Origin of the sequence: Chelativorans multitrophicus (genome assembly GCF_011317445.1) — a bacterium.
Taxonomy (GTDB): Bacteria; Pseudomonadota; Alphaproteobacteria; order Rhizobiales; family Rhizobiaceae; genus Chelativorans; species Chelativorans multitrophicus.
Genome location: NZ_JAAAPL010000001.1, coordinates 1,069,890 through 1,125,854, shown reverse-complemented (window position 1 = coordinate 1,125,854; position 55,965 = coordinate 1,069,890). Strand labels below are relative to the sequence as shown.

General features: G+C 61.9%; 53 protein-coding genes (2 of these 53 running past the window's edge). 37 read left to right on the top strand and 16 right to left on the bottom strand.

Annotation, left to right across the window (positions count from 1 at the left end):
• The 7 genes in view from GNP00_RS05490 to GNP00_RS05460 are tightly spaced (at most 53 nt apart) and all read left to right on the top strand, a layout consistent with a single transcriptional unit that may run on beyond the window.
• Positions 1–269 carry the 3' portion of a carboxymuconolactone decarboxylase family protein gene (locus GNP00_RS05490; protein ID WP_011579759.1) on the top strand. 70 nt of this gene lie to the left of the window's left edge, so 269 of the gene's 339 nt are visible here — the last part of the coding sequence; its start codon lies beyond the left edge, outside the window; it ends in the stop codon at positions 267–269.
• A 44-nt stretch (positions 270–313) separates the two neighbouring features.
• Complete coding sequence (locus GNP00_RS05485; protein ID WP_011579760.1) at positions 314–925, top strand: NIPSNAP family protein; 612 nt, start codon at positions 314–316, stop codon at positions 923–925.
• A 53-nt stretch (positions 926–978) separates the two neighbouring features.
• On the top strand, positions 979–1,485 hold the full coding sequence (locus GNP00_RS05480) for a tripartite tricarboxylate transporter TctB family protein (RefSeq protein WP_011579761.1): 507 nt from the start codon (positions 979–981) through the stop codon (positions 1,483–1,485).
• Between the two features lies 1 nt (position 1,486).
• Positions 1,487–3,004 carry a tripartite tricarboxylate transporter permease gene (locus GNP00_RS05475; protein WP_011579762.1) on the top strand — a complete coding sequence of 506 codons (1,518 nt, stop codon included), beginning with the start codon at positions 1,487–1,489 and terminating at the stop codon, positions 3,002–3,004.
• A gap of 46 nt (positions 3,005–3,050) precedes the next feature.
• Positions 3,051–4,031 (top strand): Bug family tripartite tricarboxylate transporter substrate binding protein, encoded by a 981-nt coding sequence (locus GNP00_RS05470; RefSeq protein ID WP_011579763.1) that lies wholly within the window; start codon positions 3,051–3,053, stop codon positions 4,029–4,031.
• A gap of 35 nt (positions 4,032–4,066) precedes the next feature.
• Entirely contained in the window at positions 4,067–4,333 is a 267-nt protein-coding gene (locus GNP00_RS05465) for a hypothetical protein (protein WP_011579764.1), read from the top strand.
• A gap of 38 nt (positions 4,334–4,371) precedes the next feature.
• On the top strand, positions 4,372–5,625 hold the full coding sequence (locus GNP00_RS05460) for a DNA recombination protein RmuC (RefSeq protein WP_011579765.1): 1,254 nt from the start codon (positions 4,372–4,374) through the stop codon (positions 5,623–5,625).
• A gap of 267 nt (positions 5,626–5,892) precedes the next feature.
• Here GNP00_RS05460 and hisG read toward each other — a convergent pair whose 3' ends face one another.
• From hisG to hisS, 3 genes are all read right to left on the bottom strand, one after another.
• On the bottom strand, positions 5,893–6,585 hold the full coding sequence (gene hisG / locus GNP00_RS05455; RefSeq protein WP_011579766.1) for an ATP phosphoribosyltransferase: 693 nt from the start codon (positions 6,583–6,585) through the stop codon (positions 5,893–5,895).
• Positions 6,582–7,703: an ATP phosphoribosyltransferase regulatory subunit gene (locus GNP00_RS05450; protein ID WP_011579767.1), complete on the bottom strand. Its 1,122-nt coding sequence runs from the start codon at positions 7,701–7,703 to the stop codon at positions 6,582–6,584. Before GNP00_RS05450 ends, hisG begins: the two co-directional genes overlap by 4 nt.
• A 214-nt stretch (positions 7,704–7,917) precedes the next feature.
• Positions 7,918–9,387 (bottom strand): histidine--tRNA ligase, encoded by a 1,470-nt coding sequence (gene hisS / locus GNP00_RS05445; protein WP_041544442.1) that lies wholly within the window; start codon positions 9,385–9,387, stop codon positions 7,918–7,920.
• A gap of 180 nt (positions 9,388–9,567) precedes the next feature.
• Here hisS and GNP00_RS05440 point away from each other — a divergent pair, with 180 nt between their 5' ends.
• The 4 genes from GNP00_RS05440 (at position 9,568) to GNP00_RS05425 (ending at position 15,489) form a co-directional block, all read left to right on the top strand.
• Entirely contained in the window at positions 9,568–10,428 is an 861-nt protein-coding gene (locus GNP00_RS05440) for a TIGR01459 family HAD-type hydrolase (protein ID WP_011579770.1), read from the top strand.
• 8 nt (positions 10,429–10,436) lie between these two features.
• Positions 10,437–11,429, top strand: a complete 993-nt coding sequence (locus GNP00_RS05435) for a bifunctional riboflavin kinase/FAD synthetase (protein ID WP_011579771.1) — start codon at positions 10,437–10,439, stop codon at positions 11,427–11,429.
• A 275-nt stretch (positions 11,430–11,704) separates the two neighbouring features.
• Positions 11,705–14,662, top strand: a complete 2,958-nt coding sequence (ileS, locus tag GNP00_RS05430; RefSeq protein WP_011579772.1) for an isoleucine--tRNA ligase — start codon at positions 11,705–11,707, stop codon at positions 14,660–14,662.
• A 131-nt stretch (positions 14,663–14,793) separates the two neighbouring features.
• Positions 14,794–15,489 (top strand): hypothetical protein, encoded by a 696-nt coding sequence (locus GNP00_RS05425; protein WP_246259195.1) that lies wholly within the window; start codon positions 14,794–14,796, stop codon positions 15,487–15,489.
• A gap of 36 nt (positions 15,490–15,525) precedes the next feature.
• Here the strand turns inward: GNP00_RS05425 and GNP00_RS05420 are convergent, their stop codons facing one another.
• Entirely contained in the window at positions 15,526–15,957 is a 432-nt protein-coding gene (locus tag GNP00_RS05420; RefSeq protein ID WP_041544445.1) for a nucleoside deaminase, read from the bottom strand.
• 99 nt (positions 15,958–16,056) lie between these two features.
• Between GNP00_RS05420 and GNP00_RS05415 the strand changes: the two genes are divergently transcribed.
• The 5 genes from GNP00_RS05415 to GNP00_RS05395 all read left to right on the top strand — a co-directional run bounded on the left by GNP00_RS05415 (position 16,057) and on the right by GNP00_RS05395 (position 21,867).
• Complete coding sequence (locus tag GNP00_RS05415) at positions 16,057–17,457, top strand: pseudouridine synthase (protein ID WP_011579775.1); 1,401 nt, start codon at positions 16,057–16,059, stop codon at positions 17,455–17,457.
• 58 nt (positions 17,458–17,515) lie between these two features.
• Complete coding sequence (gene rsmD / locus GNP00_RS05410; RefSeq protein ID WP_011579776.1) at positions 17,516–18,076, top strand: 16S rRNA (guanine(966)-N(2))-methyltransferase RsmD; 561 nt, start codon at positions 17,516–17,518, stop codon at positions 18,074–18,076.
• A gap of 85 nt (positions 18,077–18,161) precedes the next feature.
• Positions 18,162–19,523 (top strand): M16 family metallopeptidase, encoded by a 1,362-nt coding sequence (locus tag GNP00_RS05405; RefSeq protein ID WP_011579777.1) that lies wholly within the window; start codon positions 18,162–18,164, stop codon positions 19,521–19,523.
• Entirely contained in the window at positions 19,520–20,875 is a 1,356-nt protein-coding gene (locus tag GNP00_RS05400; protein ID WP_011579778.1) for a M16 family metallopeptidase, read from the top strand. Before GNP00_RS05405 ends, GNP00_RS05400 begins: the two co-directional genes overlap by 4 nt.
• Positions 20,876–20,979: 104 nt before the next feature.
• A complete protein-coding gene (locus GNP00_RS05395; protein WP_011579779.1) occupies positions 20,980–21,867 on the top strand; it encodes a patatin-like phospholipase family protein in 888 nt (295 codons plus the stop codon).
• Positions 21,868–21,880: 13 nt separating this feature from the next.
• Here GNP00_RS05395 and GNP00_RS05390 read toward each other — a convergent pair whose 3' ends face one another.
• Positions 21,881–23,680, bottom strand: coding sequence for a monovalent cation:proton antiporter-2 (CPA2) family protein (locus GNP00_RS05390; RefSeq protein ID WP_011579780.1), 1,800 nt, complete (start codon positions 23,678–23,680; stop codon positions 21,881–21,883).
• Positions 23,681–23,858: 178 nt separating this feature from the next.
• On the opposite strand from GNP00_RS05390, the gene GNP00_RS05385 reads away from it, so the two are divergent.
• From GNP00_RS05385 to lpxK, 6 genes are all read left to right on the top strand, one after another.
• Positions 23,859–25,196, top strand: a complete 1,338-nt coding sequence (locus GNP00_RS05385) for a TldD/PmbA family protein (protein ID WP_011579781.1) — start codon at positions 23,859–23,861, stop codon at positions 25,194–25,196.
• Complete coding sequence (locus GNP00_RS05380) at positions 25,189–25,983, top strand: inositol monophosphatase family protein (RefSeq protein ID WP_011579782.1); 795 nt, start codon at positions 25,189–25,191, stop codon at positions 25,981–25,983. Before GNP00_RS05385 ends, GNP00_RS05380 begins: the two co-directional genes overlap by 8 nt.
• Before the next feature lie 126 nt (positions 25,984–26,109).
• Complete coding sequence (locus tag GNP00_RS05375) at positions 26,110–26,361, top strand: DUF4170 domain-containing protein (protein ID WP_011579783.1); 252 nt, start codon at positions 26,110–26,112, stop codon at positions 26,359–26,361.
• 58 nt (positions 26,362–26,419) lie between these two features.
• Entirely contained in the window at positions 26,420–27,163 is a 744-nt protein-coding gene (locus GNP00_RS05370) for a lysophospholipid acyltransferase family protein (RefSeq protein ID WP_011579784.1), read from the top strand.
• Complete coding sequence (gene waaA, locus GNP00_RS05365) at positions 27,160–28,479, top strand: lipid IV(A) 3-deoxy-D-manno-octulosonic acid transferase (protein ID WP_166015763.1); 1,320 nt, start codon at positions 27,160–27,162, stop codon at positions 28,477–28,479. Before GNP00_RS05370 ends, waaA begins: the two co-directional genes overlap by 4 nt.
• Before the next feature lie 4 nt (positions 28,480–28,483).
• Positions 28,484–29,515, top strand: coding sequence for a tetraacyldisaccharide 4'-kinase (gene lpxK / locus GNP00_RS05360; RefSeq protein WP_011579786.1), 1,032 nt, complete (start codon positions 28,484–28,486; stop codon positions 29,513–29,515).
• 33 nt (positions 29,516–29,548) lie between these two features.
• On the opposite strand, the gene GNP00_RS05355 is transcribed toward lpxK, so the two are convergent.
• From GNP00_RS05355 to queF, 3 genes are all read right to left on the bottom strand, one after another.
• Positions 29,549–29,776: a DUF2093 domain-containing protein gene (locus GNP00_RS05355; RefSeq protein ID WP_011579787.1), complete on the bottom strand. Its 228-nt coding sequence runs from the start codon at positions 29,774–29,776 to the stop codon at positions 29,549–29,551.
• A gap of 62 nt (positions 29,777–29,838) precedes the next feature.
• The gene (gene mutL, locus GNP00_RS05350) at positions 29,839–31,701 is read right to left on the bottom strand and encodes a DNA mismatch repair endonuclease MutL (RefSeq protein WP_166015761.1); all 1,863 of its coding nucleotides are present in this window, start codon (positions 31,699–31,701) and stop codon (positions 29,839–29,841) included.
• A gap of 166 nt (positions 31,702–31,867) precedes the next feature.
• Entirely contained in the window at positions 31,868–32,329 is a 462-nt protein-coding gene (gene queF / locus GNP00_RS05345; protein WP_011579789.1) for a preQ(1) synthase, read from the bottom strand.
• A gap of 175 nt (positions 32,330–32,504) precedes the next feature.
• On the opposite strand from queF, the gene GNP00_RS05340 reads away from it, so the two are divergent.
• Together GNP00_RS05340 and tdh are read left to right on the top strand one after the other, a co-directional pair.
• Positions 32,505–33,692, top strand: a complete 1,188-nt coding sequence (locus GNP00_RS05340; protein WP_011579790.1) for a glycine C-acetyltransferase — start codon at positions 32,505–32,507, stop codon at positions 33,690–33,692.
• Between the two features lie 46 nt (positions 33,693–33,738).
• On the top strand, positions 33,739–34,773 hold the full coding sequence (gene tdh / locus GNP00_RS05335; RefSeq protein WP_011579791.1) for an L-threonine 3-dehydrogenase: 1,035 nt from the start codon (positions 33,739–33,741) through the stop codon (positions 34,771–34,773).
• A 189-nt stretch (positions 34,774–34,962) separates the two neighbouring features.
• On the opposite strand, the gene GNP00_RS05330 is transcribed toward tdh, so the two are convergent.
• From GNP00_RS05330 to GNP00_RS05320, 3 genes are all read right to left on the bottom strand, one after another.
• A complete protein-coding gene (locus tag GNP00_RS05330) occupies positions 34,963–35,298 on the bottom strand; it encodes a protein tyrosine phosphatase family protein (RefSeq protein ID WP_011579792.1) in 336 nt (111 codons plus the stop codon).
• A gap of 37 nt (positions 35,299–35,335) precedes the next feature.
• On the bottom strand, positions 35,336–36,130 hold the full coding sequence (gene pcaD, locus GNP00_RS05325; RefSeq protein ID WP_011579793.1) for a 3-oxoadipate enol-lactonase: 795 nt from the start codon (positions 36,128–36,130) through the stop codon (positions 35,336–35,338).
• 332 nt (positions 36,131–36,462) lie between these two features.
• On the bottom strand, positions 36,463–36,687 hold the full coding sequence (locus GNP00_RS05320) for a hypothetical protein (RefSeq protein WP_041544449.1): 225 nt from the start codon (positions 36,685–36,687) through the stop codon (positions 36,463–36,465).
• 144 nt (positions 36,688–36,831) lie between these two features.
• On the opposite strand from GNP00_RS05320, the gene mgrA reads away from it, so the two are divergent.
• The 4 genes from mgrA to GNP00_RS05300 all read left to right on the top strand — a co-directional run bounded on the left by mgrA (position 36,832) and on the right by GNP00_RS05300 (position 41,414).
• A complete protein-coding gene (gene mgrA, locus GNP00_RS05315) occupies positions 36,832–37,878 on the top strand; it encodes an L-glyceraldehyde 3-phosphate reductase (protein WP_011579795.1) in 1,047 nt (348 codons plus the stop codon).
• Positions 37,879–38,009: 131 nt separating this feature from the next.
• Positions 38,010–39,068: a sugar phosphate isomerase/epimerase family protein gene (locus GNP00_RS05310; protein WP_011579796.1), complete on the top strand. Its 1,059-nt coding sequence runs from the start codon at positions 38,010–38,012 to the stop codon at positions 39,066–39,068.
• Positions 39,069–39,083: 15 nt separating this feature from the next.
• Positions 39,084–40,274 carry a Gfo/Idh/MocA family protein gene (locus GNP00_RS05305; RefSeq protein WP_011579797.1) on the top strand — a complete coding sequence of 397 codons (1,191 nt, stop codon included), beginning with the start codon at positions 39,084–39,086 and terminating at the stop codon, positions 40,272–40,274.
• 129 nt (positions 40,275–40,403) lie between these two features.
• Positions 40,404–41,414 carry an aldose epimerase family protein gene (locus GNP00_RS05300; RefSeq protein ID WP_011579798.1) on the top strand — a complete coding sequence of 337 codons (1,011 nt, stop codon included), beginning with the start codon at positions 40,404–40,406 and terminating at the stop codon, positions 41,412–41,414.
• 4 nt (positions 41,415–41,418) lie between these two features.
• Here GNP00_RS05300 and purU read toward each other — a convergent pair whose 3' ends face one another.
• Positions 41,419–42,279 carry a formyltetrahydrofolate deformylase gene (gene purU, locus GNP00_RS05295; protein WP_011579799.1) on the bottom strand — a complete coding sequence of 287 codons (861 nt, stop codon included), beginning with the start codon at positions 42,277–42,279 and terminating at the stop codon, positions 41,419–41,421.
• Between the two features lie 111 nt (positions 42,280–42,390).
• Entirely contained in the window at positions 42,391–44,910 is a 2,520-nt protein-coding gene (locus GNP00_RS05290; protein ID WP_011579800.1) for a hypothetical protein, read from the bottom strand.
• A 242-nt stretch (positions 44,911–45,152) separates the two neighbouring features.
• Between GNP00_RS05290 and GNP00_RS05285 the strand changes: the two genes are divergently transcribed.
• Positions 45,153–45,359, top strand: coding sequence for a hypothetical protein (locus GNP00_RS05285; protein WP_011579801.1), 207 nt, complete (start codon positions 45,153–45,155; stop codon positions 45,357–45,359).
• Positions 45,360–45,371: 12 nt separating this feature from the next.
• Positions 45,372–46,187, top strand: a complete 816-nt coding sequence (iolB, locus tag GNP00_RS05280) for a 5-deoxy-glucuronate isomerase (RefSeq protein WP_011579802.1) — start codon at positions 45,372–45,374, stop codon at positions 46,185–46,187.
• Between the two features lie 20 nt (positions 46,188–46,207).
• On the opposite strand, the gene GNP00_RS05275 is transcribed toward iolB, so the two are convergent.
• Positions 46,208–47,623 (bottom strand): mannose-1-phosphate guanylyltransferase/mannose-6-phosphate isomerase, encoded by a 1,416-nt coding sequence (locus GNP00_RS05275; RefSeq protein WP_011579803.1) that lies wholly within the window; start codon positions 47,621–47,623, stop codon positions 46,208–46,210.
• 193 nt (positions 47,624–47,816) lie between these two features.
• Here GNP00_RS05275 and GNP00_RS05270 point away from each other — a divergent pair, with 193 nt between their 5' ends.
• On the top strand, positions 47,817–48,479 hold the full coding sequence (locus GNP00_RS05270; RefSeq protein WP_041544451.1) for a DUF2161 domain-containing phosphodiesterase: 663 nt from the start codon (positions 47,817–47,819) through the stop codon (positions 48,477–48,479).
• 15 nt (positions 48,480–48,494) lie between these two features.
• Here GNP00_RS05270 and GNP00_RS05265 read toward each other — a convergent pair whose 3' ends face one another.
• On the bottom strand, positions 48,495–48,926 hold the full coding sequence (locus GNP00_RS05265; protein WP_049764623.1) for an OsmC family protein: 432 nt from the start codon (positions 48,924–48,926) through the stop codon (positions 48,495–48,497).
• A 356-nt stretch (positions 48,927–49,282) separates the two neighbouring features.
• Between GNP00_RS05265 and GNP00_RS05260 the strand changes: the two genes are divergently transcribed.
• From GNP00_RS05260 to GNP00_RS05240, 5 genes are read left to right on the top strand one after another with little or no spacing between them, the layout of a single operon-like run.
• The gene (locus GNP00_RS05260) at positions 49,283–50,743 is read left to right on the top strand and encodes an ABC transporter substrate-binding protein (protein WP_246259229.1); all 1,461 of its coding nucleotides are present in this window, start codon (positions 49,283–49,285) and stop codon (positions 50,741–50,743) included.
• A 43-nt stretch (positions 50,744–50,786) separates the two neighbouring features.
• On the top strand, positions 50,787–51,740 hold the full coding sequence (locus GNP00_RS05255) for an ABC transporter permease subunit (protein ID WP_041544453.1): 954 nt from the start codon (positions 50,787–50,789) through the stop codon (positions 51,738–51,740).
• Entirely contained in the window at positions 51,737–52,594 is an 858-nt protein-coding gene (locus GNP00_RS05250; RefSeq protein WP_011579808.1) for an ABC transporter permease, read from the top strand. Before GNP00_RS05255 ends, GNP00_RS05250 begins: the two co-directional genes overlap by 4 nt.
• Entirely contained in the window at positions 52,591–53,397 is an 807-nt protein-coding gene (locus GNP00_RS05245) for an ATP-binding cassette domain-containing protein (protein ID WP_011579809.1), read from the top strand. The genes GNP00_RS05250 and GNP00_RS05245 overlap by 4 nt, the downstream gene beginning before the upstream one ends.
• Positions 53,394–54,143: an ABC transporter ATP-binding protein gene (locus GNP00_RS05240; protein ID WP_011579810.1), complete on the top strand. Its 750-nt coding sequence runs from the start codon at positions 53,394–53,396 to the stop codon at positions 54,141–54,143. Before GNP00_RS05245 ends, GNP00_RS05240 begins: the two co-directional genes overlap by 4 nt.
• Positions 54,144–54,149: 6 nt before the next feature.
• On the opposite strand, the gene GNP00_RS05235 is transcribed toward GNP00_RS05240, so the two are convergent.
• The gene (locus tag GNP00_RS05235; protein ID WP_011579811.1) at positions 54,150–55,433 is read right to left on the bottom strand and encodes an RsmB/NOP family class I SAM-dependent RNA methyltransferase; all 1,284 of its coding nucleotides are present in this window, start codon (positions 55,431–55,433) and stop codon (positions 54,150–54,152) included.
• Positions 55,434–55,692: 259 nt separating this feature from the next.
• On the opposite strand from GNP00_RS05235, the gene GNP00_RS05230 reads away from it, so the two are divergent.
• Positions 55,693–55,965 carry the 5' portion of a hydrogen peroxide-inducible genes activator gene (locus tag GNP00_RS05230; protein WP_011579812.1) on the top strand. Its footprint extends 624 nt past the window's final position, so 273 of the gene's 897 nt are visible here — the first part of the coding sequence; it begins with the start codon at positions 55,693–55,695; its stop codon lies off the right edge, out of view.

Sequence of the window (55,965 nt, the reverse complement as noted above, 5' to 3'; positions counted from 1 at the left end):
AGGTGATGAAGGGCTATGGCACGCTCGCCGTATCCGGGGAAAAGTCCGTCCACCTCGATGCCAAGACCCGCGAGCTCATTTCCCTCGCCGTAGCCGTGACCACGCGCTGCGACGGCTGCATCGCCAGCCATGTGGAAGCAGCGTTGAAGCTTGGCACCAGCAAGGAAGAACTGGCTGAAGCGCTGGGTGTTGCGATCGCCATGAATGCAGGCGCCGCCCTCGTCTATTCCGCGCGCACCCTCGATGCGTTCGAGAACATGAAGGGCTGATGCCTTTCCCGCACTTTCTGAATCCGTGAAAAGATGGATGACCAATGCATTATAGCGTGAGGCTACTCACCCTCGAGCCTGGACAGGTCCCCGCCAAAGTCGATGCCATTGGCACGGCTCTCCAAAAGCTGGGCCTGCAGGGGCGCCTGCAAGCTTGCCTCTATTCCGAAGTCGGCACGCTCAATCGCGTGCTGCTGCTGCATGCACATGAGGAGCGCGACATCCTCGCGGCAGATCAGGAGAAGGTCATCGCCGCGCGCGATGCTTTCGGCGTTGCGGATGTGCTGCAAGCCTCCACATTTGACCTGTTCACCGGCTTTGCCGGGCACGAGCCTCTGCCGGCGGGTAAGCATGGGCGCATTTACGAGGTTCGCACCTATCATATCCTTGCCAGCGGGGTGGAGCCGACGCAGGCTGCATGGGCGAAGGTCCTGCGCGAGCGCCTGGAAATTTCCAAGCTGCTGGCCGTGATGTACTCGACCACCGGCAAGCCGCGCTTCATGCATTTCTGGCCTTACGCATCTTTCGAGGAAAGATTGCTTTTGCGCGCAAAAGCGGTCGAGCGGGGCGTGTGGCCACCGCCGGGCGGCATATCGCAAATAACGTCCATGCAGTCTGAACTCTTTTTTCCAGCGGCTTTCTCGCCGGCCGCCTGATCCGGCGCGCTGGAACTGGCTGGGAGGAACGGAGACAATTCGGGAGGCGAACTATGGAAGCTGGTTCAAGGCGACCGTCAGCAACGCTGCACGCGTCAGCCACGCTCGGTTTCTTCTGCATAATGGTTGGAGCGGGCGCAGCATGGATCGCCCGGGGTTATCCCTACGGTACCCTCACAGCGATGGGGCCCGGCTTCGTCCCGACAGCAGTCGCATTCCTCCTCATCGCACTCGGCGTGGCCATCCTCCTGTTCGACCGCTCCGCTCCGGGTCCCTCACAAGGCCCGGAAGCAAACGGCGCCGCGCAACCTGTTCAAGTGTTCGCCGGCGTTCTTCGCGGAATGTTTTTCGTCCTCGGCGGAATTATCTTCTTCGGCCTGTCGCTGCGCAGTTTCGGCCTCGCGTTCAGCACTTTTGTCCTCGTGATCGTCGTCAGCCTTGCGCAGCGCGGGGCGCGCCCGTTGCCGACACTGCTATTGGCAACTGCGATCACCCTCGGCGCCTGCGTGGTGTTCGTTCTTCTTCTCGGCCTTCAAATCCCGTTATTCCCGAGGTTCTGAGATGCTAGACCACACGACAATCCTCGACGGAATAGCGCTCGGCCTATCGGTGGCAGTCCACCCGACCAATCTCCTGTTCGCTTTCTTAGGGTGCCTGATCGGCACGCTCGTGGGTGTCTTGCCGGGTCTCGGACCCACGGCGACTATCGCCATTCTTCTGCCCATCACCTACACGCTCTCGCCGGTAACAGGCCTTATCACCCTGGCTGGCATCTATTATGGGGCGCAGTACGGTGGCTCGACCACCTCCATCCTGCTGCGCCTTCCGGGCGAGGCTTCCTCGGTGATCACGGCGCTCGACGGCTATGGCATGACCCGCAAGGGAAGGGGAGGCGCCGCGCTCACCATTGCCGCCGTCGGGTCGTTCTTCGCCGGCACGGTGGGCACCTTGTTCATCGCCGTCTTCGCGCCCGTTCTTTCGGTCGTGGTGCTGAAATTCGGCGCACCCGAATATTTCATGCTGATGGTGATCGGTCTGGTCGCTTCGGTCATCCTTGCTCAGGGGTCTGTCCTACGCGCCCTGGCAATGATCATGATCGGCCTGCTGCTGGGGATGGTGGGGACCGACATGAATTCCGGGCAGTACCGCTATACGTTCGGTTCCTACGAGCTTCTCCAAGGCATCCCCTTCTTGCCTCTGGTGGTGGGCCTGTTCGGCATCGCTGACATTCTCGTTGCGGTGGAACGATATGTGCGCGACGAAACGGTCCCAACGATCAGCCGCATATCGAGCCTGTGGCCGAACTCCGAGGAGGTGCGCAAGGCGGTCCCCGCCTCTTTACGGGGCACCGTGATCGGCTTGTTCCTTGGCCTTCTGCCTGGCGGCGGTGCGCTGATGAGCTCCTTTGTGGCCTACTCTGTCGAGAAGCGGTTCTCCAAGACGCCGGAAGGATTTGGCGACGGGGATCCGGCAGGGGTGGCCGCGCCGGAATCCGCAAACAATGCTGGCTCGCAGACCGCCTTTCTCCCGCTCCTGACCTTGGGCTTGCCGTCCAATGCGGTGATGGCGCTGATGACGGGCGCGATGCTCATTCAGGGCATCGTGCCCGGACCGCAGATCATGACCAAGCAGCCCGATCTTTTCTGGGGGCTGATCGCTTCCATGTGGATCGGCAATCTGATGCTACTGGTCATCAACCTGCCACTGGTCGGCCTGTGGGTACAGCTGCTCAAGATCCGCTACCGCATGCTGTTCCCCGTCATCATCGTTGTCAGCCTGATCGGTATCTATGGCGTCAATTTCTCCACCTTTGACATCTTCCTGACGGCGCTGTTCGGATTGTTCGGTTACCTGATGCACAAATGGCGCTGCGAGCCCGCGCCGCTGATTCTCGCCTTCGTCCTCGGCCCCATGATGGAGCAGTATTTCCGCCGCGCCCTGCTCATTGGCCGCGGCGACCTCGGCATCTTCATCGATCGCCCCATCAGCCTGGCCATGCTGGTCATTCTCATCGGTCTCTTCATCAGCCTGGCCGCACCTCACTTCCGATCGTTCCGCAGGGAGGCTTTTTCGGAATGATCGTGATCAACCGTCCCATACGGACACAACAGGAGGAAACGAAAAAATGATTTATGCGCTTTCACGCCGCTCCTTCATGATCGGCGCTGCGGGTGCGGCGATTGCAGCCGCGACCCCGTTCCGTAGCTTCGCCGAGGACTATCCGGCCAAGGACATCACCTATCTCATTCCCTACAACCCGGGAGGCATGAGCGACAACATCTCCCGTATCCTCGGCGAGCAGATCACAAAGATTACTGGAAAGAGCGTCATCAACGAGTATAAGCCCGGGGCGGGGGGCGCCATCGCTGCCAATTACTATGTCGGGCTGGAGCCGGACGGCTACACATTGATGCAGGCCACCAACTCCTTCTACGCGATCATACCGGCCGTCACGAAAGTGGAATACGATCCTGTGAACGACATCGTGCCCGTGGTTCTCGTGGGCGATGCGCCGATGGTAATCGCCGTTCACCCGAGCGTGCCGGCCAACAACCTGCAGGAACTCATCGCCTACGCAAAGGAAAATCCCGGCGTCCTGTCCTACGGCACCTCAGGCCGCGGGACCGTTGCGCATTTGTGCGGGGAATGGTTGAGCCGTCGCGGCGGTATAGAGATCTTGCACGTCCCATACAATGGTACGCCTGAAGCCATGCAGGCCTGCATCTCGAATGAAGTGCAGATAATGTTCGGCCCCGAGAGCGCACCCCAGATCGAGGCGGGCACGCTGAAGGGCATCGCCATCATGGGCGACAGGCGCTGGGAAGAGATGCCGGATCTGCCCACGACGGTCGAGTCCGGCGTCCCGGGGTGGGCGCCGCGCAGCTGGCACACGGTATCGGTCCATGCCAAGGCGCCGGACGAGATCAAGCAGGCGATCGGTAAGTTGCTCAACGGCATCCTGCAGCAGCCGGAAATTACCAAGCGGATTTCCGGCCTTGGTCTTATTCCCGGAAACCAGGATCTCGCAGCGGTACGTAAGCGTGCCGATGAAGACGCGGCCGAATTCGGCAAGCTTATCGACGAGGCGGGTTTGCGGGCAAAGTGACTGCATACTCGCAGATCGACTAAAGGGGTGGACTGATGGGCCCTGACGTGATGCTCGCGCGAGCATCACGTGCCAGGGAGCTCGCGACCTCGACCTTCTCGCGGCAGGAAATACCGCCACCAAGCTGCGGGCTCTCCAGCGACCGCGAGAAGGGGCATGATCTCGATGATCTTTCCCACGCCTTCTTGTGCTTAGGAGGCGATATTGCACAGTTATCGAACTGTTCAGATGCTATTTTCAGTTTGCTGGCTGATCGATATCCCGGGACCAAGCCGGATAAAATCACTTTGTTCACGATTTGATCTTATCTTCCTTGAGGGAATCATCTAGGCTGCCGCCTATGAACGATGTGAGTCCGCTTTTTTCCGTTCCTGTGCTCCGGTTGGGAGCGACAGCCTTCTCGCTGGGCGAATTGCTGTTTGCCGCAGGCTTGTCTCTTTTTTTCCTGATCCTGCTGCTCGTTGTGTCGCTCTGGCGCAGCAGCCGGGTCCGCGCCCTTGCCGAAGCGGAGGCCGCCGCCCGGGCGCGGGAGGCTGAGGCGCGCCTGGCGGAGCTGGCGAGGACTCAGGCCGAGCTGCAAGGCCGCATGGGCACCATCGCGGAAGTTTTCGGCAGCCGCCAGGCGGAGCTGACGAAGGCGATTTCAGAACGGCTGGACGGCATGACCTCGCGCCTTGGCCAATCAATCACGGAACAGACGAAATCCACGCACGAGAATCTGGCCAAGCTTCAGGAGCGCCTTGCCGTCATTGATACGGCGCAGAACAATATCCAGTCGCTGGCAGGCCAGGTGGTGCAGCTTCAGCAGATCCTCTCCAACAAGCAGACGCGTGGCGCCTTCGGGCAATCGCGAATGGAGGCGATCGTCGCCGATGGCTTGCCGCAAGGGGCTTACGAGTTCCAGGCCACGCTCTCGAACGGCAGCCGGCCGGACTGTCTCGTACGGATGCCGAACGGTGCGCCATCGCTGGTGATCGACGCGAAATTCCCGCTGGAGGCGTGGAACGCCATCCGGGCCGCTGCGGAAGGGGAAGGCGGGCCTGAGGCGCGGCGCTTCGCAGAGTCTGCCTTTCGGCGTGATGTGGAGGTGCACGTCAAGGCCATCGCGGAAAAGTATCTTCTGCCCGGCGAAACGCAGGACACGGCCTTCATGTTCGTGCCATCGGAATCGATCTTCGCCGAGATCCACGAGAATTTCGAAGCGCTGGTGCAGCGGGCGCATCGGGCGCGCGTGGTCATCGTTTCCCCGTCACTTCTGATGCTCTCGATCCAGGTGATCCAGGCGGTGCTGAAGGACGCGCGCATGCGCGAGCAGGCGCATCTGATCCAGGCGGAAGTGGTGAAGTTGATGCAGGACGTTTCACGCCTTGACGACCGTGTGCGCAAGCTTCAGGGGCATTTCCTGCAGGCCAACAAGGATGTCGACCTGATCCTCACCTCGACCGACAAGGTGGTCAAGCGCGGCGCGAAGATCGAGGCGCTGGAGCTGGGTGCGGAACCGGGCAAGGCACTCGACGCGCCGGACGAAGATGACGAGAGGAGCGCTGCGTTGGGTGGCTCGGGATCGCTGCGGCTGCGGGTGGTGGAGGAGTGAGGGCTGTTTTGTTATCTCGGCGCTCTTGATCTGCATTCAGGCATGGATCCTCGAGTCAAGCCGAGGATGACAAAGGCATGGGGCGCATCCGCCAATCGCCTTTGTTGGAGATTGCGGAAACCTCTCCTATTTCGTCATCCTCGGGCTTGACTCGAGGATCCATGCCTGAACGGTGAAGCGCCGCAGCGAAACCAGCCCCCTATATGCCTTGCAGCTTTGCTGGAGGCGATGATTTGTCGAGCGTCGGCCAAACGAACCCTGGCCTGCCTACCGCCTCACCGCCTTGGCCAGCTCCGCAATCAGCCGGGCATCCTCCGCCGGCCTTTTCTTCTTGGCCACGACGAGGCAGGCCTGGGAACGCAGGATGACGCCGTCGTCCAGCACTTTCAGATGATTGGCTTTGAGCGTCGACCCTGTGGAGGTGATGTCGACGATAATATCGGCTGATCCCGCCGCCGGTGCGCCCTCGGTGGCGCCAAGGCTCTCCACGATGCGGTAGACCTGGATACCGTGCTTCTGCGAGAAGAATTGTTGGGTGAGCCGCCAGTATTTCGTCGCAATGCGCAGCCGCCGGCTGTGGCGGTGGCGGAAATCCGCCGCTACATCATCGAGATCGGCCATGGTCGAGACGTCGAACCAGATTTCGGGGACGGCAACCACCACGTCGGCGTGACCGAAGCCGAGCCGCGCGGCGATCTCCACGCGTGATTCCCAATCGGGGATCGTCTCGCGCACAAGGTCCTCGCCGGTAACGCCGAGATCGATGCTGCCCCGGTCGAGTTCGCGGGCGATCTCGGAGGCGGAGAGGAACGTCACCTCCAGCCCGTCAAGCCCGTCGATCCCCGCGCGGTAACGCCGCTCGTTTTCCGGCAGGCGAATGGGATAGCCCGCTTCCCGTAGCAACTCGACGGTCGCATCCTTGAGGCGGCCCTTTGAGGGGAGTGCCAGTGTAACCGTCACGGTTTTTCCCCCCGCACGGTCGCGATGCGGTCGAGCCACATGGAAAAGCCGACGCCGGGAATAGGCTCTTCCGCGCCTAAAAGCGTCAGGAGCCGGTCATAGCGCCCGCCGCCGACGAGCGGCTGGCGCAGGCCCTCCACACCAATCTCGAAGATGAAGCCGGTATAATAATCGAGCGGGCGGCCGAAGCCCGCATCATAGCGGATCTCGTCAAGCGGCAGGGCGTGATCCCCGATGCGCTCGGCGCGCGCCGAGAAGTCCGCCAGTGCCTCGTCGAGAAAAATCCCTGCTTCGTCGGCAAAAGCCGTTAGCCGCTCGCCCGCCTGTTCGAGCGGCACTTTGATGGCGAGAAATGACTTCAATGCGTTAAGCGCGGCATCGGAGAGACGGACGCTGCGCAGCGCGGCCTTTTCCAGGAGGCGGCGGGCGATCTCGTCCGGCTCGCGACCGGCTGTCGGCGAATGGCCCGCAGCCTGCATGGCCTCCTCGATATGGTGCGTCAGCCGCTGCTCGTTCCCTTGCGCAACGAGGCTTGCCACCTCGCGCGGCAGGTTTGCCGTGCCTTGAGGACTGGTAAACTCGGCAATCGCCGCTTCAAGCATGGCCGGTGAGCCGAATGCGCGGGCAAGCCGCTTTTGCCAACCGCGGGGTAGGCCGAGCGCGGACAGAACGGCCTCGAACACCGCCTGGTCGCCCAGCGTGACGTGAAAACCGGTGTTGGGCAGAACGCACGACAGGATCGCGCGGGCATCGGCCAGCGAGCGCGCATCCGCGGCGGGACGGTCTTTTGCGCCAAGATCCTCAACGCCCGCCTGGAAAAACTCCGGGCTTCCCTCTCGATGCTGGCGGAAGACCTCGCCAAGATAGGCATAACGCCGCGGTGTAGACGCGCGCTTTTCAATATGGTCGAGGCAGACGGGAATGGTGAATTCAGGCCTGAGACACAGCGTCTCACCGGTTTCGCTCTCGGTAAGGAAGATGCGCCGGCGCAAGTCCTCGCCTGCCATATCGAGGAAGGGGTCGGCTGGCTGAATGATGGCAATGTCCGTCAGCACCGCCTCGCGCTCGGCGAAGAGGTCGAGAATTTCCGCAGCGAAGGAGGGATAGCGGGAGGTCATGGAAGTGGTGCCCAGCTTAAGGCACCCCCCTCTGGGCTGCCGCCCATCTCCCCCTCAGCGGGGGCGATTACGCCGTCAGAAATGCCACGCCCCAGCCGGCAACGCAGGAGGTTAGGCACCGGCATAACGGCCAGCTGATCTCCCCCCTTGAGGGGGAGATGCCCGGCAGGGCAGAGGGGGGTGTGCCACCTGATGGCGAGGCGGGACATGCGGCCTACGCGCTCCGCTCTTTCGCCTGCGCGTCGAGCACGCGCTTTACGGCGGCGACCATCTCGCTCTCGGGCACGGAGAACTGCGCGGGGCGCGACTCGCGCCAGGTCACATTGTCCTCGATCTCTTCGGAGAGGCGCTTGCCTTCCACGAGATCCTTGATCTGCACCTCGCCCTTCTCACGCTCGTCGCCGCCCTGGATGACGACGCAGGGGCTGCCGCGCCGGTCGGCATATTTCATCTGCGCCTTCATGCCCGCGCCGCCCAGATACATTTCCGCGCGGATGCCTGCCTGGCGAAGCAGAGAGACCAGCCGCTGATAGCGCCCAAGGCTTTCGGTGTCCTTGTCCATGACGAGGACAACCACCGGCGCGACCGCTTCTGCGGTTTCGAGCTTGCCGAGATTCTTCAGCGCCGTCATGAGGCGGGAAACGCCGATGGAAAAGCCCGTCGCCGGAACCGGCTCGCCGCGGAAGCGCGAGACCAGCCCGTCATACCGCCCACCGCCGCCTACCGAGCCGAAGCGCACCGTCTCGCCGTCCTCATTGACGACGGGGAAGGTCAGTTCGGCTTCAAAGACGGGGCCGGTATAGTATTCGAGCCCGCGAACGACGGAGGGGTCGATACGGATACGGTCGGAGCCGTAGCCGGCGGCGGATACAAGCGCGGCGATCTCTCGCAACTCGTCGGCGCCTTGCGCCCAGATCTCGTTCCGCGCTGCCGCTGCTGACCCACCGTCCTCGCCAAGACACATGGCCAGGACCGTATCTTGTTGCTCCGCACCAAGCTCAGCGCCCTTGGTAAAATCGCCGCTCTCGTCCAGACGTCCCTTGCCCAAAAGCTGCTTCACACCTTCCGGCCCGAACTTATCGAGCTTGTCGATTGCACGGAGAACCGTAAGTTTCTGGCCTTCGCTGGTGACGCCAATCGCCTCCAGCACGCCATCAAGCACTTTGCGGTTGTTCACGCGGATCACGTAATCGCCGCGCTTGATGCCCAGCGCTTCCATGACATCCGCCATCATCATGCACATCTCGGCGTCCGCCGCGACGCCGGGCGTGCCGACCGTATCGGCGTCGAACTGCATGAACTGGCGGAAACGGCCGGGGCCGGGCTTTTCGTTGCGGAAGACCCAGCCGGCGCGGTAGCTGCGATAGGGCTTTGGAAGGCGCTCGAAATTCTCCGCCACGAAGCGGGCGAGGGGGGCGGTGAGGTCGTAGCGCAGCGAAAGCCACTGCTCGTCCTCGTCCTGGAAGGAGAAGACGCCTTCGTTCGGCCGGTCCTGGTCGGGCAGGAACTTGCCCAGCGCGTCCGTATATTCGATGAGCGGAGTCTCGACCGGCTCGAAACCGTAAAGCTCGTAGACGGCGCGGATCTTCGCCATCATCTCGTCCACGGCGCGGATATCGGCCGGATGGCGGTCGACAAGCCCGCGCGGGAGCCTTGCCTTCACCTTGTCCGCCTTGTCAGCCATGCCAAAAATCCGTCTCTTCTGATGTGGAAACCGCGCCCGCATGCGAGCGCGGCTGTCCTAACCGATAAGCATGGGAGCAGCAAGGGCGGTCGGCTGAAAGCGGGTGACACGTGGCGGCTCTTCGGCTAATTCCTCTCGCGTTCCGGGTCGTTGTGCCCCTTACCCGCCCAAGGAGAAATCATGCCGCAGCCGCCGGCCATGGTCGACAGCCTCGACGCGCTAGCAAAGTCCTATGACCTGATCCTCTGCGATGTCTGGGGCGTTCTGCACAATGGGGTGGCGGCTTTCCCGCCGGCCGCCGAGGCTCTGGCGCGGGTGAAGCGGGCAGGCAAGACCGTGGTGCTCGTCACCAATTCGCCGCGGCCGAGCCAGCTTGTGAAGGGCCAGTTGCGCCAGATCGGGGTTCCCGACGAAGCCTGGGACGAGGTTGTGACCTCTGGCGACGTGACGCGGGAACTTATCCGCAATGGCCCGCGCCGCGTGTTTCACCTCGGCCCGGACCGGGACCTGCCGATCTATGACGGGCTCGATGTCGAACTGGTGGAGGAGTTCGAGGCGGCGGGCGTCGTCTGCACCGGGCTTTTTGACGACGAGACGGAGACGCCGGAAGATTATGCGCAGATGCTGCAGCGCCTGCGCGCCCGCGACCTGCCCTTCATCTGCGCCAATCCGGATATCGTGGTGGAGCGCGGCGACCGGCTGATTTTCTGCGCCGGCGCGCTCGCACGTGATTACGGCCAGCTGGGCGGGCGGACGCTGATCGCGGGTAAGCCGCACCGGCCGATCTATGAAGCCGCGCTGGCCGCGGCGGGCCGGATGCTGGGGCGGGATTTGGAGCCGCGCCAGACGCTCGCAATCGGCGACGGCATGCTGACCGATGTGAAGGGCGCCGCCGGCATGGACATTGACGTTCTGTACGTGACCGACGGCATCCATGTATCGGAATATAAGGAGGCGGGAAGGCTGGACGAGGCGCGCCTTGCCGCGTTTTTGGAAAAGCACGGCCACCAGCCGGTGGCGGCGATCGAGCGGCTCAGGTAGGAACAAGCGTGGCTGATTTCCTGCGGCTTTCCGGCTATCAGAATGTCCCCGCGCATCTGCGTGGCGCCGTCGTTGCGATCGGCAATTTCGACGGCGTGCATCGCGGCCACCAGGCGGTGCTGGAGCGCGCGCTGGAAATCGCGCACAGCCAGGGTCTGCCCGCGGTGGTGCTCACCTTCGAGCCGCATCCGCGCGCTGTCTTCCGGCCGGATATCCCTCTTTTCCGGCTGACGCCGGCGCCCATGAAGGCACGGCTGCTTCAGGCGCTGGGCTTCGATGCCGTAGTGGAGCAGTCCTTCACGCGCGAATTCTCCACCCTTTCGGCGGAGCGCTTCGTGGCCGAGGTGCTGGTGGGCGGGCTTGGCGCTTCGCATGTGGTTACCGGCATTGACTTCCATTACGGCAAGGGCCGGGGCGGCTCGCCCCAGACGCTGGCGGCGGCTGGGCAGGGCTATGGCTTCGGCACGACTTTGGTGGACGCGTTCTGCGACGAAGGCGGCGAGGTGGTCTCCTCAAGCCGCATCCGCGCACTTCTTGCGGAAGGAAATGTGGCCGAGGCAGCCGGGCTCCTCGGCTATCGTTATACCGTTGAGGCGGAGGTTACGGGCGGCAAGAAGCTTGGCCGGACGCTCGGCTTTCCCACGGCGAACATGTCGCTGCCGGAGGAGGCAGCGCTGCATCACGGCATCTACGCCGTGCGTTTCCGCCGGGCTAACGGCACGCTTTATGACGGCGTTGCAAATTTCGGGCGGCGCCCGACCGTCGATGAGAACGGCGCTGCGCTGCTCGAAACCTTCGTCTTCGGTTTTGACGGCGACCTTTATGGTGAGACCTGCTCGGTCTCCCTCTTCGGCTTCCTGCGCGGAGAGGAGAAATTTGACGGGCTCGACGCGCTGGTCGCGCAGATGAAGCGTGACGAAGAGGAGGCGAGGGCGCTGCTTTCGGGGGTCCGGCCCCTGTCGGAGCTGGATTTCAGGATTGCGTTTGGTGAGAGCGAATAGGCAATAGCGAGCGCCGCATAAGCTACATCGCCCCTATTCGCTGATTCCCGTTCTCTTCGGCCTTTATTCTTCCGGCCGTCTCAGCTAAAAGCGCGGGCCATGATGACGAGCGCCGGTTTCACGCCGTTTTCGATACGAATTATTGGCCCGGCCTTCCGCGCGGCCTGAAGCGCTGCGGGAAGGTCCGGGTTTTCTGCGCGCGCAAGAGCGTGCTATCCGCCACTTGATACGGTCATCTGCGAGGCCAAAGGCTCTCGCGTTCTTACGGCGATAAAATGAACGATACCACCGAAAAGCTGGACTATTCCAAGACCCTCTACCTGCCGCGGACGGATTTTCCGATGCGTGCCGGCCTGCCGCAGAAGGAGCCGGAGATCGTTGCCCGCTGGCAGGAGATGGATCTTTACAGGCTGTTGCGCGAGGATGCGAAGGGAAGGCCCCTTTTCGTGCTCCATGACGGCCCGCCCTATGCCAACGGCAACATCCATATCGGCCACGCGCTCAACAAGGTCTTGAAGGATGTCATCACGCGCTCGTTCCAGATGCGCGGGTATGACTCCAATTATGTGCCGGGCTGGGACTGCCACGGCCTGCCCATCGAATGGAAAATCGAGGAGCAATATCGCGCCAAGGGCAAAAACAAGGACGAGGTGCCGATCAACGAATTTCGCCGGGAATGCCGGGAATTTGCCACGCACTGGATCAAGGTGCAGGGCGAGGAATTCCAGCGCCTTGGCGTGGTGGGCGATTTCAAGAACCCTTACACGACCATGGCCTATCACGCGGAAGCCCGCATCGCCGGCGAGCTTCTGAAATTCGCCATGTCCGGCCAGCTCTATCGCGGCTCCAAGCCCGTGATGTGGTCCGTGGTGGAGAGGACGGCGCTCGCGGAGGCCGAGGTCGAATACCACGATTATGAGAGCGACACCGTCTGGGTGAAGTTTCCGGTGGCGGAAGGCGCTCCGGACCTTGCCGGTGCGCATGTCGTTATCTGGACGACGACACCGTGGACGCTGCCCGGCAACCGCGCGATCTCGTTCTCGCCACGCATCTCCTACGGCCTCTACGAGGTCACCGCGGCAGAGAACGACTTTGGGCCGCGACCGGGTGAAAAGCTGGTCTTTGCCGACGCGCTGGCGGAAGAGTCCTTTGCCAAGGCGAAGCTCCAGTACAAGCGCCTGCGCGACGTGACGGCTGATGAACTGACGGCCATGGCCTGCGCTCATCCTTTGAAGGGCCTCGGCGGCGGCTACGAGTTCCCCGTCCCGCTTCTTCCCGGCGATCACGTTACCGACGACGCCGGCACGGGCTTCGTGCATACGGCGCCCGGCCATGGCCGCGAGGACTTCGACGCGTGGATGGACTCTGGTCGCGAGCTTGCTGCTCGAGGCATCGACACGACGATCCCGTTCACGGTGGACGATGAAGGCTTCTTCACCAAGGATGCTCCGGGCCTTGGCCCGGACCGCGAGGGCGGGCCAGCGCGCGTAATCGATGATTCCGGCAAGAAGGGCGATGCCAACAAGGCCGTTATCGAGGCGCTGATCGCGAAAGAGATGCTTTTCGCGCGCGGGCGGCTCAAGCACCAGTATCCGCATTCCTGGCGCTCGAAAAAGCCGGTGATCTTCCGCAACACGCCGCAGTGGTTCATCTATATGGACCGGGACCTGGGCGACGGCACCACCTTGCGTTCGCGCGCGCTCAAGGCCATCGACGAGACGCGTTTCGTGCCCGCCGCCGGCCAGACGCGGCTGAGGTCCATGATCGAGGACAAGCCCGACTGGGTGCTTTCGCGCTCGCGAGCCTGGGGGGTGCCCATCGCCGTTTTCGTGGACGAGAACGGCGAGGTGCTGAAGGACGAGACGGTGAATGCGCGCATCCTGGAAGCCTTCGAGCAGGAAGGCGCGGATGCCTGGTTCGCAGACGGCGCCAAGGAGCGGTTCCTTGCCGGCCGCGACGATATGGAGCGCTGGACGCAGGTGCGAGACATCCTGGATGTCTGGTTCGATTCGGGCTCGACGCATGCCTTCACGCTGGAGGACCGGCCGGACCTGAAATGGCCCGCGGATGTCTATCTTGAAGGTTCCGACCAGCATCGCGGCTGGTTTCACTCATCGCTCATCGAATCCTGCGGCACGCGCGGCCGCGCGCCCTACGACACGGTCGTCACCCATGGCTTCACCATGGACGAGGAAGGCCGCAAGATGTCGAAGTCGCTGGGCAATGTGGTGGTGCCTCAGGACGTGATGGCGAAATCGGGCGCCGATATCCTCCGCCTCTGGGTGATGACGACCGACTACTGGGAAGACCAGCGGCTGGGCCAGAACGTCCTGCAGACAAATATCGATGCCTACCGGAAGCTGCGCAACACAATTCGCTGGATGCTTGGCACGCTGGCGCATGATGAAGGCGAAAACGTGCCGGTGACGAAGATGCCGGAATTGGAACGGCTGATGCTGCACCGCCTTTACGAGCTCGACCAGGTGGTGCGCAGGGGTTACGACAATTTCGACTTCAAGCGCATCACCCGTTCGCTGCTCGACTTCATGGTCGTGGAGCTTTCCGCCTTCTATTTCGACGTGCGAAAGGATGCGCTTTACTGCGATGCTCCATCGAGCGTTCGCCGCAAGGCCGCGATGCAGGTGGTGCGCCAGCTCTTCGACTGCCTCGTGACATGGCTGGCGCCGATGCTGCCTTTTACGACCGAGGAAGCCTGGCTGGAGCGCTACCCGGAAGCAAAATCCGTGCATCTGGCGCAGTTCCCGGATGTGCCGAGCGCCTGGCATGACGAGGCCTTGGCCGAGAAGTGGCGCAAGATCCGCCAGGTGCGCCGCGTCGTTACCGGCGCGCTGGAAATCGAGCGCAGGGAAAAGACCATCGGCTCCTCGCTGGAGGCTGCCCCTGTCGTGTTCCTGGGTAGCGGATTTGCCGGGCTGTTCGAAGGGCTCGATGCGGATGAGATCTTCATCACCTCGGGCGCCGAGGTGAAAAGCGCGGATGCGGCATCCGCGCTCGATCATCCGGATATCAAGGACCCGTCGCCGCTTTTCGTCGATGAGACGGTCGGGTCCCTCGTCGCCGTGGAATTTCGCAGGGCCGAGGAGCTTGGTCTGCGCAAATGCGCCCGTTCCTGGCGCTACACGGACGATGTGGGCTCTGATCGGAAATATCCCGACGTTTCGGCCCGGGATGCCGCGGCGCTGCGCGAATTAAAGACTCTTGGGCGCATTTAACCGTCGGCGTTGCGTCAGTCTTGGCCGTCCGCTAAAAGCGGCCAAGGTTAATGCGCCATTATCTCGTCCGATTTTCCGGCGAAGAGGCGGGAGATGAGGGGCGGCAACAAGTGTGCCGAGGAGAGTTGACGTTGAAGCATATTGATAGTGCGGCACGCCGCCCGGGACGGAACGCGGCGTTTAACGTCGCCGCGGTGATTACAGCCTTATCGGCAATCGTGCTCGCTGGATGTGCGGGCCCGACCTACGGCACCGGAAAACCCGCCGACCAGCAGCTGCTGGAAGACGTGACGGGAATTCTTTCCGTCGGCCCCAAGGATAGGGAGGTTATCGACTATAAGCCGCGTCCCGGCATCGTGAAGCCGCCTTCTACCGCGGTCCTGCCCCCACCGCAGGAAAGCGTCGCGGCAAACAATCCGAATTGGCCCGAATCGCCGGAAGAGCGCTTGGCACGCATCCGCGCGGAAGCAACGGCCAATCAGGACAATCCGTTCTATCGTTCGAATGTCATTCGCGACGTCAATCGCAGCGGCGACGACCCGAGGCTGCCGACGGATCAATTCACCGAAGGGGACCGGGTGCGGCCCGAAATCCTGTCGCCCGGCGCGCAGCGAGCGCAGCGGCAGGCATTCGCGGAGCGTCGGCAGATCGCCCAGCAGGGTAGCCCCAATACCCGCCGTTATCTCAGCGATCCGCCTCTCGATTATCGTCAGCCCGCGCCTACGGCGCCGGCAGGAGAACTCGGCGTCGACGAGGAGAAGAAGGAACGCGCCGCCAAGCGCGCGGGCAGCGAGACCGGCGGCTTGCGCAGGCTCTGGCCCTGGTGAGGCGAACGCGAAGGCTTTGCGGCCTGCGAAAAGGCGCTATTCCCGCTTCCCCGCGAAAAAATTCTTGAGCAGCGTTGCGGCTTCGCGCTCGCCGAGGCCCTCGTAAACCTCCGGCGCGTGGTGGCAGGTGGGCTGTGTGAAGAAACGCCCGCCATGGATGACTCCTCCGCCCTTGGGATCGCTCGCACCGAAATAGAGCCGGCGTATACGGGCGAAGGAAATGGCGCCTGCGCACATGGCGCAAGGTTCCAGCGTTACGTAAAGATCAGCGCCGATAAGGCGCTCCGCCCCTTCTGCCTCGCAGGCTGCGCGAATGGCAAGCATTTCGGCATGGGCAGTGGGATCGTTGAGTTCGCGCGTGCGGTTTCCGGCACTTGCAAGCAACCTGCCGTCGCGTACCACTACGGCTCCGACCGGAACCTCAGCGCGCGCAGCCGCGCGCCGCGCCTCCTGGAGGGCGGCATCCATGAAACTCGCCGTAGCCTTCGGCCGTTGCTGTTCCAATCTTTTTGCTCGCAACGCTGATGACGAATTGATACCTAGCCGGTCCAAGAGGCTCGGGCCAGCATGAAGAATAGAAAAGACAAATCGGAAAAAGCTACCGCTCCACGTGGAAAGCCGGCGGGCAAGGCCGCTGCCGGAGGCGCTCCCCGTGGCAAATACGGCAAGGCGGCAAAGGACGAAATTCGGGAAGACGGCCGCACGGATGGCGAGCGCATCGCCAAACGCCTTGCGCGTGCCGGGCTGGCCTCCAGGCGCGATGCGGAGGCGATGATCGAGGCAGGCAGGGTGAAGGTGAACGGACGTGTGCTTTCCTCGCCCGCATTCAACGTGCGCCCATCGGACAGGATAGAAGTCGACGACGAGCCTCTTCCCGCCGCCGAACGCACGCGGCTTTTTCTTTTCCACAAACCCGCCGGCGTGGTCACCACAACGCGCGACCCGGAGGGCCGCCGGACGATTTTCGACACCCTGCCGGAAGGCCTGCCGCGGCTGATTACCGTGGGCCGCCTGGATATAAACACGGAAGGCCTCATCCTGCTTACCAATGACGGAGGGCTCGCGCGCGCACTCGAACTGCCGTCCACAGGCTGGCTCCGGCGCTATCGCGTGCGCGTGCATGGCAAGGTCGATCCGAAGGCGCTGGCGGAGCTGGAAAAGGGCATAGCGGTCGACGGCGTGTTCTACGGCGCAATCACCGCCAGCCTGGATCGTCAGCAGGGCAGCAATGCCTGGCTGACGCTGGGCCTCCGCGAGGGCAAGAACCGTGAGGTGAAGAATGTCCTCGGCGCGCTTGGCCTGGAGGTGACCAGGCTGATCCGCGTTTCCTATGGCCCGTTCCAACTCGGCGACCTGCCAGAGGGCGCCGTGCTGGAAGTGAAAGGCCGCACATTGCGCGACCAGCTTGGCGAGCGGTTGATCGAGCAGGCAGGCGCCGATTTCGAGGCGCCGATTGCAATACCCTTTGCCAACAAGCCCGTGCGCGCCGAACGCAGGAAGCCCGAGGAAGAAAAGCGCAAGACCGGCTTAGAGGAAAATGCGGGGCGGCAGGAAAGAAAGCCGGCGAACCGCAGGAAGTCACGAGAGGAAAAGCACGAGGAAGCCCGCGACAGGCTGCAGACAAAGCGGCCGGACGACTTCAAAGGAAAAGGCAGCGCTGCTCACAAAGGCAAGGACCAGCGTCCGCCGCGTATCTCCAAAACTGCTCGGCCGGAAAAATCCGGCCAGGAGCGGATGTCAGGGGATTCCAAGGCGGAGGGTCCGACGCGCGCACCCGTTGAACGGCGTTCCCGTGCCTCCAATGTCTGGATGGCGCCAGGCGCTCGGCCGGTAGGGAAGAAGCGCGCCGAGGAAGCCTCCAAAGATGCCGAGAAGAAACCGCGCGCGGGCCGTCCGGCAACCGGTCGTGCGGAAAGACGTGACGGGGATCGGCCGACGCGCCCCGGCAAGGGACGGAGGGAACGCTGAGATCCGGCATGCGCGAGGCGGCGGTTGGAAGTAAGGTTTCCCATGGGAGTGGCGTGTAATGCGCATCGTCGGCGGCGCGCTGCGTGGCAGGCAGCTCACTTCACCAAAAAGTGATGCGATCCGGCCAACCACGGACCGGGCACGCGAATCCCTTTTCAACATCATCGAGCATTCCTATCCGGGCTCCATCGAGGGCGCGCGCGTGCTCGATTTCTTCTCGGGCAGCGGAGCGCTGGGCATAGAGGCTTTGTCACGCGGGGCAGGCTATTGCCTGTTCGTGGAGGAAGCGGCGTCGGCCCGCGCGCTCGTGCGCGAAAATATCGAAAGCCTTGGCCTGCAAGGCCGCACGCGCATATTTCGCCGCGATGCAACGCAGCTTGGCCCTGTCGGCACGATGCAGCCCTTCAATCTTGTCTTTGCCGATCCGCCCTATGGGCGCGGGCTTGGGGAGATGGCCATCGAGGCTGCGCTTGCCGGCGGATGGCTTTCGCACGAAGCCCTGATTGTGGTGGAGGAATCCGCTGCAACGCCATTTACGGCGCCCAGAGGCATAGTCATCCACGAGACGCGAACCTATTCTTCCAGCACGCTCGCCTTTTGTGGGATCGTCAGAGTTTAGCCACAAGAGGCGTGGTACATCTTCCGCTCCGCAATCAGCCGGGTGCTGACGCGCGGCTGATCGAAAGGCTGAACAGGTCATTTGAATGAGATTTTTATCCTTTATCGCCGCATTCCTGATTGTCGCCGCGGCAAGCTTGCCCCAGGCTTCCGCTCAAAGTTCCCCCGACGTCTTCGAGGCCGAGACCTTCTCGCTCGAAAACGGGCTGCAGGTCGTCGTCATCCCGCAGCGGCGGGTGCCGGTCGTGACGCATATCCTTTTCTACAAGGCCGGAGGCGCTGACGAGGAAAGGGGGCAGTCGGGCATCGCGCATTTTTTTGAGCACTTGATGTTCAAGGCCACGAAAAACCACGAGGCCGGCGCGTTCGAGGCCGCGGTAAAGGCGGTGGGCGGCAGTCAAAATGCCTTCACCACCAGCGATTTCACCGCCTATTTCGAGCAGGTGCCGCCGAGTGCGCTCAAGGATATGATGGCATTCGAGGCCGACCGCATGCGGAACCTTGTTCTGAGCGACGATGCAATCGAGACCGAGCGGCGCGTGGTGATGGAGGAGCGCCTGATGCGGGTCGACAACGACCCGTCCGGCATCCTGCGTGAGGCGGTGGGCGCCAATCTTTTTCACAACCATCCCTACGGCACGCCCGTCATCGGGTGGATGCACGAAATCGAGAAACTGACGAAAGAGCAGCTCCAGACCTTCTACGATCGTTACTATCGCCCCAACAACGCGGTCCTGGTGGTCGCCGGTGACGTGGATGCGGAAACGGTCCGCAAGCTCGCCGAGGAAACCTATGGCAAGCTGGAACGCGGGCCCGACCTGCCGCCCCGTATTCGCCCCATGGAGCCCGATCTCAAGGTGGAGCAGGTGGTGATCCTGCGCGATCCCCGTGTGACGTTGCCCTCTTTTTCGCGTAACTGGTTCGGCCCGGCGCCATTTGGCGAGAACGAGCAGGACGCCGATGCGCTCGTGCTCCTTTCCACGATCCTCGGCGGCGGCGAGCGCAGCAGGCTTCACCAGGAATTGGTGGTGAAGAGGCAGATCGCGTCTTCCGCCGGAGCATGGACCTCCATGAATCTCCGCGATTATTCGCAAATGGGCGTCTACGCCTCGCCCATAGATCCGGACAAGTTGCGCGAGGTGCAGCAGGCCGTGGACAAGGAAATCGAGAAGATGGCATCCGAAAACGTGTCCGAGCACGAGCTCGAGACTGCTAAGAAGGTGCTGGCGAGCCAGCTCATCTTCTCCTGGGAAAGACAGATGTCGCGCGCCCTGGAAGTAGGTACGACGCTGATGGTGGGCGGCACGCTCGATGACGTCGCATCGATCCGCGAGCGCATCGATGCGGTGACGGCCGATCAGATCCGTGAAGCAGCGCAGCGCTACCTGTCGGTTCGCCGCAGCGTGGCCGGTTATCTCCTTCCCGTCGATGCGGAGGACCCGGCATGAGAATCGAAAGAACCGCATTGGCCATGGTCATGAAAGCATCACATCGCACTTGCCTGCGGGCGATGTCGCTCGGACTGGTTCTGTTTGCCCTTGTCCTTCCGGCCCGCGCTGATCTCGATATTGCCGAGGTTACTTCGCCGAAGGGCATAAAGGCATGGCTGGTGGAGGACCAGACGGACCCGATGGTTGTCATCTCCTTCGCCTTCATGGGCGGCAGCAACAATGACCCCAAAGGCAAGGAGGGCGTCGCCGACTTGATGGCCTCGCTGCTCGACAACGGCGCCGGCGACCTGGACTCCGATACCTTCCAGCAGCGTTTGTACGAGACCGGAGCCGATCTCTCCTTCCGCGCGAGCCCGGAGCTCATTTCGGGCAGGCTGAGAGTTCTTGCCGGCGAAACGGAGGAGCCGCTGGAGCTCCTTTCGCTTGCCGTGAAGTCTCCGCGCTTCGACGAGCCCGAATTCGCCCGTGACAAAGCGGTTGCGATCTCCGACGAGCGGTCGAGCAGCAACGATCCTGACGTGCGCGGGCAAAAGGCTCTGATGGCCGCTCTTTATGGAGATCATCCGCTGGGCCGCCCGGTGACGGAGGATACCCTTGCTGCCGTCACACGCGAGGATCTGGCGGCCTTCCACAAGAAGCTTTTCGCCCGCTCCAACCTGCTCGTGGGCGTGGTCGGCGCGATCGATCCGGCCACGCTTGAACGCGTGCTCGACCAGGTCTTCGGCGATCTTCCGGCGGAGGCCGAGGTGGCCGAAGTCCCTGCTCCGAAGATCAATTTCGGAAAGGTGGTTCGCGAGGTCTACGATCGGCCGCAGACATCTATCAGCTTCGTCTATCCCGGCGTTTCCGCGACCAGCCCTGACGTCTATTCCGCCACGCTCCTGGCGGAGATAATGGGCGGCAGCGGCTTGAGCTCTCGGCTGTTCACGGAACTGCGCGAGAAGCGCGGCCTCACTTATGGCGCCTATGCCAACCTGGATGCCAATATCGACTGGGGCGATCTGTCCATTGGCGTGGCCACGGGCAGCGACCGCGCGGCCGAAACGATCAGGACAACGCGGGAGGTTGTTCGCCAGATGGTCGAAGAGGGTCCGACGGAGAGGGAACTCGCCGACGCCAAGAAATACGCGATCGGCTCCTATGCGATATCGCAGTTGAGTTCGAGCAGCCAGATCGCAAACACGCTGGTGGGCCTGCAGAGGCTTGGCCGCGGCAGGGACTACATCCAGAAGCGCGTTGGCCTTTTCGAGGCGGTTACGATGGATGAGGTGAAGGAAATGGCGACGCGGCTTCTTTCGGTCGAGCCGACAGTCCTCCTTGTCGGGCCGGAGATGAAGGCCGAGAACTGAAAGAAAAACGGCAGCCGGACCCACCGGCTGCCGCAGGGAAAGGCTGGGGCCTTTTCCGGAACTGCGGGCGATACGAAGCCGTTCGTTCTGGGAGGGCAAAGGCAATGGTTGATCAGAAGCGCGCCAAGGCAGAGTCCGGCTTCGTCACACGCAAGTCGTCAACCCCAAGCTTTGCCATCGCCTTTGGCGGCGGCGGCGCGCGGGGGCTTGCGCATATCCATGTCATCGAGGCGCTGGACGAATTGGGCATTCGTCCGGCCGCCATTTCAGGCTCTTCCATCGGCGCGATCATGGGAGCGGGGATGGCCGCCGGCATGCAGGGCAAGGAGCTCCGCGCCCATGCAGCCTCGGTCCTTGCCCGCCGGTCAGAGGTGGTCGCACGTATCTGGCGCGCCCGGCCGGCCAAATTCTCGGAAATGATGGAAACGGGCCTGCGCTTGGGCCAGTTCAACGCGGAGCGCATCCTGAAGGAGTTTTTGCCGCGGCAGATACCCGACACGTTCGAGAAGCTCGAAATCCCGCTGCGGGTAACAGCCACCGACTATTACGGCCACCACCTCACCGTATTCGATAGCGGAGAACTCTGGTCGGCGCTTGCGGCCTCCGCGGCGCTTCCGGCGGTGTTCCGCCCGGTAATGCGCGACGGCCGCATGCTGATCGACGGCGGCATCTACAATCCGGTTCCCTTCGACATACTGGAAGGCGCCGCCGATATTCTGATCGCCGTCGACGTGGTCGGCGTGCCCAGCGTCCGCACGTCTAAGATTCCCAACACGATCGAAATGATGTTCGGGACGACGCAGCTCATGATGCAGTCCATCATCGCCATGAAGCTGCAGAAGCAGCGGCCGGACATTCTGCTGAGGCCGGCTATCTCCGGCTTCCGTGTGCTCGACTTCATGAAGATGGATGAGATCATGGCTGAAACCGCATCCATCAAGGACGAGCTGAAGCGCGGCGTGGAGGCGCTTTTGAAGCGGGACGCGGCCTGACCCGTAAAAATTCCTAGCCCGAATTCTCCTTCACTGCCGGATCGAGGCGGCGCGCTTCGCGCGCGGGCTTTGTCAAAGGCTCGGGCGTGACCGGACGGACATGCATTCTGTCGCCGCCCGCCTGGATACCCTCTACGGCCTGAATCGCAAGCCGCTCTTCGTCACGGCGGCGCACGTCCTCCACGATTTCCAGGGCGACCTCTTCGCTGGTCCCGAGCTCTGTCAGCGAGCGCTGGCCGAAAACGAGCGCGGATTCGAACGTCTCGCGAATCTCGTAGTCGACGCCTCGTGCCTTGAGCGAAAGCGTATGCTCGCGGTCGTAGGAGCGCACATAAAGCTTCACATGCGGAAACTCGGACCGGATCATGTTGACGATAGCATCCGTCGTCGCACGAACATTGGTGCAGACGGCAACCACCTTGGCTTTGTTGATTCCGGCGGCCTCCAGCACCTCTTTGCGCCGCCCGTCGCCAAAATAGATGCGAAAGCCGAATTTCTCGACCGATCGCACGCGTGTGGCCGAATGATCGATGATCGTGACATCCACCCCACCTGCTAGGAGGATCTGCGAGGCGACCTGGCCGAAACGCGAGAAGCCGATCATCAAGATCTCGGAACCTGCGCCGTCGAACGTCTCGTCGATTTCCTCGCGCTCCTCGGGAAGCATCAGCAGCGCGCCCATGCGGACCACGGCCGGTGTCATTGCCATGGAAAGCGTGACGATCGCGATGAGAAGCGAGGCGGTTTCAGGCGAGAAGATCAGCGCGGCGGAAGCTGCCGTGAATAGGACGAAGCCGAACTCGCCGCCTTGCGGGAGCAAGGAGGCCACATGGACAGCCTGGTTGTGTTGACAGCCGAACAGCCGGCAAATGCCGTAAAGGAGAACCGCCTTCGCGAGCATGAAGGCGGGAACAAGGCCAAGAACCAGAAGCCAGTTTTCCAGCACCACGTCTAGATCGAGCGAGAGGCCGATGGCCATGAAGAAGAGCCCGAGCAAGATGCCGCGGAAGGGCTCGATATCGGCGGTAAGCTCGTGACGATAAGACGAGTCCGCGAGCAGCACGCCGGCGATGAAGGCGCCGAGGCCCATCGACAATCCCGCGACTTGCAGGAGCGTGGCAGAGCCGAGCACCACCAAAAGAGCCGCGGCGATCATCGCCTCGCGCGCGCCGGTGCTTCCGATAAGCCGGAAGAGCGGATTGAGGAGATATCGCCCGGCCAGGATGAGCGCGGCAACGCAGGCAAGTGCCAGTGCAAAACCGCTAAAGGTAATGTCCTCGGCGCCCTCGCCCCCCGGTGAGAGCAGCGGGATGAGCGCCAGAAGCGGTGCGATCGCGAGATCCTGCAGGAGCAGGATGGAAATGGCCGTTCGGCCATATGGCCGATTGAGCGTGCCTTCCGACTCCATGATCTGCACGCCAAAGGCCGTGGAGGAGAGCGCGAGGCCGAAGCCGATTACGACCGCGGCAGCGGGCGATAAGCCGAAAAAAACGAGAGCGGCGAGCGCGAGCACTGCCCCTGTGACCACGACCTGAGCGGCCCCCAGCCCGAAGATCTGCCGCCGCATGGCCCAGAGGCGGGAGGGATTGAGATCAAGGCCAATGAGAAAGAGCAGGAAGACGACGCCAAGCTCGGCGATAGGCAGGAGATCCTCTCCGTCGGAGATTAGGCGCGCAACCGGCCCCATCGCAATACCGGCGGCCAGATAGCCGAGGACGGTGCCGAGCCCAAGCCGCTTGAATAGTGGAGCCGCGATCACGGCGGCTCCCAGAAGGAGGAGTGGCTGGTAATATGTATCCAGGGCTGCTTCCATGCGCGCTATCCGTTTTTTCTTGTCAGCGGACGGGGGTATGCGCAGTCGCCATTGCGCCACCCCTTCGGCCACCATAAATGGAAGTCCATGTCCAAGTCTTGCCCACTCTCTCATCTCCTCCAAATTGTTGCCATAGCGCCGCAAGGCGGTGTTTTCGGAATTCTGTCCCGGAGCCAATATGCCTCTCGATGAAAAAAGCCTCCTCGACCGCGTAACCAGCCTCGTGGAGGCAGCGAAACGCGCCGGCGCGGACGCCGCCGATGCCGTGGTGATGCGTTCCCGCTCGAGCAGCGTCTCGGTTCGGCTTGGAAAGGTCGAAGGCACCGAATCGGCTGAAAGCGACGATATGTCCTTGCGTGTCTTTGTCGGACGGCGTGTCGCGAGCGTTTCGGCGACGACGAGCTCCGACCCGGCGGTCCTGGCCGAGCGGGCCGTGGCCATGGCGAAAGCCTCTCCCAAAGACCCCTATCAAGGGCTTGCCGACCGCCATCGGCTCGCGCGCGAAGTCGCCGATCTCGATCTGGTCGATCCGACCGAGGTTTCCGCCGAACGCCTCAAGGAGGATGCGCTCGCCGCGGAGGACGCCGCCCTTGCCGTGCCTGGCGTTACCAATTCTTCTGGAGCCGGCGCGAGCGCGGGAACAGGCGGTTTGGTGTTGGCCACCTCTGACGGTTTCGTCGGTGAATACTCGGCCACGCGCTTCGGCCGCTCGCTGAGCGTCATTGCCGGCGAGGGCACGAAGATGGAGCGCGATTACGACTACTCGTCGCGGCTTCACTTCGCCGATCTCGACACGCCCGAGAAGCTGGGACGCACAGCAGGAGAGCGTGCCGTCAAACGCCTCAACCCGCGCCGCGTGAAGACCGGTGTTTTTCCTGTGATCTACGATCCGCGGGTGGCGCGCGGGATTGCCGGCCATATTGCTTCGGCGATCAACGGTGCGGCGGTCGCGCGCAAGACGACATTTTTACGGGAGATGATGGGCAAGAAGGTCGCTGCCGAAAACATCACGGTGACGGACGATCCCTTTCGGCGCCGGGGCTCGAATTCCCGGCCTTTCGATGGCGAGGGCATTGCCGGTGTTCCGCTGGTGCCGGTGGAAAAAGGCGTTCTGACCACGTGGCTTCTCTCCAGCTCGGTAGCGCGGGAACTGGGGCTTGAAACGAACGGACGCGGCGTGCGCGCCTCCTCGTCCGTCAATCCTTCCTGCACGAATCTCGCCATCGAGCCGGGGGAAGGCTCTGCCGAGGACATGCTGGCTTCGGTCAAGAGCGGCTTTTATGTGACGGAGTTGTTCGGCCATGGTGTGGATCTTGTCACCGGTGACTATAGCCGCGGCGCTTCCGGTTTTTGGATCGAGAACGGCGCGATTGCTTATCCGGTGTCGGAGATCACCATTGCATCGAATCTGAAGGACATGTTCCTGCGCATGACGCCCGCGAGCGATCTAGACCGGAACTACGGCATTGCCGCCCCGACGCTGCTCATCGAAGGGATGACGATTGCCGGTGAGTGAGGCCTCCTTCACCCCTGCGCAAGAGCTTTCGCTGATCGTCGAGGCGGCGCGGGAAGCGGGTCGGATCGCGATGGGTTATTTCCGGCGCGATCCGGAAGTGTGGTGGAAGGACGGCAGATCGCCGGTAAGCCAGGCCGATTTGGATGTCGATCTTTTCCTGCGCCGGGTCCTGCTTGAGGAGCGCCCCCACTATGGCTGGCTATCGGAGGAGACGGCCGACAACAAGGAAAGGCTGAACGCACCACGCACATTCGTGGTGGACCCGATTGACGGGACGCGCGCGTTCATCGACGGGCGGAGCTCCTGGTGCGTGAGCATAGCGGTGGTCGAAAACGGACGTGCGGTGGCCGGTGTACTGGACTGTCCGGCGTGCGGGGAGATTTTCAGCGCCGTTCGAGGCGGCGGAGCACACCGCGACGGCCGGGCGATCAGTATCAAGACGCCGGGCCGCGAGCTTTCGCTCGCCGGGCCGAAAAATATGATCAAGGCCTTGCCGCCGGAGATCTATTCCAAGGTGGCGCCTCACCCCTATGTGCCCTCTCTCGCCTATAGAATTGCCCTGGTGGCGAGCGGTGCACTGGATGCCACTTTCGTGAAGCCTTCCTCCCATGACTGGGATCTGGCAGCGGCCGACCTCATCCTGGAGGAGGCGGGGGGAAGTATCGTCGACGGGGCGATGCGGCGCCCCCATTATGCCGGGCCGGACCCGCGCCGTGGACCGCTTGCGGCAGGCAGCGGGAGGCTGCTGGAGATCATGGCCGGCGTCGTTGCCGAAATCCGGGAATAGCCGGCATACGGAGCCTTCTTGGCACCCGGGAAGTGCAAAGGTTTTCAAAGGGCACGAATTAATCTAGATCAGGCGACTGCTTCGCGGGCTTGCCATAAAAGTTCCAAGAATGGGGAAGATGAGCCGATGGCTGACGATCAGGGTAAAAAACAGCTTCTTCATCTCGTTTTCGGCGGCGAGCTGAAGACGCTTACGAGCACCGAGTTTCGCGATCTTGATGCATTGGACATCGTGGGCATCTACCCAGACTACAAGAGTGCCGAGGCCGCATGGCGGGCAAAGGCGCAGCAGACCGTGGACAATGCTCACATGCGCTACTTCATCGTTCATCTTCATCGTCTGCTGGATCCGGACGCTGGCAATAGCGGGCGTAGCTGAGTTGATGGCGGAAAGGGCGGTTGTTGCGTCGGTGAAAGAGCAGCGTCGGGAGCGGCCAATGAAAGCGTTTTGGCGGCGCATCCGCCAGCCGCTCGCGCGCTCCCGTTTTGTGAAGAATTTCCTCGCCTCCCTGATGGCGGCGGCTCTGCGCTTCATCGAGCGGACCAATCGGCGCGTGGAAGGTTCCCACGATGTGGAAGGCACGGTCGACAAGCTCTCGCCACTCATCATAGCGCTCTGGCACGGGCAGCATCTTCTTGCGCCGGCGATCAAGCCGCGCCGGCAGCCGCTGGTGGCGCTCTTTTCCAGAAGTGCCGATGCCGAACTCAATGCGCTGGTGGCCGAGAAGATGGATATTCAGGTGGTTCGCGGTTCAGGCGGGCGGCAGCAAAAGAATAGCGCTCAGAAAGGGGGGGCGGCCGCGCTCATCCAGCTGAAGCGCGCGATTGACGCCGGCTCGAACGCGGCGATGATCGCAGATATCCCCCACGGCACGCCGCGCGAGGCGGGCTTGGGCGTTGTCACTCTTGCAAGGATTTCCGGGCGCCCGGTCGTGCCCATGGCAATCGCGACCAGCCGCCGCAAGGTGCTGGAGCGCACATGGGACAAGACGGCGATCAATCTCCCGTTCGGACGATGTGCCGTCATCATGGGGGAGCCGATCCACGTGGCGGTGGATGCGGATGAAAATGAGATGGAGCGCAAGCGGCAAGAGGTGACGGACGCGCTCAATCTTGCCACGCGCCGCGCCTATGCGCTTGTGGATGGAACCTCCTCCAACCGCGGCCGTGACACCCGATGAGCGAGCGTTGGGCACGCGCCATGCTGACGACCTATCGCTGGGCGGGCGCGGCCGCCTTCCCCTTCGTCGGCGGCTATGTCGCCTGGCGTGTCAGCAAGGGCAAGGAGGACCGGGCCCGGCGGCACGAGCGTTACGGCAGGTTCGATATCCCCCGCCCGGAGGGCCCGCTGGTCTGGATGCACGCCGCCAGCGTAGGCGAGACCATGGCCGTGATGGGGCTGATCGAGCATTTTCTGGCGAGCGGCATCAAGGTTGTGCTTACGACCGGCACCGTGACATCGGCGAGCGTGGCTTCGGAGCGGCTCGGAGATCGCATCATCCATCAATATGTCCCTCTCGACCTGAAGCCGGCGGTCAGCCGCTTCCTGAACCACTGGAGGCCCGACTTGGCCGTCATGGCGGAGTCGGAGATCTGGCCGCTGACGATTCTGGAGTTGGGCGCCCGCCGCGTTCCCCAGGTTCTGGTGAACGGCCGCATGTCGGACCGTTCCTTTGCGCGTTGGCAGCGCCGGCCCTCGCTCGCAGAAGCGCTTTTTGAGAACCTGGCCCATGTGGTGGCGCAGTCGGAACTGGATGGAGCGCGTTTTCGCCAGCTTGGCGCGCGACCCGTTACGGTTTCGGGCAATCTCAAGGTCGATACCCATGTGCCGCCCGTCGACCAGAGCGCGCTGGATCTGCTGAGGCGCACAATCAACGGCCGCAAAACCTGGGCTGCCGTTTCCACCCATGAGGGGGAGGAGATGATTGCGGCCGACGTCCACATGCTCGTGAAAAAGCGGCATCCGGATCTCCTGACGATCATCGTTCCGCGCCATCCGGAGCGCTGTGCGGCTCTGAAGGCCGAACTGGCGGCCCGTGGACTGAAGGTTGCCTTGCGCAACGGAGGTCCTCTGGTTTCGCCATCCACGGATATCCTGCTCGGCAACAGCATCGGCGAGATGGGGCTTTATTTGCGGCTGACGGAGATCGCCTTCGTCGGCCGCTCCATGACCGGGAAAGGGGGGCAGAACCCGCTGGAACCCGCGATGCTGGAAACCGCGGTCCTTTCCGGGGTCAATGTCGAGAACTTCCGGGACTCCTATCGCAGGCTGATCGAACGCGGCGGGGCCAAGCTGGTGCGCGACTCGCAAATGCTTGCCGGGGCGGTTAATTTTCTTCTCAAGAACGACGAGATGCGTCAGGGGATGATCGCCGCGGGCAGAAAGACGGTGAAGGAGATGTCGGGCGCACTCACGCGGACTTTGAGCGCGCTCGATCCCTTCATCCATCCGCTGACCGTCAAGGCCCGCCTGCAAGGCGGCGATACAGGGGGGTGATCTGATGGCCGCAAGCGAAGCGCCGCCCTTCTGGTGGGAGAAGCCGGATTGGCGCGCTTGGGCGCTCTGGCCTTTGTCGTCGGCTTACGGATTCGCCGCCAGCGCGCGATTGCGGGCGGCTAAGCGTGAGAAGATTCCTGCCGCCGTCCTTTGTATAGGCAACCTAACGGTCGGGGGCGAAGGCAAGACGCCGATTGCCATCGCGCTCGCCCGGCATGCCATGAGGAAGGGCCTGACGGTCGGATTCCTGAGCCGTGGCTATGGCGGCAGCCATTTTAAGCCGCACATTGTAAGCCCGGAGGACGATTCCGCTCGCGCAGTGGGGGACGAACCTCTTCTTCTGGCGCGCCAGGCCCTGACCGTCATTTCCCGGGACCGGGCCGCAGGGGCGCGCCGTCTCGTTCAGGCAGGCTGCAATCTCATCATCATGGACGACGGCTTTCAGAGCGCGCGGCTCCACATGGATTATGCGCTCATCGTTGTCGATGCCATGCGCGGCCTCGGCAACGGGCACGTGTTTCCCGCCGGGCCGATGCGCGCTCCGCTCACGGAGCAGATGCGCTTTGCCGACGGGGTGGTGACCATGGGGGAGGGGGATGCGGCCGACATCGTAGTGCGCAGCGCTTCGCGCGCCGGCCGGCCGGTCTATTCGGCGCGCATCCGGCCGCGCTCCCGGAACGGCCTTAAAGGCAAGCGCGTGCTCGCCTTCGCGGGGATCGGCAATCCCCGGAAATTCTACGCCACGTTAAAAGCGTGCGGCGCGGACATCGTGTTGGAACGCTCCTTCCCCGATCATCATCTTTTCACCGAAGAGGATGTGAGCGAGCTTTCGCGGGAGGCAGCAAAGGAATCCCTTCTGCTCGTCACCACGGAAAAGGATTTCGTCCGGCTGCAGAACAGCATGCAGCCCATGCGGGATTTCGCCGCCTCCGTCCAGGCTCTGAAGGTTGAGGCGGTCTTCGATGAGCCCGGAGCGCCGGATGCCATCATCAACGCTGCCCAGCAGGCTTGGCGGGAGCGCATGCTGAAGCGCTGATGAGCTTGTGCGCCGTTCAGGACCCACAATGTGCTAGCGCCGCCGAAGCTCCGGATGCAGCTCGAGTTCTCTCTGGAAGGAGATCTCGGCATTGAGATATGGCTCCTGGCGCGCCACGCTCCAATATTTGAGCTCCTCAAGCGGGATAGGTTCCCCTGTCACCGCACAGCGCACGAACGCGCCGGGGGTCAGAACCTGAAAATCCCCGTCCAGATAACGGATGCGTGCTTCACGGGCGCCCGGGCCCTCGAAACGGTTCATGCCTTAGCCTTTTGCCTGCGCGCTTCTTGCGCCATATTCGCTTGATCCGTCAAGCGCGACCCCTAACGACGGCCGAACAAACGCTCGATATCCGCAAGCTTCAGCTCGATATAGGTCGGCCGGCCGTGATTGCACGTTCCTGAGCCGGGCGTCGCCTCCATCTGTCTCAAGAGAGCGTTCATCTCTTCCGGCTTGAGCCTGCGGCCGGACCGGATGGAGCCGTGGCAGGCCATCGTGGCGGCGATGTGATCGATGCGCTTTTTGAGGCTGTTGGCCGTGTCATTGTCCGCGATTTCGTCGGCGAGGTCGCGGATGAGGGCGGCAATATCCACCTCGCCCAGCATGGAGGGCGTTTCCCGCACGCAGATGGCACCCGGCCCGAACCGCTCGACACCGAAGCCGAGCCGCGCCAGGAATTCCGCGTGCGCGCAAAGCCACTCGGCATCCTCCTCCGGCAGGTCCACGATCTCCGGCATCAGGAGCATTTGCGAGGGGAGCGGCTTGGAGTGGATTGCATCCTTCAGGGCCTCGTAAACGAGCCTCTCATGGGCCGCGTGCTGGTCGACGATGACAAGCGAATCCTCCGTCTGCGCGACGATATAGTTTTCATGCACCTGCGCCCTGGCAGCACCGAGCGGACGGCCCACGAGATCCGACAGAGCCTCAAGGGTGCCGGCGCGCGCATCGGCACTGACGACCGATCCTATGTCGAAGACAACCTGCTGCGCCTCGGCAAAGCCGTTTGCCGCGGGGGGAAAGGCATCTTCAAGCGGACGGCTGGGCGAAAGCTCCATGCTCCATCCGCCTCGAGGGCGCTCTGTGCCGCTGAAAGGCCGGCCAGTGAAGTCATTCGCCCCGTTTGCCCGGGACGGGCCTTCCGGAACGCGAAAGGCTTGCAGCATGGCGGCCGCACCTGTGGTGGCAGCGCGCACTCCCGCCCCCTCCAGCGCCTGACGGATTGCGCCGACGATCAGGCCGCGCACGAGGCCGGGATCGCGGAAGCGCACATCCGCCTTGGCGGGATGGACATTGACGTCCACCAGAGCGGGATCGAGGGAGATGAAGAGAGCGGTTACGGCGTGCCGATCTCTTGGCAGCGCATCCATATAGGCGCCGCGAATGGCGCCCGCGATCAGCTTGTCGCGCACCGGCCTTCCGTTCACATAGGCAAACTGGGCAAGCGCGTTGCCGCGGGTGAAGGAAGGAATGGAGGCATAACCGGTAAGAAACACGCCCTCCCGCTCCGCATCGATCGGCAGGGCGTTCTCGGCAAAATCCTTGCCGATGATCTGGCCGAGCCGGCGCAGGAGGCCATCGCCGTCGGCAGAAACGGCGGGCAGCTCGGTGGACGTGCGGTCGGTGCCGGAAAGCATGAAGCGAACGGCGGGAAAGGCGAGCGCGATGCGCTTCACCACCTCCGTGATGGCCGCTGCCTCCGCCCGCTCGCTCTTCATGAATTTGAGCCTCGCCGGAGTGGCGAAGAAGAGGTCGCGGACCTCCACAGTCGTGCCCCGATTGGCCGCCACAGGCTTGACGGCACTGGCTTTTCCTCCATCCACCGTGATCTCCGCTCCGCCATCGGCGTCCGGCGTGCGCGAGCGCAGCGTGAGCCGGCCCACCGAGCCGATGGAAGGCAGGGCTTCGCCGCGAAAGCCGAGCGTGCGAATGTCGTGGATGTCGCTGGTGAGCTTGGAGGTGCAATGCCGCGCGACAGCCAAAGGCAATTCTTCCGGCGGAATCCCGCCGCCGTCGTCGATCACGCGGATAAGGTTGAGCCCGCCGCCGGCAGTCGCCACCTCGATGCGCTTCGCGCCGGCGTCGAGCGCATTCTCCACAAGCTCCTTCACGACGCTTGCCGGCCGCTCGATAACCTCGCCGGCGGCAATCTGATTGATGATAATGTCGGCTAGCGCTCGGATCGGCATGGCGATTTTATAACGGGATTCGCCTTCCGGGCGAAGGGCCGCGCGGAGGTTACCCCCTTTCTTGAAAATCCTAAGCGCCAGGCTTTGAAACCCCAGGGATTTGCCTTTCACCAGCCGAGGGAGATGCCCCATCAGCCTGGGCTGGCGGCAGGAATGTCAGGTGGGTTCAGCCCCGCCCTCGATAGGGCGGCACGCCTGTTTCGGGAACCCAGGCGTCCTTTGGTGGCGTGCCCGTCTGCCAGAAGACGTCGATGGGGATGCCGCCGCGCGGATACCAATAGCCGCCGATTCTGAGCCAGAGAGGCTTGGTCGCTTCCACGATGCGCCTGCCGATCATCACCGTGCAATCCTCATGGAAGGCGCCATGATTGCGGAAAGAGGTGAGGAAGAGCTTCAGCGATTTCGATTCCACCAGAAGCTTGTCCGGCGCGTAATCGATCACGATATGAGCAAAGTCCGGTTGGCCCGTTACCGGGCAGAGCGACGTGAATTCCGGGCAGGTGAAGCGGACGATTGCCGCCGGCCCGTCGCCGCGGGAAAATGGCGCCGTCTCGAGCGTGGCAGCTTCCGGAGAGGCGGGCGCTTGCGTTTTGCTCCCGAGCTGCGTCAGGTTGCGGGTATCGGTCATGGGAATGACTCCCTTTGGTTCTGTGTCGGCGGCCTTATATGCCTTCGCCCGGTCGAATGGAACGGAAATAGCCGCGACCGCAGCTCCGCATTTGACGGATGGCGCGCGACATGTCTAAGCGAATAGCCCTAAACGGTCCGCTGCGGCGGTCTGTGATGTTGCCGATGAGGTTTATATGACCGCTTCCTTTCTTCAGTATTTGTCCCGCGAAGTCGACGGCTTGAAAGAGGCCGGGCTCTATAAGAGCGAGCGCGTGATCACCTCCATGCAATCCGCCAGGATCGAGAGCGGCGGCAAGAGGGTTCTCAATTTCTGTGCCAACAATTATCTGGGCCTCGCCGACAATGAGGAATTGCGCGAGGCCGCCAAGGCAGCGCTCGACCGCTATGGCTATGGCATGGCCTCCGTCCGCTTCATCTGCGGCACGCAGGAGGAACACAAGGCGCTGGAGAAGCGCATTTCCTCTTTCCTGGGGTATGAGGATACGATCCTCTATTCATCCTGCTTCGACGCCAATGCGGGGCTTTTCGAAACGCTGCTGGCGCCTGAGGACGCGATCATCTCCGACGCGCTCAACCATGCGTCGATCATCGATGGAGTCCGGCTCTGCAAGGCACGCCGCTATCGCTATGCGAACAACGATATGGGAGAATTGGAGGAGCGGCTGAAAGAGGCCGCCGATGCCCGCTTCCGCCTCATCGCCACCGACGGCGTGTTCTCCATGGACGGCATCATTGCCAATCTGAAGGCGATTTGCGATCTGGCTGAAAAATATGATGCCATGGTGATGGTGGATGACAGCCACGCGGTGGGCTTCGTCGGCGCGCACGGGCGCGGCACGCCGGAATATTGCGGCGTCGAAGGCCGGGTCGATATTGCTACCGGCACGCTCGGGAAGGCTCTGGGCGGCGCTTCCGGCGGCTATACCAGCGGTAAGAAAGAGGTGGTCGAGTGGCTGCGGCAGCGCTCGCGCCCCTATCTTTTCTCCAACACGCTGGCGCCCGTCATCGCCGCGGCTTCCCTTAAGGTGTTCGAAATTGTCGAGAACGGCGACGAGTTGCGCCGGAGGCTCTATGAAAATGCGGATCGCTTCCGCGACAGGATGACGAAGCTTGGCTTTACATTGGCCGGCAGCGGGCATCCGATCATCCCCGTTATGATCGGTGAGGCCGGGCTGGCCGCGAAAATGGCCGAGCGCCTTCTGGACTACGGGATTTACGTGATCGGCTTTTCCTTTCCCGTGGTGCCCAAGGGCGAGGCACGCATCCGAACCCAAATGTCCGCCGCCCACTCGGCTGAGGATATCGACCGCGCTGTGGAGGCTTTCGGCAAGGTGGGCAGGGAGCTGGGGGTGATTTCATGATGCGGTTGCCTTCGATGTTTACGTTCCATCACGTGGAGATCATCTCATGACCAACATGATGAAGGCCTTGGTGAAGGCCAAGCCCGAGGAAGGGCTTTGGATGGAGCGGGTGCCGCTTCCGGAGATCGGCCCGAACGACGTGCTGATCAAGGTGAGGAAAGCTGCCATCTGCGGCACGGACGTCCATATCTGGAACTGGGACGAATGGGCAAGAAAGACCGTGCCCGTGCCGCTCGTCACCGGCCATGAGTTCGTCGGCGAGGTCGTGGATGTCGGCTCAGCCGTGACCGAATACAGAATCGGGCAGCGTGTTTCGGGCGAGGGGCACATTGTCTGCGGCCATTGCCGCAACTGCCGGGCCGGGCGTGGACATCTCTGCCGAAACACGCTGGGCGTCGGCGTTCACCGGCCGGGTGCCTTTGCCGAATATATCTCGCTGCCGCAGCACAATGTCGTGGCGATCCCCGACGACGTGCCGGACGAGATCGCCGCGATTTTCGATCCGCTTGGAAACGCGGTGCACACCGCGCTCTCTTTCGATCTGGTGGGCGAGGATGTGCTGGTGACCGGAGCTGGCCCGATCGGCATTATGGGCGCGCTGGTGGCGCAGTGCGTAGGTGCGCGCAAAGTGGTCATCACGGATATCAATCCGGGGCGACTTGCGCTCGCTAAGAAACTCGGCGTGCGTCACGTGGTGAATGCCAGGGAAGAGAAGCTCACCGATGTAATGAGGAAGCTCGGCATGACCGAGGGCTTCGACGTGGGCCTGGAGATGTCCGGCTCTGCCTCGGCGTTTCGCGACATGATCGATGTCATGAACAATGGCGGCAAAATAGCGATCCTCGGCATAGCGCCGACGGGTTTCGAGATCGATTGGAACAAGGTGATTTTCAAGATGCTCCACCTGAAGGGCATCTACGGCCGGGAGATGTTCGAAACCTGGTACAAGATGATCGCGCTTGTGCAGGGGCCTCTCGATATCTCCGGCCTGATCACGCACCGCATCTCTGCCGATGATTACCGCGAAGGCTTTGCCGCCATGCGCAGCGGCGAGGCCGGTAAGGTTGTAATGGATTGGTGATAAACCGGGTTAGTGACTCCGGGTAGGAAAGAGCCTCCCTAACATCTCTTTTGGATTGTATTCCTTGTTTGAGATTTCAACCTGAAGTATAGCGCGAGTCAGGGCGCCGCTTTAATCCGTCGCATAAATTGCACGGCAGCCGATTGGCGATTCCGAATGGGAAGCGCTTCGGCCAACGCGTTGGCTGGTTTAGCCTTTTATCTGCTGAACCAACCCATAGAGATTGAGGCAGCGGGTGCCGCTCCGGCAATAGGCAAGCACCGGATGGGGCAATTCGCCGAGAATCGCGGCCATGCCTTTTACATCTTCTTGCGTGATGGCGCCGGAGACGACGGGCAGAAACCGGAATTCGAGGCCTGCCGCGCGGGCGGCCTCTTCCACGGCATCGTGAGGAACAGCACCGTCCTCCGTATCCGGACGGTTGCAGACAATGCTCTTGAACCCGGCGCTCGCGATCTCAGCGACATTTCCCGGTGCGATCTGGCCTGCGACGGCAAAATCTTCATTGACACTGCGGATTTCCATTGTTTTCCCTTTTGATGTCTTTCGGCCCGTGAGCTGCTCAGCCAATTCCAATATCTTTCGCGAAAGAACGGATAAGCTCCGCGATCTTTTCCGGCTGTTCGATGCAGGGCAGATGCCCAGCATTCTCGATGATTTCAAAACGTGACCCTTCGATGAGGCCGGCCAGCTCACGAACCAGATCGGGCGGGGTCGATCCGTCCTGGTCGCCGACGACGCAGAGTGCCGGCACCTTCAGCGCGCGCGTTGATTCCGTCAGATCCGCATCGCGCAGTGCCGCGCATGTGCCCGCATATCCTTCAGGGCTCTGCCGCGTCAGCATGGCGAGATAGCCGACATAATCGGGGTTCTCCGGTGTGCGGAAGGCCGGGGCGAACCAGCGCTGCATGATGCCCTCCGCCATTGGCGCGATGCCGCTTTCATTCGCTGTTTTGATGCGTGCGCTCCAGAGTTCTTCAGTGCCGACCTTATGGGCGGTATCGCACAGCACCAGGGCACGTATCAGGTCGGGCCGAAGCGCGGCGAGGCCTTGGGCGATCATTCCCCCTACCGACAGCCCCACAATCGTGGCCTCTCGGATTCCGAGATGATCGAGCAGAGCGGCTAGGTCACGCACATGGTCGGTCATCGCATAAGGCTGCGGCGTTGCCTCGGAGAGGCCGTGTCCGCGCTTGTCATAGAGAACCAGGCGGTACTGGCCTTCAAGCAGCGCTGCCACATCGTCCCAGATCCGGAAATCCGTGCCGAGCGAATTAGAGAAGGCAAGGACAGGCCGACCTTCAGGTCCGCGCATCCTGTGATGCAGGACGACTCCGTTCACGCGCGCAAATGCCATGTGCGATACCTCAGGATTTCGGTGTGGTGTCTACGGGAAAAGCCGCGCCCACGTCAATGTTAGGCAAATTCGCGCCGGCTTACATCTGCGCTGGTGCCGTGACACCGCCCGCCCATCAGACCAAAGGGATGCGCAGCTTATTTCTTTCGAGCTACGAAAAATTGTCTGCCATCCGACCCAAATGGGTTGACACTGGGAAAACCGTAAATCAACTTGCTATGCAATCGATTACAAGGCGCCTAGATTGGGCTTTGAATCGATTTAAATCTGTCGGGCCGGTGTAGGCGGTTTGAACGGTAGGCGATATTCCGAGGGAGGAAACATGAGACCGATCAAGACAGTGCCGTCACTTCGTCGGTGAACCAGCGGACGAGCAGCAGCATCACGCGCATACCGGCGGAACCACTTAACCGTTTAGTCGATGCGAAATTGTCGCTCTCATGGAACCCGATTGGCGGTTGGCGGCAGCAAGGCCGCCGCGACGAGCCTTTCCGCAACTGCCTTGAGAGTATCGCAGCGATCTTGCCCTCTTCGCCATTTTTGGCGGCGGCCTCCATCAGCCGCCAGCTCGAAGGTCGAGGCGAAGCACCAGAGAGGCTGGGCCGGTGCCGGCACTGGCACGTTGAATGGGGAAGAAATCCTGTTCAACTGGCGGCTGCGCTCGTCGCGGCGCGCCGATTGCTGGCAGAAAGGGAATTTGCATGAATTGGGAGCCTTCGCCTGACCGTTACGAGGGAATGCAGTATCGCCGTTGCGGCCGCTCCGGCCTCAAACTGCCCCCGATTTCTCTCGGCTTGTGGCATAATTTCGGGGAGGATCGGCCGCACGAGATGAAACAGGCGATCTGCCGCAGGGCTTTCGACCTCGGCATCACCCATTTCGACCTAGCCAACAATTACGGCCCGCCACCGGGCTCGGCCGAGGAAGCCTTTGGGGAAATCCTGCGCACAGACTTCGCCGGTTATCGCGATCAGCTCATCATTTCCTCGAAGGCGGGCTATCTGATGTGGCCGGGGCCCTATGGCGAGTGGGGCAGCCGCAAATATCTCATCGCGAGCTGCGACCAGAGCCTGAAGCGGATGGGGCTCGATTATGTCGATATTTTCTATTCCCACCGCTTCGATCCGCAGACGCCCCTTGAAGAGACGATGATGGCCCTCGATCATATCGCTCGGTCGGGCCGCGCGCTTTATGTAGGCATCTCGTCCTATAATTCGCGCCGCACACGGGAGGCCGTTGCCATCCTCGAGGATCTCGGGACGCCCTGCCTTATTCATCAGCCCAGCTACTCGATGATCAATCGCTGGGTGGAGGATGATGGCCTGCTCGACACGCTTGAAGAGCTGGGTGTTGGCTGCATCGCCTTTTCGCCGCTAGCTCAGGGCATGCTCACCGACAGATATCTGGGCGGCATTCCTCAAGACAGCCGCGCTGCGCAGGGCAAGTCGCTCCGTAAGGAGTTCATAAACGAGAAGACGCTCGGAAACATCCGCCACTTGAACGAGATCGCGGCGCGCCGTGGCCAGAGCTTGGCGCAGATGGCGGTCGCCTGGGTACTGCGCGGCGGGCGGGTCACCTCCGCGCTCATCGGAGCTAGCCGTCCCGAGCAGGTCGAAGAGATAGTCGCAGGCCTGGAAAAGGCGGACTTCACCGCCGACGAACTGGCGGAAATCGAATCCTATGCCCGCGAGGCCGATATCAACCTCTGGGCAGCTTCCGCAGAGAGAACCGGCCCACAGCGGAAATAATAAGCGGATTGCTCATGCCCGTTCAATTTGACGGCTGCAAGCCGTAGGGTTTCTTTCGGCGATCGATGGACACGACGATGAGGGGCGGGGGCCTATATTTTGTTGTTCGCCGCAGTTGAGGAGGTAAGTCCATGCCCAAGACAATGAAGGGTCCCGGGATCTTCTTGGCGCAGTTCGCCGGGGATGACGCCCCGTTCGACACCCTGCCGAACATCGCTAGCTGGGCCGCCGGCCTTGGCTATAGGGGAATCCAGATTCCCGCCTGGGACGGGCGCCTTTTCGACCTGAAGAAGGCATCGGAATCCTCGGCCTATTGCGACGAGGTGAAGGGCATTTGCAAAGATGCCGGCGTCGAGATCACCGAGCTCTCCACGCATTTGATCGGGCAACTCGTGGCGGTGCATCCGGCCTATGACACGCCTTTTGACGGATTTGCTCCAGAAGGTGTGCGCGGCAACCCAAAGGCCCGGCAGGAATGGGCGGTGGAGCATATGCTTCATGCCGCCAAGGCCTCGCGAAATCTGGGCCTGGATGTGAGCGTTTCCTTCTCCGGCGCGCTGGCCTTCCCCTATCTCTATCCCTGGCCGCAGCGGCCTGACGGCCTCATAGATGAAGCCTTTACGGAGCTTGCCCGCCGCTGGAAACCCATTCTCGATGCCTATGAGGACGCAGGCGTGGACGTGGCCTACGAGCTGCACCCGGGTGAGGACATCTTCGACGGCGCGACTTTCGAGATGTTCTTGGAAAAGCTCGGCGGCCACAACCGCTGCAAAATCAACTACGATCCCTCGCACTTTCTCCTGCAGCAACTCGATTATCTAGCCTTCATCGACATCTATCACGAGCGCATCTCGGCCTTCCACGTGAAGGATGCCGAGTTCAACCCGGACGGCCGGCAGGGGGTTTATTCCGGCTACCAGCCATGGGTGAAGCGTGCCGGCCGTTTCCGCTCTTTGGGAGACGGGCAGGTGGATTTCACCAGCATTTTTTCAAAGCTCGCGCAATATGGCTATGACAGCTGGGCAGTGCTCGAATGGGAGTGTGCGCTAAAGCACCCCGAGCAGGGGGCGGCCGAAGGCGCGCCCTTTATCGAGCATCACATCATCCGCGTTACCGAAAAGGCGTTTGACGATTTCGCCGCTGGTACCAGCGACCGGTCGAGTCTTCGCGCCATGCTCGGTATCGTTTGAAGCAAGGGGAAAGACATGGTTTCCGCATCCGCGACGACATTGGCCGCTCGGCCGGTCCGCCTGGGCATGGTGGGAGGAGGGCAGGGCGCGTTCATCGGCGCCGTTCACCGCATGGCGGCCCGCCTTGACGGACATTTTATTCTTCTCGCCGGCGCGCTTTCCTCCGATCCTGAGCGCGCCAGGACATCAGGTGCCGATCTCGGGCTAGAGCCCGATCGCTGCTACGGCAGTTTCCAGGAGATGGCAGAAAAGGAGGCTGCGCGGCCGGACGGCATCGAGGCGGTGAGCATCGTTACGCCCAACCACATGCATTATCCGGCGGCGAAGGCCTTTCTGGAAGCCGGCATTCACGTCATTTGCGACAAGCCTCTGACGTCCAGCCTGGAGGATGCCAAGGCCCTGGCCGAGACGGTGAAGAGAAGCGGAAAGCTCTTCGTGCTCACCCATAATTACTCCGGGTATCCCATGATCCGTCAGGCGCGGCAGATGGTCGGGGATGGTGCGCTGGGCGAAATCATTCTTGTCCAGGCGGAATATCCGCAGGACTGGCTCGCAGAGCCGGTCGAGCAGAGCGGCAACAAGCAGGCATCCTGGCGCACGGATCCCAGCCGCTCGGGGGTGGGCGGAGCAATCGGCGATATCGGAACCCACGCATATCAACTCGTCACCTTCGTCACGGGTTTGCACGCCGAGAGCCTGGCCGCCGATCTCGATCGTTTCGTGCCGGGCCGGCAGCTCGATGACAACGCGCATATCATGCTGCGTTTCGGCGAGCGCGGCGGGCGGCGCGCCAAGGGTATGATCTGGGCCAGCCAGGTGGCACCGGGTAACGAAAACGGGCTGAAGCTGAGGGTCTATGGAACCAGGGGCGGATTGGAATGGGTGCAGGCCGATCCGAATTATCTCTGGTTCACCCCGCTTGGCGAGCCGAAAAGGCTGCTGACGCGCGGCGGCGCGGGCGCGGGTCCGGCGGCGGCCGCGGTCACGCGCATTCCGGGCGGCCATCCAGAAGGTTATCTGGAGGCGTTCGCAACGCTCTATACGGAAGCGGCAAAAGCCATTCGCGCGGTTCAGAGCGGCGGGCCGCCTCCTGAAGATCTGGTGCTTCCAACGGTCGAGGATGGCCTGGAGGGGATGCGCTTCATTCAGGCCTGCGTGAATTCCTCGCACAAGGATGCCGCCTGGACCCGCCTGGATACGCTTTGAAGCCGGTAGCCAGCCTCTCGTGAGTGAGCCAAATGCCATGCACGACGGCTTTGCAGCTTTGCATTTTTAGGAATTGACGATAGGTGCCTTCTTGCCGAAGGCTCTGAAGCGTGAAACAGGAGGAGACGTATGGCGGGCGGGCCGAGGAAGATTGCCGTTTACGAAGGACGTGAAGTCTTCGAGGCGACGCTGACAAGCAGCACGGGCGTGAAGGTGTCGGTCATCAGCTACGGCGCCGTCATCCGCGACTGGCAAGTGCCGGTTCCTGGCGGCATGCGCAGCGTGGTATTGGGTTTCGAACATTTCGAAGAATATACCAAATACAGCGGCTATTTCGGAGCAATCGCCGGTCGCGTCGCAAATCGCATCTCCGGCGCGCGCTTCATGCTGAATGGCAAGGAATACCGGCTCCAGCCGAACGAAGGCGCCAACCATCTGCACGGCGGGAAAAGGGGGCTGAGCCGTCAGGTCTGGGACATGGAGGTGCTTTCGGAAAATGCGGTTCGTCTTAGCCTGACCAGCCCTGACGGAGAGATGGGCTATCCGGGACGGCTGGATGTCTCGGTTACTTACCGGCTTGAAGGGAATGCCCTTGAGCTCGACTGCACGGCAACCACCGATGCACCCACGCCGGTCAATATCGTGCAGCATAACTACTTCAATCTGATGGGCGAGGGCGATATCCGAAACCACGTGCTTTGGCTCGCGGCCAATGCCTATACGGTGCGGGATTTCGACCTCATCCCGACAGGTGGAATCGAGCCGGTGGCCGGCACGCATTTCGATTTCCGCAAACCGCGCCCTCTTTGTGACGCCCAGGGCGAGCCGATCGCCTATGACAACAACCTGGTTCTTGATACCGGCCGCGATCCCTCCTCGCCCGTGGCTATTCTCAAGGCGCCGGACGGCTCCCTTACGCTCGCGCTCAAGACGGATCAGCCAGGACTGCAGCTCTATACGGGCAGCAAGATCAACCTTCCTGTCCCCGGCCTGGGCGGGCGGCACTATCCCCGCTTCGCCGGGCTATGCCTTGAAGACCAGAACTTCCCCGATGCAATCAATCACCCGCATTTCCCCAACTGCGTCGTGACCCCGGAGCGGCCATATAGGCACTGGTGCGAGATAGAGATCGGGCAGTAGCCGCTCACCCCTTCGCGAACACCACCGTCTTCAGACCGTTGAGCACTACCCTGCTTTCGAGGTGAAGCTTGACCGCCCTCGCCAGGACACGGCTCTCGATATCGCGACCGGCGGCCACGAAATCGTCAGGGCTCATCGCGTGTGTTACGCGTTCCGTCTCCTGCTCGATGATCGGGCCTTCATCGAGATCCGGCGACACATAGTGGGCTGTGGCGCCGATTAGCTTCACGCCGCGTTCGTGCGCCTGATGGTAAGGCTTCGCACCCTTGAAGCTCGGCAGGAATGAGTGATGGATGTTGATGATCTTGCCGAAAAGCCGGCTGGACAGCTGGTCCGATAGCACCTGCATGTACCGCGCCAGGATGATCAGGTCCGAACCGGTCTCGCGAAAGAGGTTCAAAAGCTTCTCTTCCTGCTCAGCCTTGTTCGCCTTGGTTACCGGCCAGCAGTAATAGGGAATGCCTGCGGCCTCGGCGGTGCGCCGCGAATCCTCATGGTTGGACACGATCGCAGCCACCTCCGAATCAAGCCAGCCGACGCGGATCTGGTAAAGCAGATGGAGGAGAGCATGATCGAATTTCGAGACCATGATGATGATCTTGGGCCGGCGCGAGCGGTCGGCTAGCGCGGTCTCCATGTTAAAGCGGGCGATGGCAGGGTTCAGCGCGCGGCTGATTGCATCGCGGTCGATATTCTCCGGCACGGTGAAGGAGATGCGCATAAAGAAGCGATTGGTCTGACGGTCCCAGAACTGGTTCGATTCAGCGATATTCGCGCCGAGCGCTGCAAGTTCCGTCGTCACAGCCGCAACGATGCCCGGCCGATCCTCGCAGGAGAGATTTATATCGAAAGTCTTTTCGGTCATGGAAACTCCAACGGCGAGAGCCGCAGGTGAGGGCTTGCGAACCATTGCTTCTTAATACCTGCACCGCAGGAAGCCAATGCCGATGCCTTGGATACGTTAGGTTCGAGATGGCTATAGAAGTTCCTCCACCCACTCATCGGGAATGCTCCCCAGGGTGTAAAACACTTCCTGTTCTCCCTCATTAAACGCGTTCTTGATCGCTTGCGTGAGCGTTCCTGACGCGATCTTTCCGTTTTTTACCAGGCGAGGACCATCATATTTGAGAATGTTCTCGATCGTGCGGAAGTTTTGCCGGTCATGGCGCGTATCTATACTTAATAAGCTATAGCCTCTCTTCTTGAACCTTTCGGCCACTATTCGGCTCATGCTGAGCGATACGGCTTTACCCCCGCTGCCGGCATAGATTGCCACGTGCCTGATAATTGCAGCGAGATAATCGTCCCGGCTGACGTACCTATCCTTAACCGAGATGGAGACATCTGCCTGGCTTCTGTACAACCTGTCCGGAATGGGCAGTTCCGCTCTTGTATCGAAATGCTTCTCGATCATCTCTGGCGTATGAGCTTTCTTGATGCTGCCAGCTCTGTGCAACTGATGATAAATTCTGGAAAGGATATCCCTCTCTCTAAAAGTTGCCGCTTCCTCGGCCGGCTGCGCAACCTGTTGCCTTGGTCGCGGCACTGAAGGCCTCGCCCCCAAATTGGGGATGATTTCTTGCGCCTCACCGGTTACTCGAAGGAAATACGTTTTGACATCGGGGGTAGCCTTTGTTGCCCGCACTATGTCCTTGACCGTGAAAACGGGAACGACAAAGTCGGTAAGTTCCCGGCCGGCATGACGCAGGAAGGAGCTCGTCTTAGAGCCGTTCAGGAAAGCGCGCAGCACGGCCGAAGCTCTAGCCGTCGCCGTAAGACCTTTCGCAACGCTGGAAGCCGCCCTTGCCGCCGAAAAGCCCGCATGGAGGGATCTGGCCGCCAGGCCGGTCAAGGGGATGATGGTGAGCCCAAGGGAGAACAGATCCCATGAAATGTCTTTGAACTGGACTTTATAGTCCGGGTCGCCTTGCGCCCTTTCCATTACCTGGAAGAACGGGATCAGGGATCGGAGTCCTAATTCAATGATGGATGGGTCGTATTTCTCTTCTCGTATCCGTTCGATGAGCGAAAGAGCGTTCCTGTTGACCTTGTCTTCCATCAGCTCTTTGATGGACAAAGGATTTTCGGTTGTATGAGCCATTTCGAAATCGAAATGAGAAGAATGGCATTGTTCCCTGGATATCAGGCATCCAACGGACATCCCCTTTTTCGTATTATCAAAGGCAATACCGAGCGCTCGAAGGATAGGTTGCTGCTTCAAGCGCCCGTCATCGTCAAATATGTCCTTATCTAAAAACTGGAAGTCGCCCGCCGGGCCGATAAATCCGAACCGGCGTTCACCTGGCATTGGAAAAACCAGGGCAGGCATCTTCTGCTCCTCGGTCTGGTTTTCCACCCAGGCATTTGGAATGCTCGAGTACATCTCTATCCTTCGAAGGTAGACGTCATTGATAAGCCACAGCTTCGAAGGGCGGTATTCCATGTGCAATCTTTTGAGGCCGCCTTCCAAGGCGTTTGAAATCGCCTTTGCAGTGCAAAGTCTTGAAAGATGGCGGGAGATATAGTCGGAAAATTGATGATTATACGCTTTTTTGACGGCCCAAGATGTGTTTACACCCTCGCCGAATATTCCAATCCCGGAGAGCAACCGCTCCAGATAGGACATGCGCTGCAGTTGCTGCTGAACGCGGTCGTCTGCTTCTCGCTGCAGCTCAGTCCTGCTTTTGAAGAGAGGCGGCGGTGGAGGTTCCAGCGCCAGCGTCCATGCCTCCTTGAAGGCTCCAAGACGAGTGGCCGCGCTGGTCTCCACCTCATTGCTTCCGCTCTGCGCTGCCCAGATTTCGGCTTCTTCTCTATAAAGAGCTAAGGATGCGGCTGATGCTGCTTGGTCATGCGGCTTGGCCCCGGCCTCCTCATGAATCCGGTTGGCGATATCCAACAGTTGTTCGTCTTCCCTGCTTTCGGCTTCCTTTCCCAGGAGCTTCCGAGCAGCCTTCACTCGAGCCGCGATCAGCGAGTGTTCACTCAATGGTAAATCGCCGCGGAGATCGGGTATCGACTGTGTCTGGACCGCTTCGCCGCTTCGCTTTATCCGGATGAGAGGTATACCCGTCGGCGGGCCTGGGCGCTTCGCGAGCGGTTGGCACTTGCCGCCGATCGGAACCGCTGGTGCCGTTGACGGGCTGCGCTGACGATCCGCGAAGGTCCGCAGATCCGAAATGTCGGTTGCCTGATCCGATCTTGCCCCAGGCGTTTGGCGGGATGTTTTTCCTGATGGCGGTTCTTTGCCTTGCTGCGGGCTTCGCCCATAGGCTCGGGACGTCGAAATGGCCGATCGTGCTTCGGCAACATGCGCAAATGCAAGCAGCGCGGCGAAAGTTAGCGCAGTGCGCGGCGCGGCTGTTGATTGCGGCAGGTTGGATTTGCTGCGGCGCGGCTCGCGGGGATGCTTTTCCAGCCAAGCATTGTGAGCATCGTTTGATTTTCTGGATCGATCCACCGTCGGATCGAACGTGCTTGAATTCTGCGGCCTCATAAGGTGTTTCCCTGCCGTTGCGATAAGTCCTGACCTCCACAAAGTTTGTGCACGGCCCAGAATTGGCATGAAAAAGGGTAAAGACGGGCTCGAATTTGGTTATGATCCTGGGGCGCCCCCGTCTTGAGGCCGATGAGCCCTCGGCGCGCTTCAAGTACCACTCGACGGGATTGAAAGCATTGCAAACGGCGCGGCAAATGGCAGGGCTGGACCGCTTGTGACGACGGGTTATATTTCCTTCGATGCACAAGCTCTTCGACCTCGACCATCCTTTCTTTCGCCCGCTCTGGATCAGGCTCGCGATTATCGCGGTCTGCCTCGGCTGGGGCGTTTTTGAGTTCCTGATGGGCAATCCCTTCTGGGGCACGCTCTTTGTCGGCCTTGGCGTCTACTGCATCTGGGGCTTTCTGTTCGCCTTCAATCCTGACGCCGAGAACAAGGCGGAATAGGGAGAGAATGCCATGGCAAGCCTGTTGGTGAAGCCTGCCGGAACCGCAGGCAAGGTGCATGACATCACGCCGCGTTCGGCCGGTTGGGGCTATGTGGGCTTCAGCCTCTACCGGCTCAAGGCGGGCGAGACGGCGCAGGAGGATACCGGCGACCGGGAGGTGATCCTCGTGCTGGTTGAAGGCAAGGCTGAGATCGCCGCCGACGGCAAAAGCTTCGGGGAGCTTGGCGACCGTATGGATGTCTTCGATCGCCGTCCGCCACACGTGGTCTATGCCCCCAATGGCTCAAACTGGTCGGCCAAGGCGACGACCGATTGCACGCTGGCGGTTTGCTCCGCACCGGGCACGGGCGGGCACGATGCCCAGGTAATCGGCCCCGCCGGGATTGGAACGATCGAGCGGGGAAAGGGGGCGAACACTCGTTACATCCACAATATCGCCATGGAAGAGCGCGACGTGGCCGACAGCCTGCTTGTGGCGGAGGTTTATACGCCGCAGGGCAACTGGTCGTCCTATCCGCCGCATCGGCATGACGAGGACGACTTTCCGAACATGACCTATCTGGAAGAGAGCTATTACCACCGAATCAACCCTTCACAAGGCTTCGGCTTTCAGCGGGTGTTCACGGAGGACGGCAGCCTGGACGAGACGATGGCTGTCTCGAACCATGACGTCGTGCTGGTGCCGCGCGGGCATCATCCCTGCGGCGCGCCTTACGGCTATGAGATGTATTATCTCACCGTCATGGCGAGTCCGCGCCGCGCGTGGCGCTTCAAGAACCATCCCGACCACGACTGGATTTTCCAGCGCGACAATAAGATTGATTGAGGCCGGCCGTTCAGGCCACCTCAGTTCCGCCCATAGACATCGTCGAAGCGGATGATGTCATCCTCGCCCAGATAGTCGCCGCTCTGCACCTCTATGAGTACGAGCGGCAATATGCCGGGGTTTTCGAGCCTGTGCTTGAAACCGCAGGGGATATAGGTGGACTGGTTCGTCGCAAGCAGGATTTCCTGATCGCCATTGACAATTTTGGCGGTGCCGCTCACCACAACCCAGTGCTCGGAGCGGTGATGATGCGCCTGCAGGCTCAACCTGGCGCCGGGCTTTACCTCGATGCGCTTGATCTTGAAGCGGTCACCCTCCTCCAAAACGGTGTAGGTGCCCCAGGGGCGGTGCGCCGTGCAATGCAGCTTCGCCGCGTGGTGCCCCTGCTCCTTCAGCCGGTTGAAAAGGCGTTTTACCTCCTGCGCCTTCTCCTTATGAGCCACGAGCAGGGCGTCAGGCGTGTCGACAACCAGGAGATCGGAGACCCCGACAAGGCCGACCAAGCGGTGCTCCGAATGCACGAAGCTGTTGCTGGTGTCTTCGAGCAGGACCTCCCCGCGCAAGCGGTTGCCGTTCTCGTCTGCGGGCGTAAGCTCCGCCACGGCGGACCAGGAGCCAATGTCGGACCAGCCGCAGTCGAGCGCGATGCAGCCCACATTCTCGGCCTTCTCCATGACTGCGTAATCGAGAGAAATGGCGGGCGTGGCCGCAAAGCTGTCGCGGTCGATCTCGAACACCTCGCGGTCATCGGCGTTGAACTTGCGCGCGGCTCGATAGGCGGCGCGAGCCCCTACCAGCACCTCGGGGCAGTGTGCTTCCATTGCCTCGAGCATCGTGCGAGCAGGGAAACAGAACATGCCGGAGTTCCAGTAGAAACGCCCGCTTGCAACATAATCGGCGGCCTTTTTGGCGTCGGGCTTTTCCACGAAGCGCAGCACCCTGCCGCCCTTTGCCTCGATATAGCCGTAACCGGTCTCAGCCCTTTCCGGCACAATGCCAAAGGTGACGATGCGCCCGGTCTGCGCCATTTCGACAGCCTTGCCAACTGCCTCTGCGAACGCGTCTTCGTCGGCGATCAGGTGATCCGCAGGAAGAACGAGGAGGACGGCATCAGGCCCTTCGGCCTCGTTTACGTGGAGCGTGGCAAGAGCAACGGCGGCGGCGGTATCCCGCCCGAATGGCTCGAGGAGATAGCCGTTGCTGCGCCGAGGAGCATCGGAAGCCGCGTAGACATCGGCGGTAAGGAAGAGGAGATCGCGATTGGTGACGGTGACGATTCGCTCCACGCCTTGAAGCCGCGCCGCCCGGCCATAGGTCCGGCTGATGAGGCTTGTGCCGTCGGGCAACTCGATGAAAGGCTTCGGGTGCGCGTCTCTCGACAGCGGCCACAGGCGGGAGCCTGCTCCACCGCTGATGATGATTGGCGTAACGGTCATTCCCCCATCTCCGTGGCCTTTGGTTTAACTTTAGCGCCGGTCTGCTATCAGTTTGCGGGTCTATCGCTTAAGCATCGGCCTCAAGCCATAGGCAAGTCAATTTATCATTGCCGGCAAGCCCGCGGTTGAAGCATCTACCGCTTTCAGTCTGATATATGCCTGCCTATCGCTGTGATTCGGCCCGGAGGATGCGCTGGAAACTTCCCTCTATCGCCCGGTGAAGAATTTTCTTGAAGGGCTGGGCTATACCGTCAAGGGCGAGGTGGGCGGCTGCGATATCGTGGCGGTGAAGGGCGATGATCCGCCGGTTGTGGTGATTGGCGAATTGAAGCTGAGTTTCAACCTTGAGCTTGTCCTGCAGGCGGTAGACCGTGCGACCGCCTGTGATGAGGTGTGGCTCGCCGCGCGGCTTTCTCTGCGCGGCAAAGGCCGCGAAAGCGATGCACGTTTCCGCAATCTCTGCCGCAGGCTCGGCTTTGGGATGCTCGCGGTGGCCTCGAATGGTGAAGTCTCCATTCTCGTCAGCCCCGCCGCGCCGATGCCGCGCCGTGATGCCCGCCGCCGGTCACGCCTCTTGGAGGAGCATCGGCGCCGGCAGGGCGATCCCGTCGCTGGCGGCGGAACAAGAAGGCCAATCATGACGGCCTATCGCCAGCAGGCGCTTATCTGCGCCTGCGCGCTGGCCGAAGGGCCGAAGCGGCCCAGTGATCTCAAGCCTGCTGTTCCCGACGCGCCCAAGATCCTGCGCCATAACGTCTATGGCTGGTTTGACCGGGTGGAGCGCGGCATCTACGCCCTCACGGAGAAGGGACGGGCGGCTGCATTGGAGTGGTCCAAATTGGGGGTTTCGGCTTAGCCGCGGACGGGACGATCATTCCCCCTCAGGAATCCTGGCGACATCGCGGATCACTGCGCCCTGCTCCAGCGTGTTGCCCACGGTGCACAGACGATGGGCCTCGCCGATCAAGGCGTTACGCTCGTCCTGCGTGAAATCTCCTTCAATCTCAAAGGCGCAGTCGAATGCGGCAACGCGCGACGGGGCATCAGGCGCCTTCTCATGTTTCACATCGGCCTTCACCGAGAGGAGCCGGTCATGCCAGCCGAAACTGCGGGCGGCGATGCGCACACTGAGCACCAGGCAACCGGCGAGCGCCGCGTCCATCATCTCGACCGGCGTCATGCCGCTTTCCGAGGCATAGCCGGCGATATCGAGGCTTGCACCCGAGCGCGCGGTGACGTTTCCCTGGCCCCTGCCAGGCAGAGTGGCGCCGACGACGATGGAACGCTTGACGATATTGACCATGACTTGATTTCTCAAATTGATGCAGCAGGCCAACATAGGTAGGCGGTATTGATGGGCGGCGCCAGAGATGGAAGATCAAGCAAGCCCAAACCGCAATTGCTGGATAGCTGCCGATATAGTCCCTAAAAAAAATGAACTCGCCGCAAGCCGTCCAATGTTTAACTTTGCGAAAATTGCGCTGGCGAAGGAACCTTATTGCCTCGCGGGGAAATTGGATGGAGTCTAAATTCCGGCCTCAGGCTTCCGGCCCTGGCTCGAATAGCTCGCAGTGGCCCCGAGATTGCGCCGACAAGGAGAGAACTATGACAAGAATGCGGACTCGAAAGAACCATGGCCTTCTCATCGCTGCGACCGCCATGCTGGTCCTGGCGGCATTTGGCCGGGCCGGGGCGCAGGAGGGCGAGGCTGATGCCGCCGCCGTCATTCGGATCGGCTCGCTTTACGAGCCGCAGAACCTGGATAACACCGCCGGCGCCGGCCAGGGGATCAACGAAGCCTTCAACGGCAATGTCTATGAGGGGCTTTTCCAGCTCGAAGATAACGGCGAGGTCGTTCCAAAGCTCGCGCTTGAGCACGAGATGAGCGATGACGGCCTGACCTATACCTTCACCTTGCAGCCGGACGTTACGTTTCATTCCGGCGATCCCCTGACCTCTGCCGACGTGAAATACAGCATCGAGCGGGTAGCGAGCGAAAACTCCAAGAGCTCGCGCAAGAAGAGCCTGTCCACCATCAGCAGCATCGAAACGCCGGACGAGCGGACAGTGGTTGTCCGCCTTTCCGAGCGCTCCATCTCGCTGCCCTATAACCTCACCTATGTCTGGATCGTCAACGACGAGGCCACCGATCTTACTTCGAGCGAGGATGGCACTGGTCCATACAGGCTTGACGCCTGGCGGCGCGGCTCCAGCATCAGCCTGGTTTCGTTCGAAGACTATTGGGGCGATGCGCCCGCCAATGGCGGCGTGACCTTCAACTACTTCACGGAGGCGACCAGCCTCAACAACGCGCTGCTGACCGGTGCTGTGGACATCATCACCAGTGTACAGAGCCCGGATTCGCTGGCGCAGTTTCAGGACAACCCCGCCTTCATTGTGACGGAGGGCCAGTCCACAACCAAGGAAGTGCTGGCCTATAATGATCGCGTCGAGCCGTTCAGCAACGTCAAGGTGCGCAAGGCGATCGCGCGCGCCATCGACAAGGAAAGGCTCCTCTCTTCGATATGGGGCGATTATGGCACCTTGATCGGCTCTTTCGTCCCGCCCACGGACCCCTGGTATGTCGACCTCACCGATGTCGATCCCTATGATCCGGAAAGCGCGAAACAGCTTCTGGCGGAAGCAGGCTATGCGGACGGGTTCACCTTCACCCTGGAGACGCCCAACTATGATCCGCATCCCATCGTGGCGCAGTTCGTTCAAAGCGAGCTTGCGAAGGTGGGCATCACCGTGAACATCAACATCATCACCGCCAATGAGTGGTACACCAAGATCTATCAGGCGCACGATTTCCAGGCGACGCTCCAGGAGCATGTGAACCACCGCGACATCGTCTTCTACGGCAATCCGGATTTTTATTGGGGCTACAACAATCCCGAGGTTGTGGAACTGATCGCTTCCTCCGAGACAAGTGCCAGTGAGGCTGAGCAGGTTGAGAAGCTTAAGGAGGCAAACCGCATCATCGCCGAGGACGCTGCTAGCGGCTGGCTTTATCTCTATCCGCAGATCGTGGTATCGAGCGCGACGGTCAGCGGGTATCCGGTGAACGGGCTCAACTCGCAGTTCTTCGCATACGATATTACCAAGCGCGCGCAGTAGTCGTTCAGGCGAGCCGCGGAAGGAGGGGCCAATCCTCGCTTACATTATCCGTCGGCTCGCCATCCTCCTTTTCTCGCTCCTTGTGGCGAGCATCGTTCTTTTCGTTCTGCTGCGTCTCCTTCCGGGAGATCCCGCCAACGCGCTCGTTTCGGTAGGCGCCGATCCGGCGCAGATCGAGGCAGCGCGCCGCCAGGTCGGCTCCGACCTGCCGCTCGCGCAACAGTTCCTGCAGTTTCTCACCAGCCTGGCCCGGCTCGACCTTGGCACGTCCTTCGTCAGCCGCACGTCCGTGCTTCAGGAGATCCTGGCCCGCCTGGCGGTCACCGTGCCGCTGACTTTGCTTTCCTTCATGCTTGCCGTGCTGATCGCGGTGCCGCTCGGTATACTGTCCGCGGTCAAGGCGGAGCGCTGGTTTGGCGCCCTGATATCCGTGATCTCGCAGCTCGGCATCGCCATTCCCGTTTTTTGGGTCGGCATTCTCCTCGTGACGCTTTTTGCGGTGAACCTGCGGCTCTTTCCTTCCGGCGGCTTTCCCCCGCAGGGCTGGGCCGCCCCCTTTGAGGCGCTTCGGGCGCTGTTTCTCCCAATCGTGACGATTGCCGTCGTCATGTCCGCTTCGCTGTTGCGCTATGTCCGCTCGGCTACGCAGGACGTGCTGGGCAGCGACTATCTGCGCACGGCGCGGGCACTTGGTTCGGGCTTTGCGGAAGCGCTCATTCGACATGGCATCCGCAATGGCGCGGTGCCGGTAGTTTCTATCCTCGGCATCGAGCTTGCGACGACGCTTCTGGGAGCGGTGGTGGTGGAGCGCGTATTCACGCTGCCGGGCTTGGGCTCCATGCTGCTTCTCGCAATCGAGCAGCGTGATTATCCCAACATCCAGGGCGTGCTCTTCATTTCCACGTTGCTCGTGCTGCTTATCGGATTCTTCGCCGATCTTGCCCAGCGCTGGATCGATCCGCGCCTGCGCGAAAAGCTGGGGAATATACGTCGATGACCGTCCTTGCCGAGCCGCAGGCGGAGCGCACCCGCCGCACCCGCCGGTCACTTACGTTCAGCATCGGCCTGATTTTGGTCGGCTTGCATTTGGCAGTGGCGCTTTTGACGCTGGTCTGGACGCCCTATGACCCGACGGGCATGGCAGGCGGGCGGCTGGAGGCGCCGTCCTGGGCGCATCCGGCGGGAACCGACAGGCTGGGCCGCGATCTCTTCACGCAGATCATGATCGGCTCGCGCATCGCTTTGGTTGTCGGTGCCGGGGCGGTGGCGATCGCGGCGGCAATCGGGGTAACGCTCGGCGTGTTGGCGGCCTTCGCCACCCGCTATCTAGACGACGCATTGGCCGCCACCTTCGATATTCTCATCGCCTTCCCAACGCTTCTGCTTGCCATGCTCGTCGTGGCTGCAACGGGAAATGCAAGTCTCCTCTCAGCCATTTTGGCGCTGGGTATCGCGATCTCGGCCATTGTCGCACGGTTGACGCGCATCCTGGTAAAGCGTGTGCTGGCGATGGATTATATTACGGCCGCCCGTACCGCCGGGTCCTCCTGGCCGAGCATCGTATTCCGCCATGTCCTCCCCAATATCTGGCCGACACTCTCGGTCAATTTCGCACTCCAGTTCGGGCTGGCCGTTATCGCAGAGGCTTCGCTCTCCTATCTCGGCCTGGGCGCGCCGCCTCCCAATGCGTCCTGGGGGCGTCTCCTGCAGGAGGCGCAGGGCACGGTCTACACCGCTCCATTCGGCGCAGTCGCGCCGGGCCTCGCGCTGGTCTCGCTGGTGATCGGCATGAACCTCCTCGCCGATGGCCTGCGCGACATAGGCGATCCGACACGGAGGCGCGCGCGATGAGCCTGCTTGTGATCGAAGGGCTCACGCTGGAAAGCAGCGGGCAGAACCTGGTTTCCAATCTCTCGCTCGCGGTGGGGCCAGGCGCGCGCCTGGGGCTGATCGGGGAATCCGGCTCCGGCAAATCATTGACGGCGCTTGCCGCGATTGGCCTCCTGCCGCCGGACATCAGCGTCAAAGGTTCGGTCCGCCTCGACGGCAAGGAGGTGGTCGGTGCACGGGAGGAAGAGCTTGTGCCGCTGCGCGGGGCGGTGGCCGCGACGGTTTTCCAGGAGCCGCTCACCGCGCTCGACCCTTTGATGAAGGTGGGCCGTCAGGTGGCCGAGCCGCTCGTCCGACGCTATCGCCGCGAGGGGAGGGCGCTCGATCGGAAGGCGGTTGCCCGCGAGGTGCGCTCCCTTCTGGAACGGGTTTCACTGCCTGACATCGATCGCATAATGAACGCCTATCCTTACGAAATCTCAGGCGGACAGCGCCAGCGCGTGGCGATCGCCATGGCGCTTGCCTGCCGTCCCAAACTCCTCATCGCGGATGAGCCCACGACGGCCTTGGACGTCACCACCCAGGCCGAGATTCTCGAGCTTTTGTCGGATCTCGTTCGGGAGAACGGGATGGCGCTGCTCTTCATCAGCCATGATCTGCCGGTCGTTGCACGCGTGGTAGAGGAGGTGGCGGTGTTGCGCCGTGGCGAACTGGTCGAGCAGGGGCCGGTGAAAACGGTTTTCTCTGCGCCGTCGCATGATTACACGAAGACGCTCGTTTCGGCCGCCGCCGCGTTTGATCAGGCACTGGAGCCCATCCGATGAGCCTGATCTCTTTTGATGCGGTCTCCTTTGGCTATTCCAGCCAGCAGCAGGTGCTGCATGATGTCTCGTTTAAGATTGAGGCGGGTGTGAATGTCGGATTGGTGGGGGAGTCGGGCTCGGGCAAATCGACGATCCTGAAACTCCTCCTGGGGCTTGCGCGGCCAAGTTCCGGCGCGATCCGCTTCGGGAATGAGGCGCTGGAGCCAGGCAATCGCGACTTCATGCGTCGTTATCGCCGGGCGGTGCAGGCGGTTTTCCAGGATCCCTATTCTTCGCTCGATCCGAGGCAAAAGGTGGAGGCGATCATTGCCGAGCCTCTGCGGGCGCTTGGCATCTCCGGGCCCCGCCGCCCCGCCATCGAGGCTGCCTTACGCGATGTCGGCTTGCCTACCGATGCAATCTCCCGCTATCCGCACGAGTTCTCCGGTGGCCAGCGCCAGCGCATCGCTATCGCCCGGGCCATCGTCGCGCGTCCGCAGTTGATCCTGGCCGACGAGGCGGTGAGTGCTCTTGATCTTTCCACCCGCATTCGCATCGTGGAGCTTGTGAGAGACCTATCGAAGGCCATGGCCATCTTGTTCGTTTCGCATGATCTTGGGGTGGTGGCGTCGCTCTGCGAAGAGATCATCATTCTGGAGAGGGGCCGGATCGTGGAAAGCGGCCGCACATCCGAGATTTTGGCCCGCCCGCAGCATCCATACACGCAGAAGCTGCTCGCGAGCGTACCGCGTATGCCGGTGCCATAACGGGCTCTAGGCTGCGCGCCCGAAGCAGGCGAAGTAGAAGCCGTCTGTGCCGGTGGTGGCAGGCGTCAGCGTTATGCCGTTCCCGATGCGCGGCTCTGCCGCCGCGCTATTGAAGCGTTCGCGCCAGAGAGCCCCGTGATCGGCAGCGCTGAACTGAGGCGACCGGGCAAGAAAGGCGGAAGCCTGCTCTGCATTCTCCTCCTGGAAGATCGAGCAGGTGATGTAGGCGAGCCGGCCGCCGGGCTTCACATAGCGGCTGGCAGCATCAAGAATTGTGGCCTGCTCGGCCCGGCGCGCCTCGAGCTGCTGTGCGGTCAGGCGCCACTTGGCATCGGGACGCCGGCGCCAGGTGCCGGAGCCTGTGCAGGGCGCGTCCACCACGACGAGATCCATCTGGCCTTCGAGGCGCGTCAATTGCCCCTCGTCCGCAATCACCTGCACATTGCGGCAGCCCGCCCGCTTGAGTCGGTCGAAAATGGGGGCCAGACGCTGCTTGTCGGCATCGAAGGCATAAATCTGGCCGCGATTATCCATCATGGCCGAGAAGGCGAGCGTCTTGCCGCCCGCACCGGCGCAGAAATCGAGCACCTGGCTGCCCTGAGCAGGCCCTGCAAGCTCAGCCACGATTTGGGAGCCTTCATCCTGCACCTCGAACCAGCCCTTCTGAAAGGCGGGTTCGGCCTGAATATTGGGATGACGGCCATCGCCGGAGATGGGCGCGATGCGCAGGCCGCTGGGCGCGATGCGGGCGGGCTTGGCGCCGGCACGCGCGAGACTCGCCAGCACCTTCTCGCGCGATGCTTTCAGCCGGTTGACGCGCATGTCGAGGGGCGGGCGCGAGGCGAGGGCAGCCCCTTCATCCACCCATGCGGCGCCGAAGGCCTCCTCCATCAACGGCTCGCACCATTCCGGGGCATTGGCGCGGGCGGGCGCAGGCAGCTCTTCCGAGAGCCGGGCTTGAAGCGCCGCCAGTTCAGCCTCCGTAAGCATGGAGGGCGCGAACCGGTCGTCGGCGATCAGCCTGCCGAGTTCCTGGGGAAGAACGCCGCTTTCCAGGAGGTAGCTGCCCAGCACCAGCGTCCTGGGCGAATCTGCATCGAAGATCCATGCAGCGGCGCGGCGGCGGCGCAGCGCGTCATAGACGAAATTGCCGATTGCGGCTCGGTCGCCGGCTCCAGCGAACCGATGTGAAAGACCCCAGTCCCGCATGGCATCGGCCGCGGGGCGATGTCGTGTTTCGATGTCTTCGAGAATCTCGATGGCCGCAGCAAGCCGCCCGCCCAGTCGCATGTGGAGCCTTTCCGGTAAACCCGTCTTGGGCCTTGGCTAACGCCTGGTGGAATAATTCACAAGGGCTAAAGACAAAAGCTCCGGGATTGCCTCGCGCGTGGAGGTCAGCGGCAGGCGTTGCTATTAGGGGGAGCGGCAGTAATCCCGCTCTGGCAGTGCTGCGTTTTTCCAGCGCATGATGCTCGGAACAATTCCAAACAGCCCGTTGTTCGTGATAATGGCCGGTTGCCTCTCGTCGTCGCTGCGATAAGATTTCTTTATGACGCGCTTGACCCTCCGCCAAATGCAATACTTTCAGCGCTTGGCTGAACTCCTGCATTTCGGCCGGGCTGCCGCCGCATGCGGCGTGACGCAGCCCGCGCTTTCAGCACAAATAGCCGAGATGGAAGCGCAGCTTGGCTTTCAGCTCTTCGAGCGGGGCGGTGGAGCCGTCCGGCTCACCCAGGAGGCGCAGGAGTTGCGCCCGCGCATCGAGCGGATCCTGGCGGAGGTGGAAGATCTGGAGCATATGGCCCGGCGCGACCAAAACGCG

Excerpts from the sequence above, each read along its gene's own strand:
- GNP00_RS05260 (WP_246259229.1), top strand. The coding sequence starts at position 49,283 with ATGCTGGTCCTGGCGGCATTTGGCCGGGCCGGGGCGCAGGAGGGCGAG.
- GNP00_RS05460 (WP_011579765.1), top strand. The coding sequence starts at position 4,372 with ATGAACGATGTGAGTCCGCTTTTTTCCGTTCCTGTGCTCCGGTTGGGA.
- mgrA (WP_011579795.1), top strand. The coding sequence starts at position 36,832 with ATGAATTGGGAGCCTTCGCCTGACCGTTACGAGGGAATGCAGTATCGC.
- ileS (WP_011579772.1), top strand. The coding sequence starts at position 11,705 with ATGAACGATACCACCGAAAAGCTGGACTATTCCAAGACCCTCTACCTG.
- GNP00_RS05440 (WP_011579770.1), top strand. The coding sequence starts at position 9,568 with ATGCCGCAGCCGCCGGCCATGGTCGACAGCCTCGACGCGCTAGCAAAG.
- GNP00_RS05370 (WP_011579784.1), top strand. The coding sequence starts at position 26,420 with ATGAAAGCGTTTTGGCGGCGCATCCGCCAGCCGCTCGCGCGCTCCCGT.
- GNP00_RS05375 (WP_011579783.1), top strand. The coding sequence starts at position 26,110 with ATGGCTGACGATCAGGGTAAAAAACAGCTTCTTCATCTCGTTTTCGGC.
- GNP00_RS05485 (WP_011579760.1), top strand. The coding sequence starts at position 314 with ATGCATTATAGCGTGAGGCTACTCACCCTCGAGCCTGGACAGGTCCCC.
- GNP00_RS05415 (WP_011579775.1), top strand. The coding sequence starts at position 16,057 with ATGAAGAATAGAAAAGACAAATCGGAAAAAGCTACCGCTCCACGTGGA.
- GNP00_RS05290 (WP_011579800.1), bottom strand. The coding sequence starts at position 44,910 with ATGAGGCCGCAGAATTCAAGCACGTTCGATCCGACGGTGGATCGATCC.
- GNP00_RS05340 (WP_011579790.1), top strand. The coding sequence starts at position 32,505 with ATGACCGCTTCCTTTCTTCAGTATTTGTCCCGCGAAGTCGACGGCTTG.
- GNP00_RS05245 (WP_011579809.1), top strand. The coding sequence starts at position 52,591 with ATGAGCCTGCTTGTGATCGAAGGGCTCACGCTGGAAAGCAGCGGGCAG.
- GNP00_RS05385 (WP_011579781.1), top strand. The coding sequence starts at position 23,859 with ATGCCTCTCGATGAAAAAAGCCTCCTCGACCGCGTAACCAGCCTCGTG.
- GNP00_RS05275 (WP_011579803.1), bottom strand. The coding sequence starts at position 47,623 with ATGACCGTTACGCCAATCATCATCAGCGGTGGAGCAGGCTCCCGCCTG.
- GNP00_RS05305 (WP_011579797.1), top strand. The coding sequence starts at position 39,084 with ATGGTTTCCGCATCCGCGACGACATTGGCCGCTCGGCCGGTCCGCCTG.
- GNP00_RS05465 (WP_011579764.1), top strand. The coding sequence starts at position 4,067 with ATGGGCCCTGACGTGATGCTCGCGCGAGCATCACGTGCCAGGGAGCTC.
- GNP00_RS05355 (WP_011579787.1), bottom strand. The coding sequence starts at position 29,776 with ATGAACCGTTTCGAGGGCCCGGGCGCCCGTGAAGCACGCATCCGTTAT.
- GNP00_RS05390 (WP_011579780.1), bottom strand. The coding sequence starts at position 23,680 with ATGGAAGCAGCCCTGGATACATATTACCAGCCACTCCTCCTTCTGGGA.
- waaA (WP_166015763.1), top strand. The coding sequence starts at position 27,160 with ATGAGCGAGCGTTGGGCACGCGCCATGCTGACGACCTATCGCTGGGCG.
- GNP00_RS05330 (WP_011579792.1), bottom strand. The coding sequence starts at position 35,298 with ATGGAAATCCGCAGTGTCAATGAAGATTTTGCCGTCGCAGGCCAGATC.
- GNP00_RS05250 (WP_011579808.1), top strand. The coding sequence starts at position 51,737 with ATGACCGTCCTTGCCGAGCCGCAGGCGGAGCGCACCCGCCGCACCCGC.
- GNP00_RS05420 (WP_041544445.1), bottom strand. The coding sequence starts at position 15,957 with ATGGATGCCGCCCTCCAGGAGGCGCGGCGCGCGGCTGCGCGCGCTGAG.
- GNP00_RS05310 (WP_011579796.1), top strand. The coding sequence starts at position 38,010 with ATGCCCAAGACAATGAAGGGTCCCGGGATCTTCTTGGCGCAGTTCGCC.
- GNP00_RS05405 (WP_011579777.1), top strand. The coding sequence starts at position 18,162 with ATGAGATTTTTATCCTTTATCGCCGCATTCCTGATTGTCGCCGCGGCA.
- GNP00_RS05320 (WP_041544449.1), bottom strand. The coding sequence starts at position 36,687 with ATGGAGGCCGCCGCCAAAAATGGCGAAGAGGGCAAGATCGCTGCGATA.
- GNP00_RS05475 (WP_011579762.1), top strand. The coding sequence starts at position 1,487 with ATGCTAGACCACACGACAATCCTCGACGGAATAGCGCTCGGCCTATCG.
- iolB (WP_011579802.1), top strand. The coding sequence starts at position 45,372 with ATGGCAAGCCTGTTGGTGAAGCCTGCCGGAACCGCAGGCAAGGTGCAT.
- GNP00_RS05480 (WP_011579761.1), top strand. The coding sequence starts at position 979 with ATGGAAGCTGGTTCAAGGCGACCGTCAGCAACGCTGCACGCGTCAGCC.
- GNP00_RS05240 (WP_011579810.1), top strand. The coding sequence starts at position 53,394 with ATGAGCCTGATCTCTTTTGATGCGGTCTCCTTTGGCTATTCCAGCCAG.
- queF (WP_011579789.1), bottom strand. The coding sequence starts at position 32,329 with ATGACCGATACCCGCAACCTGACGCAGCTCGGGAGCAAAACGCAAGCG.
- tdh (WP_011579791.1), top strand. The coding sequence starts at position 33,739 with ATGACCAACATGATGAAGGCCTTGGTGAAGGCCAAGCCCGAGGAAGGG.
- GNP00_RS05395 (WP_011579779.1), top strand. The coding sequence starts at position 20,980 with ATGGTTGATCAGAAGCGCGCCAAGGCAGAGTCCGGCTTCGTCACACGC.
- lpxK (WP_011579786.1), top strand. The coding sequence starts at position 28,484 with ATGGCCGCAAGCGAAGCGCCGCCCTTCTGGTGGGAGAAGCCGGATTGG.
- GNP00_RS05285 (WP_011579801.1), top strand. The coding sequence starts at position 45,153 with ATGCACAAGCTCTTCGACCTCGACCATCCTTTCTTTCGCCCGCTCTGG.
- purU (WP_011579799.1), bottom strand. The coding sequence starts at position 42,279 with ATGACCGAAAAGACTTTCGATATAAATCTCTCCTGCGAGGATCGGCCG.
- pcaD (WP_011579793.1), bottom strand. The coding sequence starts at position 36,130 with ATGGCATTTGCGCGCGTGAACGGAGTCGTCCTGCATCACAGGATGCGC.
- mutL (WP_166015761.1), bottom strand. The coding sequence starts at position 31,701 with ATGCCGATCCGAGCGCTAGCCGACATTATCATCAATCAGATTGCCGCC.
- GNP00_RS05235 (WP_011579811.1), bottom strand. The coding sequence starts at position 55,433 with ATGCGACTGGGCGGGCGGCTTGCTGCGGCCATCGAGATTCTCGAAGAC.
- GNP00_RS05300 (WP_011579798.1), top strand. The coding sequence starts at position 40,404 with ATGGCGGGCGGGCCGAGGAAGATTGCCGTTTACGAAGGACGTGAAGTC.
- hisS (WP_041544442.1), bottom strand. The coding sequence starts at position 9,387 with ATGGCTGACAAGGCGGACAAGGTGAAGGCAAGGCTCCCGCGCGGGCTT.
- rsmD (WP_011579776.1), top strand. The coding sequence starts at position 17,516 with ATGCGCATCGTCGGCGGCGCGCTGCGTGGCAGGCAGCTCACTTCACCA.
- GNP00_RS05400 (WP_011579778.1), top strand. The coding sequence starts at position 19,520 with ATGAGAATCGAAAGAACCGCATTGGCCATGGTCATGAAAGCATCACAT.
- GNP00_RS05450 (WP_011579767.1), bottom strand. The coding sequence starts at position 7,703 with ATGACCTCCCGCTATCCCTCCTTCGCTGCGGAAATTCTCGACCTCTTC.
- GNP00_RS05265 (WP_049764623.1), bottom strand. The coding sequence starts at position 48,926 with ATGGTCAATATCGTCAAGCGTTCCATCGTCGTCGGCGCCACTCTGCCT.
- GNP00_RS05470 (WP_011579763.1), top strand. The coding sequence starts at position 3,051 with ATGATTTATGCGCTTTCACGCCGCTCCTTCATGATCGGCGCTGCGGGT.